A 44,981-nucleotide genomic window follows, 5' to 3' on the forward strand; every position below is an offset into this window, starting at 1 on the left:
TCGAGGTCTTCCTGCGGCATCTCGCTGCCGTCGAAGGCGCGGGGGCTCCAGCGGTCGACGATGAGCTTCTCGATCTTGGGATTGGCGATACGTCCGGTCATCGAAATATGTCCTTGTCTGCTAAGGGCTTAGGGAGAGTGCGCAAGCAGGGGGGCAATCCTTTCGAATCACCCCCCCGCGCTATGTCAGGCTGCGTCCACCAGCACCAGTTCCGCGTCTTCGAGAGCGGTCACGGTGATCGTGTCGAGCCCGGTGATGGCCACGCCGTCGCGGGCATTGGCTTCCACGTCACCGACCCGGATGCGGCCGGTGGCGGGGACGAGGTAGCTGTGGCGCGCGGCGTCGGTGGCGTAAGTCACCGTGTCGCCCGCCTTCACCGTCGCGCCCAGCACGCGCGCCTCGGCGTTGATGTGGAGGGCGTCGTCGTCCCCGGCGATGCCGCTTGCCAAGGTCACGAACTGGCCCGAACGGTCCTCCTTGGGGAAGGGACGGGCGCCCCAGCTCGGCTGCTCGCCGCGGCGGTCGGGGATGATCCAGATCTGGAACAGCGTCGTCGCCTCGTCCTCGAGGTTGTACTCCGAGTGCTGGATGCCGGTGCCGGCGCTCATAACCTGGACGTCGCCCGCGCCGGTGCGGCCGGTGTTGCCCAGGCTGTCCTTGTGCGTGATCGCGCCGGTGCGGACATAAGTGACGATCTCCATGTCGCGGTGCGGGTGCGGCGGGAAGCCCGACCGGGCCGCGATGGTGTCGTCGTTCCAGACCCGCAGGCGACCCCAGTTGGTGCGCGCCGGATCATGGTAGTCGGCGAAGGAGAAATGGTGGCGGGCATCGAGCCATCCGTGATTGGCGGCGCCGATGCTCTCGAAGGGACGCAGTTCGATCATGGGGCACTCCTTTGTATGCGTTAGGTGCCGTTAAGGCCCTGTTGAGTGCCATGTAGCCCTTGCGTGGCTATCGCGAAATTGTGATAAACTCGGCTGAATTATTCAGGAAAGTTGAATGGTCGACGTCGTCCCGCCCAGTCTCGATCACTTGCGGTGCTTTCTGGCCGTGGTGGAAGAGGGCAGTTTCAATGCAGCCGCCAGGCGACTTGGCCGCGCGATTTCGGTGGTCAGCTACGCTATCGCCCAGCTCGAAAGCCAGCTCGACGTGCGCCTGTTCGACCGCGAAGGCTCGCGTCGTCCGCAGCTGACCGAGGCCGGTCGCGCGCTGTTGTCCGAGGCGCACGCGATCTCCGACGACGTCGACGCCCTGCTCGCCAAGGTCCGCAGTCTGCGGCAGGGGCTGGAGGCGGAGCTGTCGCTGGCGGTGGACGTGATGGTGCCGGGCAACGTGCTCGCCCGCCTGTTGCGCGACTTTCAGGTGCGTTTTCCGACGGTTCCGCTGCGCCTCCACATTGAGGCGCTGGGCGCTGTCGCCGCGCTGGTGCTCGACGGGCGCGCAACGCTGGGTATCGCCGGGCCGGACATCATGGACCTTGCGGAGATCGAGCGCGAGACGATCGGCTCGGTCGAGATGGTTCCCGTCGCCGCCCCCGACCACGCGCTCGCGAAGTTCGAGCGGATCGAGCCGGGCGAGACGCGCAAGCACCTGCAACTTGTCCTGACCGACCGTTCGCCGCTGACGGAGGGGCGCGATTTCTCCGTGTTCAGCCCGCGCTCGTGGCGTCTGGCGGACCTCGGCGCCAAACATGCGCTGCTCAAGGAGGGCATCGGCTGGGGCTCGATGCCGCGCCATGCCGTGAGGGCGGACCTGGAGGCAGGCACCCTCGTGGAACTGAAGCTGCCCGAGCGGTCCGCGCTCGATTACGCGCTCGTGGCGCTGTGGCGCAAGGACAGCCGGCCCGGCCCCGCCGCTGTCTGGGTGCTCGACGAAATGCGCGAACGTCTCGCGAAATGTCCATCGACCAAGTGAGGGTCTTGCGGGGCGGTTCGGGCTGCTCCACTTAGGGCGCATGACCGCTACCCGCCTGTTTGACCGTGCCGTGATCCGGCTTTCCCCGCGCCCCGATTCGAATGAGAACGTCGTCGATTTCCTGCAGGGGCTCGTGACCTCGGACGTGGCGGGAACCCTGCCAGTCTGGACGGGGCTGCTGACGCCGCAGGGCAAGGCGCTGTTTGACTTCATCGTCTGGCCGGGCGGCAAGGGGCTGCTCATCGACTGCGAGGCCGAAGTCGCCGACGCGCTGGTGAAGCGCCTGTCGATGTACCGGCTGCGCAAGGCGATCGACATTGCCCGCGACGACCGGCTCGCCGTGCACTGGCGGCCGCACACGGGCGACGGCGCCGCTCCGGACCCGCGCCTCCATGCTCTTGGGGAGCGCTGGGTCGCGGTGGTCGATGCCACCGATCCGGCCGAGGAAGAGACCGGCGCAGACGCCGCCTGGCGTGCCCACCGTCTGGCGCTGCGGGTGCCCGAAGGCCGCGCGGAACTGGGCGATGGCGAAACGCTCTGGCTCGAATGCAACGCGGCGGACCTGCACGGCGTCAGCTTCACCAAGGGCTGCTACGTCGGGCAGGAGAACACCGCGCGCATGAACTGGCGCCAGAAGGTCAACCGCCGCCTCGTGGTGGTGCCGCTGGCCCGTTCGGACGACAAGCGCCGCCGCGCCGCCTACCCCGAACTGGGGCTCGCGGTGGATCACCTGCGGGTGGAGGACATCCCGGCCGACGTCATGCCCAAGTGGATCGCCGCAGAAGCCTGAGGCAACGCACCGGAGCAGCCTGTCAGGCGGCTCCGGCCATTTCCATGCGCGGGCTCAGGCGCCGGTCGAGATCGGCGACGTAGATGCGCGCCGGGTGCTCCATCGCCCGCGAGGCGCTGTAGCGCGACCGTACCTGCCCGGTATCGTGGAAGCCGGCGCTTTCCAGCACCTGCTGCGTGCCCCGGCTGTCGGCGAAGTGGCTGGCGATGACCCGCAGATGGCCGAGCGAGCGCGCCTGGTTCACCACCGCACGCAAGGCCTCTCCGGCATAGCCGCGACCCCGATATCTCGGGACGATCCAGTAGCCGACCTCGATCTCCTTGGCGCCGAGCGCGCTGTCGCTCCGACCCAACCCTATACTTCCGACCAGTTGCGGCCCGCCGGGCGCGCGCAGATACATGAAGAAATGGGGAAGGCGCGGATCTCGCGGCCGGTCCAGATAGATGCGCAGTTCCTCCGCCGAACGGGGCAAAGGAGCCACGTCGACAGTGCGCTGAACGTCATCGTCCGAAAGAGCCTCGACAAGATCGTCGAAGTCTTCCGGCCATGCCGGTCTCAAAAACAACCTCTCCGTGCGGACGAACATTCCACGGTTCTCCGTCGTGCTAGTGCCCTGCGACTCGGATCATGCACGCAAGTCGGCGCAGATGCACGCAGTTTGGTGCGAATCCTTCGCGATCAGCGATGAAATCGTCGCAGGCGCCGGTTAACCGGATATGAGAACGGCGCCAGGGGATTACCCCTAGCGCCGTTTTCAGTGGTTAATGGGAGGGATCAGGCCGCGCATCGGCGATTCATCGAATCGCCGCCGCCGCAATCGGCCGGGCTCTCGAACACGATCTCGTGCTCGCGCGAGGGGCTGGCATAGCCCCGTGCCCGGCTGAAACGCTCGGCAACACGACCTGTGCGGCTGAAACCGACCTTCTCGAGCACCCGGCCCGATGCGGCATTGTCCACGAAGTGGTGCGCCACGACGCGGTCGTGGCCGAGTGCGCGGGTCAGCGACAGCAGGGTGCGGGCGGCCTCGGTCGCATAGCCGCGTCCCTGTTCGTCGGGCGTGATCCAGTAGCCGAGGTTGACCTCGCCATCGAGCATCGACAGGCCGCAGCCGCCGACGATACGGGCACCTTCGGCACCGGGCGCGGTGACGAGGAAGCTGGGAAGGCGGTGATCCTGCGGCTTTTCGACGAAGGCGCGGGCGTCCTCGGCCGTATAGGGCCAGGGCACGCGGGCGAGGTTGCTCACGACGGCTTCATGGCCGATCCGGACCATCAGCTCGTCGCGATCCTCCGGCCAGGCAGGGCGCAGGAACAGCCTTTCGCTGCGAATGAACATCTTCGTTACTCCAACCCCCGGCGCGCGCTTAGCGGGCCGGCGTGACACTGCAATTACGCCCGTGGTTACAAGGCGGTAATCGCAACAGATCCGAGGGGACGCGCGCCATCGCCGCCGCACCGTGCGCGGTGCAACCCGAAGTCGCCGTGTCGGTTCCCGGACACGCTGGAGGGAGATACGAAAAGAGGGAGACGGGCGGGGCCCTCTCCCTCATTCTGCTGATTCTCCTGGGAGAATCAGCGGGGCCATCCCGTCAGGATGGCCCTTACAGAGACCATCCGATTACTCGGCGGCTTCCGCCATGACGTCTACCGAGACGTACTTGCGGCCCTGCTTGCCGTCGTGGAAGCGCACGCGGCCTTCCGCGAGAGCGAACAGGGTGTGGTCCTTGCCAAGACCGACGTTTACGCCCGGGTACACGCGGGTGCCGCGCTGACGGACGATGATGTTGCCGCCGATCACTTCCTGACCGCCGAACTTCTTGACGCCGAGACGGCGTCCTGCGGAGTCGCGACCGTTACGCGACGAACCGCCTGCTTTCTTATGTGCCATTGCTGGTTACTCCGAATTCTGGGGTCAGCCGACGGACACGATGCGCAGCAGGGTCATCTGCTGGCGGTGGCCTGCCTTGCGGCGATAGTTGTGGCGGCGGCGCTTCTTGAACACCACGACCTTCTCGCTCTTCGCCTGGGCGATGATCTCGGCGGCGACGGTCACGTTCGCGATGTCCGCGACTTCGCCGTCCTTGCCTGCGAGCAGGATGTCACCCAGGGTGATCTTGTCACCGGCTTCACCAGCCAGCTTCTCGACCGCGATCTTGTCTCCGGCGGCAACCCGGTACTGCTTGCCGCCCGTGCGCACAACTGCGAACATGGTGCCCTTACCTAATCTCAAAAATGCCCGAAACGAGCCGAAACAAACCTGCCCCGGCCGCTCAGGTCCCGAAGGACCATGGAACTTTTCGGGCGACGTGCCGACCGCCCCGCGTGATGCGAGGTGCCGGAAAGATGGGTGCCGTTAGGGTATGGGCCGATTCGTGTCAACCAAGGACTTGGTGGTGACTGGGGCCGTTTCGGCGGTCCAAAGCCTCTCCCGCTTCGCGTCGGCCGTGCTATGGCAGCCTGATGATCTGCGCGAAAGTCCGTTTGACCGCCCCCGCCATCCTGTGCGGCGTTCTTTCCCTCGCCATGACGGCTTGCTCGTCTTCCGGTGGCTATCCCTCGCTGGCGCAGCGCGACGTCGAGCGCGTCAGCGGCACCGCCAGCGCCGCGCCCGGAGATTCGGGGCAGGCTGCTCCGGCGCTGCCCCCAGCGAGCGCCGATCTCGTCACGCGCCTTGCCGGCCTCGTGAAAATCGCGGAGCAGGCGGATCGTCAGTTCCAGTCCAATCGCCCCGCCGCCGAGCGGGCGAGTGCCGCGGCAGGTTCCACCGGCAGCGATTCGTGGAGCGTTGCCAGCGTCGCCCTGGCAAAGCTCGAATCGAGCCGCTCCTCGGGCATGACCGCGCTCGCCGAACTCGACGTTCTTTATGCCGACGCGCGCGACAAGGCGCCGGTCGAGGAAACGCCCGAGGTCAAGGCCATCGCCGACGCCCGCGCGCAAGTCGCCGCGCTGCTCGATGCGCAGGACAAGGTGCTGGCGGGGCTGGCGGGCCGCCTCAGGACCTGACCGGCCGCCTCGACGGGATTGCCTTGAAAGCGGCGGGAGAGGGGCCTAGGTCGGCCTTCTTCGTGAAATTGCCGCAGAAAGGCCGTCCCAGATGACTGCAACCGCACCCGAACTCGTCCTTTCCGGCGGCACCGTCCATACGCCGAGCGGCCCGGTGGTTGCCGACGTCGCGGTGCGTGACGGCAAGATCCTCGGCGTCGGCTCTTACCCGGACGCAGCGAAGCGGATCGACTGCACCGGGCTCGACGTGCTGCCCGGCGTCATCGACAGCCAGGTCCACTTCCGCGAGCCGGGGCTGGAGCACAAGGAAGACCTTGAGACCGGCAGCCGCGCGGCGGTGATGGGCGGCATCACGGCGGTGTTCGAGATGCCCAATACCAACCCCAATACCGATACCGAGGAGCGCGTTCTCGACAAGCTGAAGCGCGCGCATCACCGGATGTACTGCGATCACGCGTTCTACGTAGGCGCTACGGCCGACAATGCGGTCGCGCTGGCGGACCTCGAGCGCATTCCCGGTACGGCGGGCGTCAAGATCTTCATGGGCGCCTCGACCGGCAGCCTGCTGGTGGCCGAGGACGAGCAGCTCGCCCGCGTGCTGGCCCACGGCCGCCGCCGCGTCGCCATCCATGCCGAGGACGAGGCGCGGATGAACGCGCGCAAGGACCTGCGGGTGGAGGGCGACCCCTCCAGCCACCCGGTCTGGCGCGACGACGAAAGCGCGATGCTGGCGACGAAGCGCATCCTGCGCCTCGCCCGCGAGGCGCGCCGCCCGATCCACATCCTGCACATCACCACTCCGGCCGAGCTGGAGCTGATCGCCCAGCACCGCGATGTCGCGACCTGCGAGGTGACTCCGCAGCACCTGACGCTGGCGGCCGAGGACGCCTATCCCAGGATCGGCACCTTCGCGCAGATGAACCCGCCGATCCGCTCGGCCGCGCACCGCGACGGGTTGTGGCACTGGCTGCGCGCGGGCGTGCCCGACGTGATCGGCTCCGACCACGCGCCGCACACGCGCGAGGAAAAGGCCAAGACCTATCCGAACAGCCCCTCGGGGATGCCGGGCGTACAGACCCTGCTGCCGCTGATGCTCGACCATGTCGCCAAGGGGCGCATGACGCTGGAGCGGCTGATCGACATGACCTCTTCGGGGGTGCAGCGCGTGTTCGGTCTCGTCGGCAAGGGCCGCATTGCGGTGGGCTATGACGCGGACTTCACCGTGGTCGACCGCAAGGGCACTTTCACGGTGACCGAGGAATGGGGCGAGAGCCGCTGCGGCTGGACGCCTTTCGCCGGGATGGAACTGGAAGGCCGCGTCGTCGGCACCATCGTGCGCGGGCACTCGGCGATGTGGGAAGGCCAGCTTGCCAACGAGGCACAGGGCGAGGCGCTGCGGTTCGCCGGGGCGCTCTGAGCCCTTCGACAAGATCAGGGTGAGCGGGGGGTGGTGAAAACTTCCCGGCCCCGCTCAGGCTGAGCTTGTCGAAGCCCCCGCCAATCAGTTCCTGCGAGACAGGATGTCCCAGCAGAATACGCCGACGGCCGCCCAGATGAAGGCGAAGCAGACCAGCTGGATCGGCCTCAGCGGCTCGTGGAAGATGAACACGCTCATCAGGAACAACCCGGTCGGCGTCACGAACTGGATAAAGCCCAGCACCGAGAAGGGCAGGGCGCGCGCGGCGGTGGCGAAGAGCATCAGCGGAATCGCGGTCAGCGGCCCGGCGCAGAGCAGCAGCAGGCTGATCCGCGTCGAGGAGCCCATCGCCAGCCCGCCCGGCGCCTGCATCTGCCACCACATCAGGGCGAGCGCGGGCACGAACAGCACCAGCGTCTCGACCGTCAGGCCCGGCAGCGCGGCCACCGGCGCGAGCTTGCGGGCCAGGCCGTAGCACGCGAAGCTCAGCGCCAGCATCAGGCTGATCCACAAGGTATCGAGAGCGCCCTTCGCCAGCAGCGCCACGCCGATCGTCGCGAGGGCCACGGCGATCCACTGTCGCCGCGTCAGCTTCTCCTTGAGGAAGACCGTCGCCGCAAGGATGTTCATCAGCGGATTGATGTAATAGCCTAGGCTAGCCGCGAGCACGTGGCCCTCCATGATCGCGACGACATAGATGAGCCAGTTCGCGCCGATCAGGAACCCGCTCAGCGCCAGCGTGGCGAGGGTGCGCGGGTTGGTCAGCGCCGCCCGCAGTGCCGGGCCTTGCCGCAACACGGCGACCGCGATGAGGCAGAACGGCAGCGTGCACATCAGGCGCCAGACGACCACCTCGAACGGCGCGACGTCCTTCAACAGCGCGAAGTAGAGCGGGAACAGGCACCAGATGCCGTAGGCGCCGAATGCCGGAAGCAGACCGGAAACGGAAGGCGAGTGCCGGGGCATTTGGCGGGGCATTGTCTCGGGCATCGGCTGCATATCTCTCCCGGCGGTCGGGGGTATCCGCCGTGCATGCCCCTTAGAAGGGCGCCGGAACGGGGGCAACCACTCGCTCCATCGCCTGTGCGCCAACGGCTCGTCGCAAAATCAAATCCTGACAAGCGCGTTGCGGTTCGTTCAGAATCGAAGGCTTAAAGATGAATGTGTAAGGCGGATCGACTCGGATGGCCGGTTCGCTTCCTTAGAAGAGGAGAGTTGAGATGAACGCATTCTTCAAGGCCTCGGCCATCGCCGCAGCCGCTGCCAGCCTGACCGTCGCACTGCCTGCTTCGGCCGCCATCGCCCCTTACGGCAACGGTTTTACCGCGCCGGGCGAGCAGACCTACGAGCATGGCCGCGACCGCTATCGTTACTCGCGCGAGGATTATCGCCGCGGCTACGGCAACCGTGACAGCTATCGCTATCGTGACGACCGTTATCGCGATGATTATCGCCGCAGCTCGTGGCGCGGCAACGACGGCCGTTACTACTGCCGCCGGGGCAACGGCACCACCGGCCTGCTGATCGGCGGTGCGGGCGGCGCGCTGCTGGGCCGCGAGATCGACGGCGGCCGTGACCGGACTGTCGGCACCGTGCTCGGTGCGGCCGCCGGTGCCCTGCTCGGCCGCGAGGTCGACCGCGGCGGATCGCGCTGCCGCTAAGGCATTCGACAGAACAGCTTTCCCCGCACGTACGGCGACTTGCGGGGGAACCGTCCGGGCCTGAACAGCTCGGGCGGGAGGGCGCCCGCATTCGTGCAGGCGCCCTCGTCGTTCGTTTGGAAAATGCCCAGCAGGGCATTTTCGAGCGGCACCGGCCCGCGCCCCCACCCGACCTCCCATTAAGTATACTTCCGTGGGAGGTCGGGTGGGGGCGTGGGCCGGTGCCGCGTTTGTAATGCAAGGCGCACCGACCATCCCGAAATGGGACGAGAGGATTCCACCGCTGGCACCTTTGCGACTTTTCGCGTTTTCCTAAGCTATTGCGGGTAGCAGGACCTTGCTGCCGCACCCGAAGGAACCGCGACGATGAAGACTCTGGCCCGAATGACCGTTCTGAGCCTGATGGGCACGCTGATGCTTGCAGGCTGCGGCTCGGGCGACAAGCAGCCGGACCCGGCCGATACCGATCCGGCGCTCAATGGCGCGCTCGGCGACCAGATCATGGTCGATCCCGAGATGGCGGGGGATCAGGGCGCGGCTGTCTCCGCCGAGGGGCGCCGGATCACCGTCCCCGCGCAGGACCGCACGCCCGAGGCCATCGCCGCCGCCAAGAAGCAGGCGGCGCAGCTTGCCGGCGGCGCGCTCAAGCCCGCCCCTAGTCCGGCGCAGGGCGGGGGCGCGGCGCTCGCTGCCGGGGCTGCCACTGCCGCGCAAGTCGCTGCGGAGGCGAAGGTCGCCAAGGCGGACTGCTCGGCCAAGGTGCAGTATTCCAACACCTGGGCGGCCAAGCTGCCCGCCGAACTGCCGGTCTATCCGCGCGGGGCGGTGCAGGAAGCGGCCGGGATCGACGGTCAGGGCTGCGCGCTGCGCGTGGTCAACTTCGCGACGCCGGTGAGCGTCAGCGACGTGGTGAGCTTCTACTACACCAGGGCGCTCGGGGCCGGATATGGGGCCGAATACAAGATCGACGGTGGCGACAGCGTGCTGGGCGGCCGCAAGGACGGCAAGGCTTACGTGGTCTACGCGCGCAAGCTGGACAGCGGGCTGACCGAAGTGGACCTCGTTACCAGCGGGAAGTGAGAGGCACGCACCCAGTCCGTACCTCCCCGGTTCGTCATTGCGAGCGCAGCGAAGCAATCCAGGGCGGAGCTTAACAGCCCTGGATTGCTTCGCTGCGCTCGCAATGACGAGTGATGGGCGCTTCTACCGCAAACCCACGCCGATCACCGCGCGCGGTTGCTCCATCTCGCCCGAAGCGACCGGATAGGCGCAGTAATCCGCCGCATAGAACCCGGTCGGCCGGTGATTGCCCGAAAGCCCCACGCCGCCCATCGGCGCCGCATGGCTGGGGCCGATCGTAGGCCGGTTCCAGTTGACGATTCCGGCGCGCACGTTGGCCCAGAAGCGGTTGTACTCCTGCGGCGTGCCCCCCACCAGCGATGCGGCGAGGCCATAGCGCGAGGCATTGGCCTGTGCGATCGCCTGATCGAAGTCCGACACCCGGACCACCTGCAGGATCGGCCCGAACAGCTCGACGTCGGGGCGCTCGGCCATCGCGGTCACGTCGATGATCGCGGGGCTGAGGAAGGGCGCGGTCTCGTGCGTGCGGACGAGGTGCTTGATCGCACGGCCGCCGTGACTGAGCAGGTAGAGGAAGCTCTCGGTCAACCCGTCGGCGGCGGCATTGTCGATCACCGGTCCCATGAAGGGCGCGGGCTCGTCGAAGGGCGCGCCGACGATCAGGCGGTCGGCGAGCGCCTTCACCTCGGCCATCAGCGCGTCGTACATCGTGTCCTTCACGATCAGGCGGCGCGCGGCGGTGCAGCGCTGGCCGCTGGTGGCGAAGGCGGACTGGACGACGATCGCGGCGGCGTCGGTCAGCTTGGGCGTGTCCCACACGACCATCGCGTTGTTGCCGCCCATCTCCAGCGCGACCATGCGGTCCGGCCGGGCCGCCAGCCTGCGGTTGATGGCGATCCCGTTGGCGGCAGATCCGGTGAACAGGACGCCGTCGATCCCCTCGTGCGCCACGTAAGCCGCGCCTTCGGCCGGGCCGCCGGGCGCGAACTGGACGGCGGCGGCCGGAACGCCCGCGCGGTGGAAGCAGCGGGTCAGCATCTCGCCGGTGGCGGGTGCGCGTTCGCTCGGCTTGAAGATCACTGCGTTGCCCGCGATCAGCGCGGGTACGATGTGCGCGTTGGCGAGGTGCGCGGGGTAATTGAAAGGGCTGAGCACCACCAGCACGCCATGCGGCTTGTGGCGCACCGCCATCGCCCCCTGCAGCGCCGAATCGAGGCGACGCTGGGCCGTCCGCTCGGCGTAGGAGCGGATCGAGACCTCGACCTTGGCGATCACCGAATCGACCTCGGCGCGGGCTTCCCACAAGGGCTTGCCGACTTCGCGGGCGATGCAGGTGGCGAGCGCCTCGGCATCCTTGCGCACTTCGTTGGCGAATCGCCGCAGCAGTTCCATGCGGGTGGAGAGCGGTTGGGCCGCCCACGAGGGCCACGCGCGCCGCGCACGCGCTACCGTCTCGTCCACGTCGGCCACCGGGCCGCGCCAGACTTCCGCCCCGGTGGCAGGTTCGTGGGAGACGATCTCCGCCCTGGTATCGGGCCGGCTATCGGCCCTCTGGAGTTGTGCGGTCACGAAATCATCTGGTCCCAACGCGGTGCGGCTGCAGAAATACGGCTAATGACCCGTTAGCTTATAGGGTTCGACATTTCATCCCAATCGCACAGGTATTCCTACCTTGGCGTAAATCATTGGGGTGTAAACGGTGCCTTCCCAAGTTGTTCGCCCAGCCTGCGAATCTGCGCGACTTTGGCGTCCAGTTCGCTCCAGTCGTCATGCGTGTCGATCGCGGCCCAGATGCGTTCGACCTCGTCGATGAGCACGCCCGGAGGGGCGCTTTCCTGCCAGAACGGATCTTCCGTCGCGGCGGCGGGGGCATAGCCGGACAGCAGCGCGCCGAAGTCGTCGACACCGGCATTGCGGCCACCGCGATGGAGGAAGAAGAACTGCTCAGGCGGCAGGCCGCTCTCGACCATGCTGCGCTCGGCGGCCTGAACCAGCGCCGTGTCGGCCTCCACCCCCCGCGATTCGATGCCGAGGCGCCAGGTGAAGCGGCGGCACAGCGCCTGCTGGTAGAGCGGCCCGAACCGCTCGAGCGCGGCGACCAGCGGCGCGGTCTCGGCCAGCGGGCGCAGCGCGATGGCGAGTTGCTGGCAGTTCCAGAGCAGCGCCTCGGGCTGGCGGCCGAAGGCGTAGAGGCCGGTGCGGTCGAAGTAGGCGGCGGTGAAGCGCGGATCCCATTGCGGCGCCCAGCGCCACGGGCCATAGTCGAAGCTCTCGCCCGAGATGTTCATGTTGTCGGTGTTGAGCACGCCGTGGACGAAGCCCGCCACCATCCACGCGGCGGCAAGGTCGGCAAGCCGCTCGACGACCTGGTGAAGCAGGATCACTGCGGGTTCGTCGCGTCCCGGAGCGTCCTCGGGCGGAAGGCTGCCGGGGTAGGTTTCGAGGCTGTAGTCGACCAGTGCGGCCAGATGCGCGGTCTCCTCCAGCACGTAGAGGCGCTGGAAGCTGCCGATGCGGATGTGCCCGTGCGACAGGCGCACCAGCACGGCCGAGCGGGTGGGGGAGGGCTCGTCGCCGCGCCACAGTTCCTCGCCGGTCTCGACGACGGAAAAGGTCTTGCTGGTGTTCACGCCCAGCGCTTCGAGCATCTCGGTGGCAAGGATTTCGCGCACCGCGCCCTTCAGGGTCAGCCTGCCGTCGCCGTCGCGGCTCCATGGCGTCTGGCCCGAACCCTTGGTCCCGAGGTCGAGCAACCGACCCGCTCCATCGCGCATCTGCGCGAAGAGGAAGCCGCGCCCGTCGCCGAGGTCGGGGTTGTAGTTGCGGAACTGGTGGCCGTGATAGCGCAGCGCCAGCGGCTGCGGCAGATTGCCGGGAAGCGGCTGGAACTGCCCGAAATGCGCGGTCCAGCGCGCCTCGTCGAAACCGTCGAGGCCCACCGCGGCTGCCCAGCGGTCATTGCGCCAGCGCAATTGATGGCGGGGGAACGCGGCGGCATGGACCGGGTCGCCGATCCATTGGGCGATCGTTTCGATTCGCGGATCGGGAAGATAGGGCGCGGGTTGCGGATCGCTTGGCATCGGGCGATAGTGGGGACCGCCCGGCCCGCTAGCAAGCCGGGTATTTTGTTGAATCTGATGAGGTCGCCGCCCGCGCATGAAGGTTTTCGAAGATCGCTTCTGGTCGAGCCGCGACGGTCTCAAGCTCCATTTCCGCGATTATCCCGGTCCCGCAGAGGGTGAAACCGGCCTGCCGGTGCTGTGCCTCCATGGCCTGACCCGCAACGCGCGCGACTTCGACGTGCTGGCCCCGCGCCTCGCTGCCAATCCCATTAGGGGACGGCGCGTGATCTGCCCTGACCTGCGCGGCCGGGGCGACAGCGAATATGCGAAGGATTCGGCTACCTACACGCCGGTCCAGTACGGCGAGGACGTCCTCGCCCTGATTGAGCAGGAGGGGCTTGAGCGCTTCGTGGTCATCGGCACCTCGCTGGGCGGACTGATGGCGATGGGGCTGGCGAGCATTATCCCCGACCGGATCGCCGCTGCCGTGGTCAACGACGTCGGCCCGTGGCTGAAGCCGGCGGGCCTTGCGCGGATCAAGGACTATGTTGGGCAGGGACGCACCTGGCCCACCTGGGTCCACGCCGCGCGCGGACTGGAGGAAGTGCAGGGCGCCGCGCATCCCGGACAGCCGCTGGATTTCTGGATCGGCATGGCCAAGCGGCTGATGACGGTCGGCGGCAACGGGCGCATCGTCTTCGACTACGACATGAAGATCGCCGAGCCCTTCCTCGCGCTCGACGTCAATGCCCAGCCGGACTTGTGGGCGGTGTGGGACGCGCTGGCGCAAGTGCCGGTGCTGGTGGTGCGCGGCGGACTGTCCGACCTGCTTTCTGCCCAGACGCTGGACGACATGCTGCGCCGCTCGCCGAATGCCGAGGGGCTGACTTTGCCCCACGTCGGCCACGCTCCGACGCTCGACGAGCCCGAATCGGTTGCCGCGATCGAGCGGCTGCTGGCCAGAGCGGCCTGAACTTGCACCTCCTTCATCTTCATTCGAGCTTCGCGGCGGGCGGCAAGGAACTGCGCGCGGTGCGCCTGATGAACGTGTTTGGTCCCGCTGTGTCGCATTCTGTCGTCTCCGCGCAGCCCGGTGCGCACGGCGCGAAAGTCGCGCTCGATCCCGCGCTCACGGTCGATTTTCCGGAGAATTTTCCCAGCCTTCAGGGCCGCCCGACGCCGCTGCGCCTGCTGCGCATCGCCCGCGCCATGAAAGGTTTCGACCTCGTCCTCACCTACAACTGGGGCGCGATGGACGCGGTGCTGGCGCATCGCCTCTGGGGCGGCGTGCTGGGCCTGCCGCCGCTGGTCCATCACGAGGACGGCTTCAACGAGGACGAGGCGGACGGCCTCAAGCCCTCGCGCAACTGGTTTCGCCGCGTGGCGCTGGCGCGGGCTTCGGCGCTGGTGGTGCCTTCGCAGCGGCTGGAGGAAATCGCGCTCGGCGACTGGGCGCAGCCGCGCTCGCGCGTGAAGCTGATCATAAACGGCATCCGCACCGCCGCTTACCTTGCGCTGCCCCCGCCCGATGCGATTCCGGGGCTGCCCAAACCTGTCGGCGCGAAGTGGGTCGGCACTCTGGCGGGCCTGCGCGCGGTCAAGAACCTGCCCCGGCTGGTCCGTGCTTTCGCCACGCTGCCGCCCGAATGGCAGCTGGTGATCCTCGGTGAAGGGCCGGACCGCGAAAGAATCGCGCAGCAAGCGCGGGAATCCGGCGTGGCCGACAGGGTGCATCTGCCGGGCTTCGTCCCCGATCCCTCGCGCGCGGTGGGGCTGTTCGATCTCTTCGCGCTGTCCTCCGACAGCGAGCAGTTTCCCATCTCCATTCTGGAGGCGATGGCGGCCGGGCTCGCGGTCGCCTCGCCCGCGGTGGGGGACGTGGCGGCGATGGTGCCGGCGGAAAACCGCAGCTTCATCACCCCGCCCGGAGACGACGCCGCGCTCGGCCGGGCTTTGGCGGAACTCGCGGTGGATGACGGGCTGCGCGCGCGCATCGGCGCGGCCAATCGTATGCTGGCGCAGGCCCAATACGATGAAAACTCGATGATTCGCAGTTATGCCTCGACCTATGGCGCGGCGATGGGCAAAAGCGACTTTCCGTGACGCCGCGCTCATTCAGCGGCGCTTCACGCCGGGACGGGCACCGACATCCCCGTTGAAAAGCCCCACCCATCCGCTAAACAGCCCCGCAACCGTCCCGTTTTTCGCTAGAAAGCGCCCTATCTTGGCTCTGCCCCCCGACACCAATTCCGCCGCCGCAGCGCGTAACGCCGCCCAGCAGGACGTTTTCCTGCGTGAAGTCGACGACGCCGTGCGCCAGGACCAGCTCGAAGGCTTCATGAGCCGCTACGGCAAGCCGCTGATCGCCGTCATCATCATCGCCCTGCTTGCCTTCGCGGGCTGGATCTACTGGCAGCACCGCCAGACCCAGGAGCGCGAGGCGCGTTCGGAGGCTTACGTACAGGCGCTCGACGCCCTGCAGTCGGAGAATCTCGACGCCGCCAAGGCCAAGCTGGCGCCGATCGCCGGTGCCGATTCTTCGGACGCGACAGTCGTGTCGGCCCGTCTGATGCTCGCGGGGATCGCGCTGCGTCAGGAGAAGAAGGCCGATGCGCTCAAGCTCTATCGTGAGATTTCGGCCGACGGCAAGGCACCGCAGGTGCTGCGCGACCTCGCCTCCGTGCGGGAAGTCGGCGCCGACTTCGACGCGATGAAGCCCGAGGACGTCGTCAGCCGCCTCAAGCCGATGGCCGCGCCCGGCAATCCGTGGTTCGGTCCTGCGGGCGAACTCGTCGGCATGGCCTACCTGAAGCAGAACAGGCAGGACCAAGCCGGTCCGCTGTTCGCCGCGATCGCCAAGGACGAAAGCGTCGAGGACGGCCTGCGCAGCCGCGCCCGCCAGCTTGCCGCAGTGCTCGGCGTCGATGCCGTGGACGACGTGGTGAACGAAAAGGGCGAGCCGCTCGACAAGCCGATAGCCAAGATCGTCCAGCCCGCCGAAGTGGCGAACTGAGAACATGACACGTGAGGACATTCGCATGAACGCAGCCCGCAACACGTCGTCTTCGCGCGCGAAGAAGGTCGTGCCGCTGATCGCCCTCGCACTCGTCGCGGGCCTGTCCGGCTGCAAGATGTTCGGCGGCGGCAAAGGCCCGGCCAAGACCCCGACCGTGGGCAACCGTGTGCCGATCCTGTCGCGCATCGAAAGCGGTGCCAAGGTCGATACCACGCTCGGCGCAGTCTCGGTGATCCTGCCCCCGGCCGAAGTCAACGCGACCTGGGCACAGGGCGGCAACACCCCGAACAAGGCTTACGGCCACCTCGCGCTGGCGGATAACCCGACCAAGGTGTGGACGGCGCAGATCGCCGGTTCGAGCCCCCGCGCGCGCCTCGCGGCGGCCCCGGTCATCGGCGGCGGCAAGCTCTACGCGATGGATACCGAAGGCACGGTCCACGCCTTCGACGCCCAGAGCGGCGCGAAGCTGTGGACCAAGAGCTTCTCGGTCAGCGGCAGTAACGCGAAGTCGGTCTTCGGCGGCGGCGTCACTTTCGACGGCGACAAGCTCTACGTCACCACCGGTCTTGGCGAAGTCGCGGCGCTCAACGCCGCCGACGGCAGCCAGCTCTGGACCAAGAAGCCCGCCGGCCCGCTGCGCGGTTCGCCGACGGTCGGGTTCAACCAGATCTTCGTGATGACGCAGGACAACCAGATCGTCGTCCTCAACGCGGCGGACGGCGCTACCATCTGGCAGGAATCCGCCTCGCTGACCCAGTCGGGCGTGTTCGGCGTCGCCTCGCCCGCGCTTGGGCAGGGCACGGTGATCGCGGGCTACTCGTCGGGCGAGCTGGTGGCCTACCGTTACGAGAACGGCCGTCAGGTCTGGTCGGACGCGCTTTCGCGCACCTCGATCTCGACCGAAGTGGGTAGCCTCACCGACGTCGACGCCGACCCGATCATCGATCGCGGCCGCGTCTATGCTCTGGGTCAGGGCGGGCGCATGGCCGCTTACGAACTGGTCACCGGCCAGCGCATCTGGGAACTCAACCTCGCGGGCATCTCGACCCCGTCGGTGGCGGGCGACTGGGTCTTCACGCTGGACGACCACGCCGAAATCCTCGCCATCGCGCGCGGCACCGGCAAGGTCCGCTGGCTGACCGAACTGCAGCGGTACAAGAACGCCAAGAAGCGCAAGAATCCGATCTTCTGGGTCGGTCCGGTGCTGGCGGGCAGCAAGCTGTGGGTCGGCAACTCGCGCGGGCTCGTGGCCACCATCGATCCGTCGAGCGGCACGATGACGCCATTCACCGAACTGAGCGATCCGATTTCGCTGGCGCCTGTCGTGGCGAACCAGACGCTCTACGTCCTCGACGATTCGGGCCGTATCACCGCCTTCCGTTGAACCAGGCGGGGCGCAGATCGCATGAGATTTGCGCCCCCTTAACCAATTCCCTCTACGCCCTGCGGCCATGAGCACCGCATCCACCCGCCGCCCGGTCAGCGACGTTTCCGCAGGCGTGGGCCTCTCCGGCCTCGTCGCGCTGGCCCTGTGGATCCTGTTCTGCCGCAACTGGGGCTCGGTCGTCGATCTGCTCGGCCTGCAGGCCCCGCGCGAGCCGATGAGCGGCCCCTATGCTTCGCTCGCCACGCTGGCCTTCACCGGCGCCGCCATGACCGCATGGTCGCTGCTGGTCGACAAGGTGCACTTGCGCCCCTCCACCGGCATCGACTGGTCGCAGCGTCGCCCGCTCTCCGAAACGCTCGACATCTCGATCACCAAGCTGACCGGGCTGTGGATCACATGGGCGCTGATAGGCTGCTTCTACTTCCTGTGCCGATGGTACTGGGAGGGGCAGTATCTGTTCGCTATGGACGTGTTGAGTGCCGTTGTGGCACCCTTGTTCGCCCTCTCGGTGCCCTATGTCCTGTGGCTCGACCGGGTCATGGTCGAGCCGCGCGACGCCTCTTGGCACTTCGGCGCGATGCTGATCGGCCGCGAGCCATGGTCCGCCGAAGAGGTGAAGAAGCACTGGCGCGCCTGGGCGATCAAGGGCTTTTTCGGCGCCTTCATGATCTCGATCCTGCCCGGCGGTTTCGCCCGCGTGGTAGAGGCGGATTTCGGCGCAATCGCACACAAACCCGTCGATCTGGGCTCTCTGCTGATCGAAGCGCTGTTCCTCGTAGACGTGCAGATCGGCACAGTCGGCTACCTCTTCACCTTCCGCCCGCTCGACGCCCACATCCGCAGCGGCAACCCTTTGCTGGCGGGCTGGGTAGCCGCGCTGATGTGCTACCCGCCCTTCGTGTGGGGCACGATGGGCAACGCCGACGTCCTCGGCTACGAAGTCAACACCGGCGGCTGGGCGCACTGGATGGCGGCTTACGACGTCCTCCTGTGGGGCTGGGCGGCGATGATGGTCGTGCTGACCGCGATCTACGCCTGGGCGACCTTCGCCTTCGGCCTGCGCTTTTCCAACCTGACTTATCGCGGCGTGCTGACGAACGGCCCCTACCGCTTCACGCGCCACCCGGCCTACCTGTCGAAGAACCTGTTCTGGTGGACTTCGACGCTGCCGTTCCTCGTGACGAACGGATCATGGACCGACGCGATCCGCAACACCGTGCTGCTGGGCGTGGTGAGCGGCATCTATTATTGGCGCGCTCGGACTGAGGAAGCGCACCTGCTGGCGGAAGACCCTAAGTATCGGGAATATTACGACTGGATGGGGGAGAATGCGTTCATCACCCGGACTTTGGCGAAGGTCGGGCAGAAGTTGAAGTTCAAGTAAGTTCTGGGGCCATCGCCCCAGACCCCCGAACTGTCGTCGTTGTGCGTGCAGCCGCCTTAGGCAAGATGGCGCCGCAGGCTTTATCTGTCTCCCGGCTCAACGTCTTGCATGGCGAGGCTGCGCGCGTGCCCTCGACGGTATACGGCGTGCAGGGGTGGTAAACCCCTGCATTTCCTGCCTTAAAACGTCTTGAGCGCGTAAACCTTGGAAAGATCCCCGCCCCATTCGCCATTATACAGGTCGAGCAGCCGCTCGGCCGGAACCTTGCCGGTCTTCACGATCTCGGCCAGCGGTTCGAGATAGCCCGTCTCGTTGTCGCCCGCCGAGTTCAGGCGGCCACGCGCGGCAAGGCCCGAGCGGGCTATGTCGACCACTTCGCCTGCGATGTCGCGCAGGGTGCCGCCGCCCGGGATCGGTGCATCGAGGCCCAGCTTCGGCGCGGCCGAGCGCAGGGCTTCGCGGCCTTCCATGTCCCAGCCCTTGACCAAGTCCCAGGCCGCATCGAGCGCGCCCTGATCGTAGAGCAGGCCGACCCACAGCGCGGGCAGGGCGCAGATGCGGCCCCACGGCCCGCCGTCGGCGCCGCGCATTTCGAGGAAGGACTTCAGGCGCACTTCCGGGAAGGCGGTGGACAGGTGGTCCTGCCAGTCCGACAGGCGCGGCTTCTCGCCGGGGAGCACCGAAAGCTCGCCCTTGAGGAAGTCGCGGAAGGAGAGGCCGGCGGCGTCGATGTACTTGCCGTCGCGGAACACGAAGTACATCGGCACGTCCAGCATGTACTCGACATAGCGTTCGTAGCCGAAGCCGTCCTCGAACACGAAGGGCAGCATGCCGGTGCGGTGCGGATCGGTGTCCGACCAGATATGGCTGCGGTACGAGAGGTAGCCGTTGGGCTTGCCTTCGGTGAAGGGCGAGTTGGCGAACAGCGCCGTCGCCAGCGGCTGCAATGCCAGCGAGGTGCGGAATTTCTGCACCATGTCGGCTTCGCTGGAATAGTCGAGGTTCACCTGGATGGTGCAGGTGCGCAGCATCATGTCGAGGCCCATGCTGCCCACGCGCGGCATGTGGTTCAGCATGATGCCGTAGCGCCCCTTGGGCATGATCGGCAGTTCTTCGCGCGTCTTGTCGGGCCACATGCCGAGGCCGAGGTAGGCCTTGCCCAGCTTTTCGCCGACCTGCTTCACTTCGGAGAGGTGGCGACCGGTCTCGGCGCAAGTCTGGTGCAGGTTTTCGAGCGGTGCGCCTGACAGTTCCAGTTGGCCCGCCGGTTCGAGGCTGACGTTGCCGTCCGCGCCCTTGAGTGCGATGACGTTTCCGCCTTCCTCGATCGGCGTCCAGCCGAACTGGGTCAGTTCGCCCAGCAGGTCGCGGATGCCGCCCTTTTCGGTGTACGAAGGCGCGTGGTGGTCGGCGGTGTCGTAGACGAATTTCTCGTGCTCGGTGCCGATCCGCCACGCCTCGCGCGGCTTTTCGCCTGCGGCCATCGGCTCGGCGAGTTGGGACAGGTTTTCGATAACCGGATCTTCGCGATCCGAAACCTCACGAGTGCTCATGGGCGCGGAATTAGTGTGCCCTTCGGCGCCGCGCCAGAACTTTTTGTACCGGTCAGTCTAACATTCCTGTCATGTCCAATCTCCGGACACCGCCATCCATAGCCCGATGGCGGAAATGCAGGCGGTTTCGGCCCGCAGGATGCGCGGCCCCAGCGTGATCGCGTGCGCCTGGGGATGGGCGCGGACCAGCTCCCGCTCGGTATCGTCGAAGCCGCCCTCGGGGCCGACGAGGAGCGCGGCGGGGCCGGAATGGGCAGCGAAGGCGGTTGCGGCAGGGGCGCCGCCCTGTTCGTCGGCGAAGAACAGAGCGCGGTCCTCGGGCCAGTCGCGCAGCAGGGCATCGAGCCGGGCCGGTTCCTCGACGCGGGGCAGGGCGGTGCGGGCGCATTGCTCGGCCGCCTCGGTGACGATGGTGAGCGCGCGTTCGGGGTTGAGTTTGTCGGCCACGCAGCGCCGGGTGACGACCGGCTGTACGGCGGCGACCCCCAGTTCGGTGGCCTTTTCCAGCACCAGATCGAAGTTCGGCTTCTTGAGCAGCGCGGCGCAGAGCACGAAGTCCGGCACGTCCTCGCGCTCGCGTAGCTTCATGCGGACCGAGAGCACGACGTCGCGCTTTCCGGCGGAAACCACCTCGCAGGCCCATTCGCCGGTGGCATCATCGCAGGCGATCACCGCATCGCCGGGAGCGATTCGCATGACCTTGCCGAGATAGTGCGCCTGCTGGCCTTCCAGCGCGATCTGCCCGCCTTCGACGAGCGGTCCGGGGACGAACAGACGCGGCGCGGAGCGGGGCGGCCAGGCGGGGGTTGCAGGCATCTTCAACGGGTTCCTCGGGCTGAAAGGCCCTTTTCGCGCCTTGGCGGAGAGGATGCAACGGTGGGCAAGCTGTGTTCACCAGTCACGTTCGGGCATGACAGGACGCGCGCGATGCACTACTCATCGCGCGATGCTCGAACCTTCGCTCGTCCCTGACAGCCAGCATCGCGGGCTCGTGTCGATGCTGCCGCAGCCGTTTCGCGACTTCGCGATGCTGGCGCGATTCGACCGGCCGATCGGCTGGTGGCTGCTGTTCTGGCCCTGCGTCTGGGGCGTTCTACTGGCAGGTGGCGAAAGCCGCTGGAGCCTGATCGCCTGGCTGCTGCTCGGCTCGATCGCGATGCGCGGCGCGGGCTGTGTGCTCAACGACATCGTCGATGCCGACCTCGACCGCCGCGTCGCCCGCACCGCGCAGCGCCCGGTCGCGAGCGGCCGCGTCAGCAAGGGCGCGGCCTGGACCTGGCTGCTGATGCTATGCGCCGTGGGGCTGGTCGTGCTGTTCCAGCTGCGCCCGCCCGCGCAACTGGTGGCGCTGGGCAGCGTCGGCCTCGTCGCCGCCTATCCGTTCATGAAGCGCATTACGTGGTGGCCGCAGGCGTGGCTGGGCATGGTCTTCACCTGGGGGGCGCTGGTCGGCTGGATCGAGATCCGCAGCGATCATCTGGAGGCGCTGGCGGCGCTCTACCTCGGCTCGATCGTGTGGTGCATCGGCTACGATACGATCTACGCGATTCAGGACATCGAGGACGACGCGATCGTCGGCATCCGCTCCTCCGCCCGGCGCCTCGGCGCGCGGGTGAAGGGCGGGGTCGGCGGTTTCTATGCGCTCGCGCTGGCGCTGTGGGCGCTGGCGTTCTGGGTGATGCGGCCGGACTGGGTGGCGCTCGTCGCGCTGGTGCCGATGGCGCTGCACCTCGGCTTCCAGGTCATGACGCTGGACCCGGCGGACGGCGAGAACGCGCTCGCTCGCTTCCGCTCCAACCGCGATGCCGGGCTGGTGATGGCGCTGGCCTGCTGGGTGGTCGGCAACGCCGGGGTGATCTGATTGCCTACGCGTAGCTGACCAGCTCGAATTCTATCCCGTCCCAGTCGAAGAAGTAGAACCGGCGGCCCGGATCGTAATCGGCGTGGTTGAAGGGTTCGAGGCCTGCGGCAATCACCACCTGTTCGGCCGCGTCGAGATCGTCGACCACCAGCCCCACGTGGTTCAGCGGCGCGCCCTTGCCGTAGCGCCCGCGTTCCCGGCGGTCGGTATAGACGGCGATGTAGCTGAAATCCCCGCCGACGTGGATCGTCTCGCCGCCGTTGATGGCGGGCCCGCGCCAGCGTTCGTGCCAGCCGAGCAGGTCCTGCAGCAAGGCGGACGAACGCTCGATGTCGCTGACGGTGAGGTTGGCATGTTCGAGGCGGCCCTGGGCCATTCTTCTTTCTCCTGCGTCACCAGCGAATCGGCCGGCTTGGCAAAAGTGCAACCTCAACCTAACTTGAGATCAAGCGCTTTCGGAAGGATATCGATCTGGTCGCTGACCGCTTCATCACCATCGGCGAACTGGCGCGGCGCACCGGCGTCGCGGTATCGGCACTGCGTTTCTACGAGGAGAAGGGGCTGCTGCAGGCGCTGCGCACCTCGGGCAACCAGCGGCGGTTCCTGCGCTCCGACATTCGCCGCGTCAGCTTCATCCTGATCGCGCAGAAGCTGGGCCTCGCGCTGGCCGAGATCGAGCGCGAACTGGCCGACCTGCCGCACGGCCGCACGCCGACATTGGCCGACTGGGAGCGCATCAGCCGCTCGATGCGCACGTCGATCGACGAGAAGATCGCGCTGCTCGAACTGACTCGGCGCAAGCTGGACGAATGCATCGGCTGCGGCTGCCTCAGCCTGACGAAATGCCGCCTCTACAACGCCGATGACGTGGCGGGGGCGCAAGGACCGGGGCCGCGCTTCGTGCTGGGCTAGATCCCGAGCGCCTTGCGCAGTTCGGCGTTGATGCGCGACTGCCAGCCCTTGCCGGTGGCGCGAAACGCCTCGACCACATCGGGATCGAGCCGCAGCGTGACCTGCTTCTTGGGATTGGCAGCGGGTGGGCGGCCGATCGACTTGAGCGAGCCCGAGGCCGGACGGATCAGCTGGTCGCCCTTGTAGATGGCGGCCATGCGGAACATTTCCTCGGTCCATTCGACGTCGTCGTCGTCCGGGTCAATCCAGGGTTCGGAAGCGGGCTTGGTGTTCTCCATGATGCGCATGCCTTATCGTGATGATCCGACGGTTGCCGTCGCGCGGTGTTCAGACCAGCGATACGCGGCGACCATGGAGAAACCCGAAGACGCGATAGCGGGTCTCTCCGTAGTCCTTGCGATCGTCCAGAACCTGAACATGCGTATCTGCAAAGACCCTATGCGCATCGGCAATGTCGATTCCGCGTTCAGCCAGAATCTTCCGGCGCTTCGCCTCGTCATATTCAATCCGCAATGACCGCATCTCCAGCGTCTGCGGACGGTGATCGTTGGATCGGCTACGATGGGCCAGTTAAATTAAAGTAACTACAAAAACCCCGCCGGTCAACCTCACACCGCTGCCGCCAGCAGTTCCTCCGCGCCGCCCAGATCCACGCTGACGAGGCGGGAGATGCCCTTTTCCACCATCGTCACGCCGAACAGGCGGTGCATGCGGCTCATCGTCACCGCATTGTGGGTGACGACGAGGTAGCGGGTGTCGGTTTCCTTCGTCATCGCTTCGAGCAGGTCGCAGAAGCGTTCGATATTGGCGTCGTCGAGGGGGGCATCGACTTCGTCCAGTACGCAGATCGGCGCGGGATTGGTCAGGAACAGGCCGAAGATCAGCGCCACCGCCGTCAGCGCCTGCTCGCCGCCCGAAAGCAGGGTGAGCGATTGCAGGCGCTTGCCCGGCGGCTGGGCGTAGATTTCGAGACCGGCCTCCAGCGGATCGTCCGAATCGACGAGGGCGAGGTGCGCCTGACCGCCCTGGAACAACTGCTGGAACAGGCGGCGGAAATGGCCGTCCACCGCCTCGAAGGCGGCGCGCAAGCGTTCGCGGCCTTCGCGGTTGAGGTTGCCGATCGAGCCACGCAGGCGGTTTACGGCTTCGGTCAGTTCGGCCTTCTCGCTGACCGAGAGGCCCAGCTGCGCTTCGGCTTCGGCGAGTTCGTCGGCGGCGACGAGATTGACCGGGCCGATGCGCTCGCGCTCGGCGACAAGGCGGTCCATGCCGCTGCCTTCAGCCTCGGCGCCGCCGACTTCGGCAGGTGCGAAGGCGAAGCGCTCGGGCAGGACCGGCGGCGGGCACTGGAAGCGCTCGCCCGAGAGGCGGTTCATTTCGGTGCGGCGCTGGTCCTCGTGCTCGGCGCGGGCAGAGGCTCCGGCGCGGCCTTCGCGCGCGGCGGCGAGGGTTTCCTGCGCGGCGGAGAGCGCGGTGTCGGCGCGTTTCGCGGCTTCGGTGGCGGCGTTTACCGCTGCTTCTGCCTTCGCCAGTTCATCGCCGAGGCGCACGCGGATCGCCTCACCCTGTTCGATCTGGGTCATCAGCGAGGGGGGCTTGGCGGCCATGATCGCGCGTTCGGTCTCGATCTCCTCCAACCGTCCGGCCATCTGCGCGAGGCGGTTGGCGGCGTCGCCCGAGCGCGCCTGCCAGCCGCGAATGTCGGCGCGCTGGGTGGTGGTGCGCTCTCGCGCGACGGCGAGGGCCTGATCGTGGCCTGCGAGCGTCGCCATCGCGTGCTGCAAGGCGGAGCGCGCCTCGCCGTTGCGGGCTTGTGCGTCCTGCAGTTCGGCGCGGCCAGTGGCGGGATCGGGTAGCGCGACGCGTTTCGCCTCGGCGGCGGCGACTTCGGCGTCCACGCCGCTGCGCTGGTCGGCGGTTTCGGCGAGGGTCGCGTCGAGTTCGGTACGGCGGGCCTGCTGGCGAGCGCGGGCATCCTCGGCCTGATCGACGGCGCGCAAGGCGCTGCGCTCGGCCTCGGCCGCCGAGGCGATGGCGCGTTCGGCAGAAATCACCCGGGAGGAGAGGTCGGCCAATTCCTGCTGCACGGCGGCCTGCCGTGCTTCGGCGGCGGTGACGGCCGCGCGCAAGGGGGGCAGCTTGGCGTCGAGTTCGGCGAAGCGGTTCTCCGCTTCCAGCCTTGCGGCTTCGGCCGCGCCTTCGCCGCGTGCGACGAAGCCGTCCCAGCGGCGCAGCACGCCCGCGCGCGTGACGAGCCATTCGCCGGGTTTCAGCGCGCGCGCGTCGTCCGTCTCGACCACATGGACCAGCGCGAGGCGGGCCGCGAGTTCGGGCGGGCACTGCGCGACATGCGCGGCGAGGCTGTCCGCCACCGGAGCTGGGGCTTCGGCACCGGTCCAGAAGCGGCCGTCGGCGTTCGGCACCGCACCCAGCGGGGCCTTGGCGTCGCGGCCGAGCACGGCGGCGACCGCGCGTTCGTAGCCGGGCGCGGCGCGTACTGCGTCGATGGCAACGGGCAGGCCATGCGCGGCTTTCGCCCCCTTCGCGCGTGCCTCGCGATCGCGCACGAGGGCGGCGTGCTCGCGTTCGATGCCGGTGAGGTCGGCGCGCGCGCCTGCCAGCGCCGAGGCAGCGGCGTCGCGGTCGGCCTGTAGCGCGGTCTTGCGCGCCTGCATGTCCTCCAGCCCCTCGCGCGAGCGGGCGAGGGCGGCGCTGGCCTCCTCTGCCTTGGCGCGGGCGGCGGCGATGGCGGTCTCGAGGTCACCGAGGTCGGGCAGGGCGGCGACTTGCGCCTCGATCCGGGCGACGTCCTGCGCCACGCGGGCCTGCCGCGCCTTCGCCTGCGTTAGCTCGGCTTCGGCGATGCGCCATTCGGCCTCGACGCCCGCCTGTTTCGCGGTCGCCTGCGCGAGATCGAGTTCGGCGGCGCGGCTGGCCTGTTCGGCGCCGTCCACCATGTTGGCGAAACGCGGGCGCTGCGCCTCATCGGCGGCGAGTTGCTTTTCGCCCTCGGACAACTCGCGCTCCAGCCGGGCGAGGGCTTCGGCGGCGTCCCGGGTGAGGCGGTCGGCGTCGTGGCGGTCTTCTTCCAGCCGGGTGCGCTGGCGGTCAAGGTCGGCGAGGCGCTGCTCGGCGGCTTCGAGCTGGCTGGTCAGCGTCGCCATGCGGTGGCCTTGCGCATTGGCATCGTCGCGGCGGTCGGCGAGTTCGTCGCGGGCCTCCGCCAGCGTCTCGGCTGCGGCGGCCTGCTGGCTCTGGGCTTCCACTGCGAGCGTCTGCGCCACGGCGACGCGCTCCTCGGAAGCCTGCGCTTCCTTGCGTGCCGCATCGGCAGCGGCGGCGGCCTCGCGCCAGCGGGCGAAGACGACGCGGGCTTCGGCAAGGCGGATCTGGTCGGTCAGGGCCTTGTAGCGTTCGGCGGCCTTGGCCTGCCGCCGGAGCGTGCCGACCTGCTTGTCGAGGCCCGCCATGATGTCGTCGAGACGGGCGAGGTTGGCTTCGGTGGCGCGCAGGCGCTGCTCCGCGTCCTTGCGGCGGACGTGGAGGCCGGCGATGCCCGCCGCCTCTTCCAGCATGGCGCGGCGCTCGGCGGGCTTGGCGGCGATGACGGCGGCGATGCGGCCCTGGCTGACGAGCGCCGGGCTGTGCGCACCGGTGGCGGCATCGGCGAAGATCAGCGCCACGTCCTTGGCGCGCACGTCCCGCCCGTTGATGCGGTAGGCGCTGCCCGCGCCGCGCTCGATGCGGCGGACGACTTCGAGTTCGTCTCGCACGCCTTCGGCATTCGGCGCGGTGTCGGCCTTCAGTACGACTTCGGCGAAGGCGCGGGGCGGGCGCTTGTCCGTCCCCGCGAAGATCACGTCCTCCATCCCGCCGCCGCGCATCGACTTGGGCGAGCTTTCGCCCATGACCCAGCGGATCGCTTCGAGCAGGTTGGACTTGCCGCAACCGTTGGGGCCGACCACGCCGGTCAGCCCTGGGTCGATGCGCAGTTCGGCGGGCTCGACGAAGCTCTTGAAGCCGCTGAGCTTTAGCCGGTGGATGCGCATCGAGGTCGGGTCAGGCGATCACGCCGGTCAGCGCGCGCCTGCTTCCTTGAGCTTGGGCTCCAGTTCCTTCCACTCCATCGAACCGACGTTGTTGCCATTGATGATGAAGGTGGGGGTGCCGGTGACGTTGAACTGCTCGCTCGCCTTCTGCGTCTGGTCGGCGAGCGCCTTGGCCTTGGTGGTGTCGGCAAGGCAGGCGGCGGCCTGATCGCGGGCGATCCCACGCGAGGCGAAGAAGTCGGTCATGCCGGCGACCTCGGAGATGGCGGCGAGCTGCTTTTCCTTGGGCAGCGCGTCGATCGCGGCGAGCTTGGCCTTGTCGGCGCCCTGCATGTTCTCGAACATCTTGGGCTGCCAGGCCCAGAACTGCTCGCTGAGCGGGATCACCGCCTCGGTCGAGCCGCATTCGGCCAGCAGCGAGGCCGGAATGTCGAGCGCGTTGAGCATGAAATAGCGCAGTTCGTAGCTGACGCGGCCGCTGGCGACGTAGTCGTCGCGCAGCGGCTCGAAGCTCTGCTGTGCGAACAGGGCGCAGTGCGAGCAGCTAAGGGCGCCGTATTCGACCAGCTTGATCGGGGCGTTCGGGTTGCCCATGCGGTAGCCGCCCTCGGCGGTCTTCTCGATCGTGTCGGCCCAGGACTTGCCTGCGGGCGCGGCGATCTTGGCGATCGGGGCGCCCGAGGTGGCACCGGCGGTGGGCTCGTCCTTCTTGCCGCAGGCGGCGAGGCCGAGGGCAAGCGGGGCGACCACGAGGCCGAGGGCGATGGTGCGGAAACGGGTGCGAGTCATCGGGAGGCGAATCCTTCGTGTGGATTTGTCACAGGGCTAGCCCATGGAGGGGGGAAAACGAAGCGTGGACGGGGGTATTCCACAAGTGCGGCGTTGTGTTGGGACGCCCACCCCGCTGCGACTAGGCAGCAAGCTGCCAAGTCTCGCTCCCCTCCCGCATGCGGGAGGGGCCGGGGGTGGGCTCGTGGATCAGATATTGCCCGCGCGCTGCTGGGCCTGCTTGTCGGTGATCGCCTTGGACACCGTCGCCCAGTCGTGGCCGTCGAGAAGGTCGCCGTTGAGCGTGAAGCTGGGCGTGCCCTGCAGGCCGAGCGCCTGCACTTCGCCCTGCTGGCCCTTGAGCTTGTCGAGCATTGCGGTGTTGGCGAAGCACTGGTCGGTCTGCGCGCGGCTGAGGCCCCACGAAGCGGTCTGGTCGTAGAAGCCGAGATCGCTGGCCATGGCGCGCATGCGGGCGGGGAAATCGCCCTGATACCAGCGCTGCTGCTGTTCGCGGTTGGTCGCCTCGGCCTTGGCGAGCCATTTGTCCTGCGAGGCGAAGAAGGCGTTGTGGCGCACGAAGAAGCGCTTGGGATCGCCGCAGTTGGTCAGCATGGCCACGGTGAGGTCGATCGGGTTGCGCAGGAAGTTGGTCACCGTGACCGAGATCTGGCCCTTGGGCACCATCGTCAGGCGCAGCACGGGGTCCGCTTCCTTGTGGAAGTGTGCGCAGTGCGGGCAGGTGTAGCTGACGTATTCGACCAGCTTGAGCGGCGCGTCCGGATTGCCGAGCCGGTGGCTGCCGTCGGCGGTGACGGCGGTGGCAGCGGTCCAGTTCGTGGAGGCGGGGGGCAGCCCCTTCCTGGGCGCGGCGCCCTTGGGAGCGGCGGCCATGCTGAGAACGGCGCAGGCGGCAAGCGCCACGGCGCGAAAGACGGTCTTGGTCATCACTTGTCTTCCTGACTGTCAGGCTTGTGTTCGGCGGCGCCCATGCTGCGCGCCAGCGATTCGAGCACCGCGCGAAGCTCCGGGTCGCCGATGTCGCGCAGCGATTCCCCAAGTTCGAACGGCACCGGTTTCAGCGAAGGCGGCGCGGACGGGCGCGGCTGCGTGGCAACAGGCGGCTTAACCTCGCCTTGCCGGATTTTCACCTTGGCGACCGCCTGGTAGCCGAAGAAGCGGTTCACCCGGTCCATGATCTCGGGGATCACATGCTGGATCATCGGCGAATGAGCGGGCACGACGACCAGTTGGAGGATGCCGTCGCTCTTCTCTCCGGGCGGGAAACGGATCGATTCCGGCGAGCAGACGCGGGCGTGGCGGGCGCCGACGATCTCCGGCCAGCGCGACACCACGCTCGACTGCACGAAGCCGAAGCGCCGGAAGGCGGTGCGGCCGACTTCGGGCATCAGGTCCGAGATCTGCCGCGCCTGTCCGCCGCGCATACGCTCGAACTGCTTGAGGCCCGTCTTGCCCTTGGCGGGACGTGGCTTCGATTCACCGGGGGATTTGCCGCTATTCCGTTCCATTGCCCGCGATCCAATGCCATAGCGGCGGCATGGACGCCAGTTCGGATACTGCAATCGCGGCGATGCTGCTCGACTGGTACGATGCGCACGCGCGCACCCTGCCGTGGCGCGCCGCACCGGGCACGCCCGCGCCCGATCCGTACCGGGTCTGGCTGTCGGAAGTGATGCTCCAGCAGACGACGGTTGCGGCGGTGAAGGACTACTTTGCCGCCTTCACTATGCGCTGGCCGACCGTGCAGGCGCTCGCGGCGGCTGCGGACGAGGAGGTCATGGCAGCATGGGCGGGCCTCGGCTACTATGCCCGCGCCCGAAACCTGCTGGCCTGCGCGCGTGAAGTGGCGCGGCTCGGGCGGTTTCCGGATACCGAGGAAGGCTTGCGCGCTCTGCCGGGACTGGGAGCTTATACTGCTGCCGCAGTCGCCGCTATCGCCTTCGGGCGGCGCGCGGTGGTCGTCGATGCCAATGTCGAGCGGGTCGTCTCGCGGCTCTTCGCGATCGAGGAGCCGCTGCCGGGTTCACGGCCCGGTATCCGCGCAAAGGCCGACACCATCACGCCGCAGCGCCGCGCGGGCGACTTTGCGCAGGCGATGATGGATCTTGGCGCCACCGTCTGTACCTCGCGCAGTCCGCGCTGCCTGCTCTGCCCGATTTCGGGGCCTTGCGAGGCACGGCGCATGGGCGATCCCGCAAGGCTGCCGGTAAAGGCGGCAAAGAAGGCCAAGGCCGTGCGTCAGGGCCGCGCCTTCTGGATCGAGCGGGACGAAGCGGAAGTCTGGCTGGTCCGCCGTCCCGGCAGCGGCATGCTCGGCGGCATGCGGGCGCTGCCCGACGATGGCTGGGCGGCGCGTATCGACGGCTCGGGCGAGGGACCGCTTACCGGGCCATGGGAGAGCGCGGGCAAGGTCGGCCACGTCTTCACGCACTTTGCGCTGGAACTGAACCTGGCGGTTTACCTCGGTGACGGGTTCGAGGGGCTGGAAGATGGCGAATGGTGGCCGCTTGATCGGCTCGACGAGGCGGGGCTGCCCACGCTCTTCGCCAGGGCCGCGCGGCTCGCTCTTGCCGAGAAGGAAGACGCATGATCGATCGCCTCGAAGCCGCGCTGGACCGTCGCATGCTGCTGGGCATGGGGGCGGCTGCGGGGCTCGGGGCGATGCTGCCGAGACTGGCGCGCGCGACGCAGCAGCCGGAGCTTATCCCGCAGGTCCGCGCGGTCGTCGAGCGCTGGGTGGGACCGGGCAAGTTCCCCGGCATGGTCGCCTCGCTGGGCCTGCCGGGGCGCGAGCCGGAATATGTCGCGCGTGGCTCGGAAGGCTTCAACGACGCCGATCCGGTGACCGCTGACAGCCTGTTCCGCATCTATTCGATGACAAAGCCGATCACCGGGATGGCGGCGATGGAACTGGTGGCGCAGGGCAGGATCGGCCTCGATCAGCCCGTGGCGGACGTGCTGCCGGAATATGCGCACATGACGGTGCAGGACGAGTACGACGGCTCGATCACCGCGCTGCACGCCGCGCCCCGGCCGATCACGATGCGGCATCTGGTCACGCATAGCTCCGGGATCGGCTACACGATCATCCAGCAGGGGCCGATCAAGGCGCTGATGGAGGACAAGGGCCTCGTCGCCGGGCAGATCAGCCGGATGAAGCTGCCCGGTCTGTTTCGGGGAGAGCCGGTCAAGGGACTGGACCTGTTCGCGCGAGGGCTGGCGCAAGTGCCGCTGGTCGCCGATCCGGGAACGCGCTGGAGCTATTCGATGGGCCTCGACCTGATGGGGCGGGTGATCGAGGTGGTCTCGGGCAAGCCGTTCGACGCCTACCTTCAGGACACGATCTTCGGCCCCGCCGGCATGACCAGCACGGGTTTCCGGGTCTCGGCCGCCGACGCCCATCGCCTCACCACCAATTACGCGGCCGTCGGCGGCGTGCTGGCGCCCATCGACGAGGGGGAGACCTCGATCTACCTCGACAAGCCGGCCTTCCCCTTCGGCGGAGCGGGTCTCGTCAGCACTCCGCGCGACTACGACCGGTTCCTGCGGATGCTGGCGCAGATGGGCATGATCGACGGGGGGCGCGTGCTGTCCGAGAGCGCGGTGCGGATGGGCACCTCCAACCTGCTCCCGCCCGGCGTCCTCGTGCCCGAGATGTTCGGCGGTCCCAGCGGCTTCGGCGCTGGAGGGCGCGTCGGGCGGGGGGCGGAGAGCGGGCTCTACGGCTGGTCGGGCGCGGCGGGGACGGTGGGCATGGTGGACATGGCCCAGGGCCTGCGCTCACAGATTTTCGTGCAGTTCATGCCGCCCAACGCCTTCGACCTCTTGCCCGAATTCCAGAAGGCCCTGAAGGCCGATGTGCTGGCGATCCTGGAGAAACACTGACGTGCTGCTGACTACTCCCGCTGCCCCCATCGCATTCGGCGGATCGCCGATCGACCGCGCCGACCACGTGCGCGGCGACCCGGACGCCATCGCCGCACTGATGGGGCCGAGTGCGCGGCTGCTCAGGCTGGACGGCCTCGACCCGGTGATGACGGCGGAGGGCGGCCTCGTCTGGGGCAGCCTCGCCGATGCGGAAGGCGATGCGGAACTGGTGTTCCTCGGCCTCGAAGGGGAGCGCGGGTGTTTCGCGCAAGTGCTGCCGGGCATTCCCGCCGCCGGGGCGCCGAGCTGGAACGCGATGAACACGCTGGAGCCGGGCGAACTCGCGGCTTACGGCGGGGCGCGGGCGCTGGTCGGCTGGCATTCGCGGCACCGCTTCTGCGCAGTCTGCGGCGCGGCCACGGTGCTGGCCAAGGGCGGCTGGCAGCGCTCCTGCACCGGTTGCGGCGCCGAGCATTTCCCGCGCGTCGATCCGGTGACGATCATGACCGTCGAGCATGACGGCAAGCTGCTGCTCGGCCGCCAGCCGCGTTTTCCGGCGCACCGCTACTCGGCGCTGGCGGGCTTCGTGGAGCCGGGCGAGACGATCGAGGAAGCCGTCGCGCGCGAGGTCTTCGAGGAAGCGGGCGTGCGCGTGCGTGACGTCGAATATGTCGCGAGCCAGCCCTGGCCGTTCCCCTCGTCGCTGATGATCGGTTGCCACGCCTTCGCCGACGACCCGGCCATCGTCATCGACGAGACCGAACTGGAAGACGTGCGCTGGTTCACCCGCGAGGAATGCGTCGACGCGCTCGAAGCGGTAGCCGTGGGCGAGATGGGCCGCGCTTTCGGGGCGCCACCGAAGCACGCGGTGGCGCATGTGCTGCTCAAGTGGTGGGTGGAGCGCGGATGACCGGGGCTTTCGTTGCACACCCCGCGCCGGGCCGTGTGGTTCTGCTTGTGCTTGGAGCGTTTGCTTTCGTAGCCATTGCGCTTTGGATGGTGGGCGCATTCGGTCCGCCGCCTTCTTTCGGGCGCCATTCGCCTGAGGTGACGCGCATCATCGGCTGGCTCGGGATCGTGTTCTTCGGGCTGGCCGGGCTTAGCGGCATCCGGCGGCTGATCGCAGGTGACGAGGAAATGCGCATCGACGCGCAGGGCATCCGCTGGACCCGCTGGTCCGACCGGACGATCCCGTGGCGCGAAATCGTTGATGTCACGGTCTGGCGGCACAAACGGCAGAAGATGATCATGCTGCACCTGCGCGATCCCTCGCGCTATCGTGGCCGGGGGATCATGGGTGTTCTAGCGCGCGGAAACCGGGCGCTGACGGGCGGTGACGTGGCTTTGGTGATGACGGCGATGGACCGCAGTTTCGACGAGGCGATGGCCGCGATCGCTCGATTCAGAACCTAGACCAGCCCCAGCTTCGCCAGTTCGCGTGCCAGCTTGGGTGGCATCGCGTCGCCTGCGCTCTCGCCTTCCGCAAGGTCGCGCGGGGCGGCTTCCTCGGTCAGATAGCGCCAGCCCTGATGCGCGCGCTTGGGCTGGGTGACGACCGGGATCAGGCGCGGTTCGAGGTGGATGTGCCAGCGGCCGTCCTCGCGCTGCGAGAACCGCACGATCGGCGATCGGCCGATCAGCGCATGCTCGAAGATCCAGTAGAGCGAGCCGCCGATCATCTCCTCGTGCCGCTTGGGGAGATAGCGGGTGGTCATCAGCGCCTCATCCGGGTTGCTTTCCAGCCATGCGCGCAGGGAGGCGGGGCTTTCGGCGGAGAAGGCGATCTTGGTCATGTTGAGCGGCATGGGTGGGAGATAGTCGCTTACGGTCGGGCATGAAAGATCGCCATTGCATGCGCCCTGCCGATGGGGCTTCGACAAGCTCAGCCTGAGCGGTGTTTAAAGCCCTGCTCTCAACCCGCTCAGGCTGAGCTTGTCGAAGCCCCCGCCGCAAGTACGACGTCAGGCCAGCCCCACCACCACCGCGAGGCCGAGGAACGAGAAGAAGCCCATCGTGTCGGTCGCCGTCGTCACGAACACGGCCGAGGACACCGCCGGATCGACGTTGAACTTGTCGAGCGTCACCGGCACCAGAATGCCCATCAGCCCTGCCACGAGGTTGTTGATGACCATCGCCGAGGCAATCACGGCGCCCAGCAGCGGGTTGGAGAAGATCAGCCACGTCCCCACGCCGATCAGCAGGCCCAGCGCGAAGCCGTTGGCCAGCGCGATGCGGAATTCGCGCAGGATCATCCTGACGGTATTGGAATCGGTCAGCTGGTTGGTGGCGATGGCGCGCACCGCCACGGCGAGCGTCTGCGTGCCCGCGTTGCCGCCCATGCCTGATACGATCGGCATCAGCACCGCCAGCAGTGCGAACTTCGCGATCGCTCCCTGAAACAGCCCGACGACCGAGGCCGCCAGCATTGCCGTCGCAAGGTTCACTACGAGCCAAGTCAGGCGCGCGCGCACGGTCAGCAGAATCGGCTCGTTGATGTCGCCGTCGCCTGCACCGGACAGCAGCAGGGCGTCCTCGCCCGCTTCTTCCTGAATGATGTGGACGATGTCGTCGACGGTGATCTGGCCGATCAGGCGGCCCGCAGGGTCCACCACCGCCGCCGAGATCAGCGCGTACTTCTGGAAGCGCAGCGCGACTTCTTCCTGATCCATGTCGGCCGGGATCAGCGTCTGGTCGCGGGCCATGACGTCGTAGAGCGGGATGTTGCGCGGCGTGCGCAGGATCCACGAAAGCGAGCAGGTGCCGATCGGGCGGTGCATCGGATCGACGATGAACACTTCCCAGAACTCGGTCGGCAATTCGCGATGTTCGCGCAGGAAATCGATGAGATCGCCCACCGTCATCGATTCGTGGACCGCGACGAGTTCGCGGCTCATCAGACGGCCGGCGGATTCTTCGGGGTAGGACAGCGCCGACTCGATCGCGGCGCGGTCTTCCGGCTCCATCTCGGCAAGGACGGCCTGCTGGTCGGCCTCGTCGAGATCCTCCAGCATCGCGACGGCGTCGTCGGTGTCGAGCTGTTCGGCGATCTCGGCGACGACGTCGGCCGGAAGCGCTTCCATCAGCGCCTCGCGGACCCAGTCGTTCAACTCGGCAATGACTTCCGAGCCCATCAGGTCGCGGATCGCGCCGGCCAGCGTCAGGCGCTCGCGTTCGTCGAACAGCTCGAACAAGTCGGCGATGTCGGCGGGGTGGAGCCCTTCGACGAGGTCGTAGACGCGATCGGTGTCTTCATCGTCGAGCGCGTCTTTGACGCTGCGCACGAATTCGGGCTTGAGGCGGTTGTCCTCGTCCAGCGATTCGGATTCGGGCGCGTCCTGACGCACGGTGTCTTCCGTGTGGTCCATCGGGTCGTGCTTGAGGTCCGCGTCGCTCATGCGGGCCGGTCTACGCAGCTATCTCGCAATTGCAACAGGGCTTTGCCATGCTCACTCGGGACTGCACGGGCTTCGACAAGTTCAGCCGTGACCCTTCGACAAGCTCAGGGTGAGCGGAGGTGGTGTAAACCTCCCAAACGCGCTCAGGCTGAGCCTGTCGAAGTCCCTTCGGCATGGTGCCGGTTCACGCCCCCTCGTGACATTGCCGCGCCATCGCCTATATCGGGCGCCAAAGTTTACCGGCGCGATCGCGCCCGGCCTCATGGAGACAGGCAATGGCTGACGAATTTCTCACACTCTCGCTCGACACCGGCAACGGCGAAGGCGGCGACGTCAAGATCAAGCTGCGCCCCGACCTGGCCCCCGGCCACGTCGAGCGGATCAAGGAACTGGCCGGCGAAGGCTTCTACGATGGCGTGAAGTTCCACCGCGTGATCCCGGGCTTCATGGCGCAGGGCGGCTGCCCCAACGGCACCGGCATGGGCGGTTCGTCCAAGCCCGACCTGAAGGCCGAATTCAACGCCGAGCCGCACGTGCGCGGCGTGTGCTCGATGGCCCGCACCAGCGCGCCGCACTCGGCCAACAGCCAGTTCTTCATCGTGTTCGACAACGCGACCTTCCTCGACAAGCAGTACACCGTCTGGGGTCAGGTCGTCGAAGGCATGGAGCACGTCGACGCGCTCCCCAAGGGCGAGCCGCCGCGCGAGCCGGGCAAGATCGTCAAGGCGACCGTCAGCGAAGGCTGATAGCTAGTCCTGTGAAAATGCGCTGAGGCGCATTTTCGCGGCACCGGCCCACTCCCCCACCCGGCCTCCCACTAGTGTACCCTCGATGGGAGGCTGGGTGGGGGAGTGGGCCGGTGCCGCAAGTTCGGCCACGCCGAACTTCAAGCGGAAAAAGGGCGGTCCCGCGGGGCCGCCCTTTTCGTTTGCGGAGCTTTCCCGGTTTCGGGGCGTTTTCAAAGCAACAGAACCATAACTTTGGGTGATGCTTGAAACGTCTCGTTCCCCTCAGCCTTTCGTGTTTCGTGCTGCTGGCCTCCTGCGGGCCGCAGACGGAACAGGCGAAGGCTCCCGCGAAGAGTTCCGACACTCTGGCTTTCGCCGATGCCCCCGGCGGCGGCGAGACCGAGGCGGCCGACAGCCTGCTGATGCGGGCGCAAGTGGCGCTCGACCGTGCCGGGTTCTCGCCCGGCGTGATCGACGGGAAGGACGGGCAGTCCTACAAGCTGGCGCTCGGCGCCTTCCAGGAAGCGCGCGGACTTCCCCGTAGCGGACAGCTCGATCCGGCAACCCAGCAGGCCCTGTTCCCCGCACAGAACATGGCGGCGACGCGGCTGGTGGTGATCCCCGATGCTTTCGCGCGTGGGCCTTTCACGCGCAACCTGCCGACCAAGACTTCCCAGCAGGCCGGCTTCGACCATCTCGGCTACCGCTCGCTGACGGAGGCACTGGCCGAGCGCTTCCATACCACCCCCGATACGCTGGTGGCGCTCAACGGCCATGGCACGAAAGTCGGTTCGGGCACCACGGTGCGCGTTCCCGCGATCGCCAACGTGCCCGTCGCGAAGATCGATGGTGACGAGCGCGGCTGGTCCGACACGCTGCAGCGCCTCGGCGTCGCGGGCGATCAGCCGACAGCCGAGAAGATCGTCGTCGACAAGTCCGAGGGCACGCTGCAGGCCTTTGACAAGCAAGGTAAACTCATCGCGCAATTCCCCGTCACCACGGGCAGCGGCCATGATCCGCTCCCGCTCGGCAAGTGGGAGATCAAGGGCACCTCGCGCAATCCGGATTACCAGTACGATCCGGACCTGTTCTGGGACGCCAACAAGAACGATACCGCAAAGCGCCTCGCCCCCGGCCCCAATGGCCCGGTCGGCGTGGTATGGATCGATTTGTCCAAGGACCACTACGGCATCCACGGCACGCCCGAGCCCGCGAAGATCGGCCGCACCGAAAGCCATGGCTGCGTGCGCCTGACCAACTGGGACGCGGCGCGCCTTGCACAGATGGTCCATTCGGGAACCGAAGTTCTGTTCCAGGCGTGAAAACGGACGGGTCGAGTCCTTAGCGGGGCAGGGCGAATCCGGGCCTCTTGTCCGCAAGATGCGTGGAATCTAGCCGATTGGCATCGTTTCCAAGGATACAGGGAGTCCCCCGCCCATGAAGATCCGCCTGATCGCCCTCGCGGGCATCTGCGCTTTTGCCGCAAGTTCCGCCAATGCGGCGACCGTCACCGCCGAGGCCAATGTCGCCCGCTCCGAAGGCAGCTGGGGCGGCGAACTCGCCGTCGGCGTGCCGGTGATCCAGGACGGTGGTTTCGCGATCACCCCGGCCGTCGGCGCGTTCTTCCACAAGCGCGACCATGACGGGTACTACGAGGACAACTCGCAGTGCTTCCGCCGCTCCAACGACGAGCAGGTCGGCGACGGTCATTGCGATAATTCGGGCACCAAGATCTTCGGCAAGGTGGAGGCGACTTATACGCTGCCGATGTCGTTCACTCTTGGTCTCGGTGCGCGTTTCATCGGTAACGACCTGCGCGCCTACGGCACCGCCGCGATGCCATTGGCGCCGTTCCTCTCGGGCAAGGTGAACGTCGGCGATCACTATGTCGCGGCGGGTGTGCAGGCGAAGTTCTGATATCGAGGGGGCTTCGACAGGCTCAGCCTGAGCGGAATTGAGAGGTTTGCACTACTCCTGCCATTGGGAGGCCTGCTCCAACCCCGCTCACCCTGAGCTTGTCGAAGGGGCGAAGTCCCCGCAGCCGAATTCAGCTTTCCAGCAGATCCACGTAAGCCACCACGTCGTTGTCGGTGGCGAGGAACAGGCCGTCCTGCACGTCCTCGCTTTGTAGCGAGGCTATGCGCATCGCCTCGGACAGCGGGCCGTAGAACAGCGTGTTCGCCGCGCCGCCCTCGGCTCCGCCGTCGAGGTGATAGAGGCGCACGCTGGCGTCGTCATACGTGGTGCGCATCAGTCTTCCCGTCTGGCCCCATCAAGGGTGCGATCGATCCGCGCGACTTCGGCCTGCGTGGCGGATTTCTCGGCCTTGGTGCGGCCATGCTGGGCGCGGTTCGCCGCCGCCTCGGCCTTGTCGGCGGAGCGGGCCTTGGCCTTGCGGGCCATGCGCAGGTTGATGATCTCGGCCATGATGGCCCGACCTTACGCCTCGACCGGCGCGGTTGTCACGCCGAGATCGGGCAGACCGACCGAGCGCTTGCCCGAGAAATCGGTGCGCACCACGATCAGCCCGTCCTTCTCCAGATAGTCGAGCAGACGCTGCACGCGGCGGGGCGAACTGGTGCCGTAGATCCGCGCGAGGTCCATGTCGTCCGGGCACGGCTTGCCGTCGATCGCGGCGCGGGCGATCACATAGAACGTCGCCAGCGCATCGTCGGGCACGTGCTTCGACAGGTTGATGAGGTCTTCCCAGCGCGCGTCGTCGGGGTTCTCGATTCCCGCCAGCGCGGCGGCGAAGCCCCGGCGGAACATCGTCGCGTCGAGGCCGCGCACGGAAATGCCCTTCATGCGGCAGCGGATGGTGAAGTCCTGGAACAGCGTGGTCGCGGACTGGAACGTGCAGTCCGGCTCCTCGGCCATCACGTTCATGATCTCGATCATCGCCGCGCGGGTTTCCTCGGCGCCGGGCTCGTTGCGCTCCCTTTCACGCTCGCGTTCGCGGGCCTGCGCGGTGGTGGGTTCGAGCAGTTCGGTCGCGGCGATGCGGCGGGCCAGCGTCTCGGCATCGTCGACGCGCGGGGCGGGACGGTGGAACTCGGGACGATCCGGCTCGACGTGGAGATTGTCGTGCAGCAGTTCGCGCAGTTCCTCGGTGGTCGCCGTGGGCAGCGGGGCGAGGCCCGGCGTCACCGACTTCGCGCCGGTCTGCACCGTGCCGACACTGACCGACACCGGCCGCCGCGCGATCGCGGGGCCTAGGCCAAGGAACTGCCCGCGCCCGAGATCGCGGATCGTCTCGGCCTGCCGCCGCTCCATGCCGAGGAGGTCGGCGGCACGGATCATGTCGATATCCAGGAAGGTGCGGCCCATCAGGAAGTTGCTGGCCTCGGCCGCGACGTTCTTGGCCAGCTTGGCAAGGCGCTGGGTGGCGATCACGCCCGCCAGACCGCGCTTGCGGCCGCGGCACATCAGGTTGGTCATCGCCGCGAGGCTGACGCGGCGGGCCTCTTCCGAGACTTCACCGGCGGCGGCGGGGGCGAACATCTGCGCCTCGTCCACCACCACGAGCGCAGGATACCACTGCTCGCGCGGGGCATCGAACAGGGCGTTGAGGAACTGCGCGGCGCACTTCATCTGCTGGTCGATCTCCAGCTCGTCGAGCGCGAGGACAACCGAGGCGCGGTGCTGGCGGATGCGCGCGCCGAGGCGGGCGATCTCGGCCTCGCCATAGGCGGAGCCGTCGATGACGACGTGGCCGAACTGCTCGGCAAGGCTGACGAAGTCGCCCTCGGGGTCTATCACCACCTGCTGGACGATCCCGGCGCTCTCTTCGAGGATGCGGCGCAGCAGGTGCGACTTGCCGGACCCGGAATTGCCCTGCACCAGCAGGCGGGTCGCCAAGAGTTCCTTGATGTCGATCTCTACCGGCTCCCCGCGCTGGGCGGTGCCGATGACGATGTTCGCGCTCACGTCCGGGCTAGTGCCAAAGCGGGGGGCGGGGTGCAAGCGGGGCGGGGGGTTATCCAGAGGTTGCGTCTTGCGCGAGGGGGCTTCGACAGGCTCAGCCCGAGCGGTTTTAAGAGCCGGTCTTTAAATCCCGCTCAGGCTGAGCCTGTCGAAGCCCCCACCGCACACCCAGATCCTGTCGAAGGGCATCGTCCCAAGGTACAATTGGCCTGCCGCGCCCATCGGCTCACATTGCCTGTCGAAACCCCACGGGGGTCAGGTTCGGAGATTTGGGATGTTGGAACAGGCGATTGGCAAATTCGCGGGCGAGTCGCTCATCCGCGAGAAGTTCGACAACTTCATCGGCGGCAAGTGGGTGGCCCCGGTCAAGGGGCAGTACTTCGACAATATCTCGCCGGTGACCGGGCAGGTCGTGTGCCAGGTGGCGCGCGGGACGGCCGAGGACATCGAACTGGCGCTCGACGCCGCGCACGCCGCCAAGGACGCCTGGGGCAAGGCCTCGCCCACCGAGCGCGCGAACACCTTGCTCAAGGTCGCCGACCGCCTCGAAGCCAACCTCGACAAGCTGGCGCTGGCCGAGACGATCGACAACGGCAAGCCCATCCGCGAGACGACCGCCGCCGACATCCCGCTGGCGATCGACCACTTCCGCTACTTCGCCTCGTGCCTGCGCGCGCAGGAAGGCTCGATCGCCGAGATCGACCACGACACCATCGCCTACCACTTCCACGAGCCGCTGGGCGTGGTCGGCCAGATCATCCCGTGGAACTTCCCGATCCTGATGGCCGCGTGGAAACTGGCGCCGGCGCTGGCGGCGGGCAACTGCGTGGTGCTCAAGCCCGCCGAGCAGACCCCGATGTCGATCCTGGTGCTGGCCGAGGTAATCGCAGACCTGCTGCCGCCGGGCGTGCTCAACATTGTGAACGGCTTCGGCATCGAGGCGGGCAAGCCGCTGGCGCAGAACAAGCGCATCGCCAAGATCGCCTTCACCGGCGAGACGACGACCGGCCGCCTCATCATGCAGTATGCGTCGGAAAACCTGATCCCCTGCACGCTGGAACTGGGCGGCAAGAGCCCCAACATCTTCTTCGCCGACGTGATGGACCACGACGACGACTTCCTCGACAAGGCGCTCGAAGGCTTCACCATGTTCGCGCTCAACCAGGGCGAGGTCTGCACCTGCCCCAGCCGCGCGCTGGTGCACGAATCGATCTACGATGCCTTCATCGAAAAGGCGATCGCGCGGGTCGAGGCGATCAAGCTGGGCAGCCCGCTCGATGCATCAACGATGATCGGCGCGCAGGCATCGAACGACCAGCTGGAGAAGATCCTCAGCTACATCCAGATCGGCAAGGACGAAGGCGCCAAGGTCCTGACCGGCGGCGAGCGCGCCACGCATGATGGCGAACTGGCGCAGGGCTACTACGTGCAGCCGACCGTGCTGGAAGGCCACAACAAGATGCGCGTGTTCCAGGAAGAGATCTTCGGTCCGGTGCTTGCCGTGACCAAGTTCTCGACCGACGAGGAGGCGCTGGAGATCGCCAACGACACGCTCTACGGCCTCGGCGCCGGGGTGTGGACGCGCGACGGAACCCGAGCCTACCGCATCGGCCGCGGCATTCAGGCCGGGCGCGTGTGGACCAACTGCTACCACGCCTATCCCGCCCACGCGGCGTTCGGCGGCTACAAGCAGTCGGGGATCGGTCGTGAGAACCACAAGATGATGCTCGATCACTACCAGCAGACCAAGAACCTGCTCGTCAGCTACAGCCCGAAGAAGCTCGGCTTCTTCTGATCGTGGCGGGTTCGCCAAGAGCTCTCAACCCGGCGTCCCGCCACCATAACGGCGCCGGATACCTCGAAACGGCGGATGGCCCTTGCGCCATCCGCCGCTTTTCGGCGTCATGAGCCTCCCGGCCCGCATCCTCGCCACTCCGACGGCGGAGGAATGGATCGAGCGCCTGCGCGCCATCCACGGCCCGCTGATGTTCCACCAGTCGGGCGGCTGCTGCGACGGTTCCGCGCCGATGTGCTTCACCGAGGGCGAGTTCCGCGTCGGCGCGCAGGACGTGCTGCTCGGCTCGCTCATCGGCAACACCCGCGTCTGGATCGGCGCGGCGCAGTTCGAGTACTGGCGCCATACCCAGGTCACCATCGATGTAGTGCCCGGACGCGGTTCGGGCATGAGCCTGGAGGCGCCTGAGGGCGTACGCTTCATCGTGCGCAGCCGCATCTTCACCGATGAGGAGAACGCCGCGCTTGAAGCGGCAGGTGACCCACTGCGGGGCGATGATGCGAACGCGCTTGGCGGTGGGGGCGGTTCGGCCTAGACTTTCGCGCTTGGGTCACGGACCGCACCGAAGAGGGCGGCCGGAAGGAGAGGGACATGCGAATGGCAGCACAGATTCACGACGGTGACCGCCCGCTGGTGGCCTGTGCCTCGCACGCGCAGGACCCGGCTGATGCCGTCGCGGAACTGGTCGAGGCCATTGGCGGCGTGGAACTGGCAGGCGCGCTGCTGTTCTGCTCGCACCGCTACCCGCGCGAGGAACTGGCGCGCGTGCTCACCGCAAGGCTGCCGGGCGTGCCGCTGATCGGCTGCACCAGCGCGGGCGAACTCACCAGCCGGGGTTACGACACCGACAGCCTGCTGCTGATCGGCTTTCCCGCTGCCGGCTTTTCGATGGCTTCGCTGCGGTTCGAGGATCTCGACAACTTCGACCCCGTGACCGCGCAGGGCGCGATCCGCCAGCTCGTCGCGGGGGCGCGGCTGGACCACGGCGCGGCGGACGATCTGCATCAGGTGGCGCTGTTCTTCGTGGACGGCCTGTCGCACCGCGAGGAACTGCTGACGATGACCGCGCAGCATGCGCTGGGCGACGTCCAACTGATCGGCGGCTCCAGCGGCGACGGCCTGTCCTTCCGAGAGACGGCGGTGCTGCACGAGGGGCGCTTCCACTCCGACGCGGCAGTGATCGCGGTGCTGACCAGCCGCCGCCCGATGCACGTCTTCTGCGCCAACCACTACCGCCCCGGCCCGGCCAAGATGGTCATCACCGAGGCGGACCCGGAAACCCGCACCGTCTACGAGATCAACGCCGCCCCCGCCGCTGAGGAATACCTGCGGTTGTCGGGCAGTCCGGGTGAGGAACTCGACGTCCACTTCTTCGCCGCGCACCCGCCGATGGTGCGCACCGGCGGCCAGTTCCACGTCCGCTCGGTGCAGAGCGCGAACCCCGACGGTTCGCTGACCTTCTACTGCGCGATCGACACCGGAGTCGTCCTGACCATCGGCGAGCCGGTGGACCGGCTGACCTGGATGCGCGAGCTGTTCCAGTCGGTCTCGCGCAAGGTGGGGGAGATCGACCATATCATCGGCTTCGACTGCGTGCTCAACCGGCTGGATGCCGAGGACCGGCAGATCCTTCGCGAAGTTTCCGACATCTATGTCGAGAACAACGTGCTGGGGTTCAGCACGTACGGCGAGCAGTTCCTGGCCGCGCACATGAACCAGACCTTCAGCGGGCTGGCGATCGGGCGGGCGGTGGATGAACCGGCACGGCCATGACGATGCCTTGCCCCTTTGCTCGCAATAACGAAGTGGGTGTGAGGTCGGGAGACGATCATGGCCCTGACTGACCCCGAAACCCGCGACACCGAAACCGCCCGCCTGCGCGCCCGCATCGCGCAGCTGGAGAAGATCAACGCCGCGCTGATGGACCGGGTGGAGCGCTCCACCGACATGCAGGGCGGGGCGTTCTCGATGTTCGAGACGGCGATCTCGCTCGACGCCATGGTGCGCGACCGCACCGGCGCGCTGGAGGTGGCGCTGGAGCGGCTCAACACGGTCAATGCGCAGCTCGCCGCCGCTCATGGCGATGCCACCGCCGCCCGCGTGATGCTGCGCGATGCCATTGAATCGCTGTCGGACGGCTTCGCGCTGTTCGATGCGGAAGACCGTATGGTCCTGTGCAACCGCGCTTACCTGAAGATCTTTCCCAATTTCGAAGGCGTGCAGGGCGATGCGCCCGAATTCGCCGAACTCGCCAGCCGCCTCGCGCAGACCGGCGCCACCATGGGCTCGCGCATGGCACCCGAGCGCTGGCTCAAGGACCGCATGGCGCAGCATCAGCGGGCGCAGGGCGCGCACGTGCAGGCGCTGGCCGACGGCCGCTGGATCCAGATCAACGAGCTGCGCACGACCGAAGGCGGCACCGTCGGCATCTATACCGACATCACCACCGTCAAGGCCGAGGATGCCCGCCAGCGTGCCCGCGAACTGGCCGAACGCAACCTGGCGCTGCAGGCGACGCTGGATACGCTCTCCGAAGGCGTCTGCCTTTTCGACGCCCAGCGCCAGCTTCAGGCGTGGAACGAGGGCATGCTCACGGTGCTGGCGCTGGCCGAGGACGGTCCCGCCATCGACACGCATGAGGCGCTGTCGGGTTGGTGCACCGGCGAATGCGGGCTGGACCGGGTGGAAGCGCTCGACTGGCGCGAGGGCGGCGGCGCGCGGGTCGTCGCCAACTGCACGATGCGCGGGCGCTATTTCACCGTCCGTTCGGTATCGCTCAAGAACGGCGGCATGGTCTTCACGTTCGATGATGTGACCGATCATATCCAGTTCGAACGCTCGCTGACCGAGACCGCCGAGACGCTGGAGCGCCGCGTCACCGAGCGCACCGCCGAACTGGTCGAGGTGAACCGCCAGCTCGTCGAGGCAAAGAACGAGGCGGAGACGGCGAACCGCTCCAAGACCAGCTTCATTGCCGCCGCCAGCCATGACCTGCTGCAGCCGCTGAATGCGGCGCGGCTGTTCGTTTCGGCGATGGACGGTCAGGCCATGGCCGAACGGCCGCGCTCGCTGGTGCATCAGGCATCCACCGCGCTCGATTCGGTCGAGGATTTGCTCGAAGCGCTGTTCGAGATTTCGCGCCTCGATGCGGGGGCGATCCAGCCCGAGTTCGCGGACCTGTCGCTCGGGGCGATCCTCTCGGCGCTGCGCGTGGAGTTCGCGCCGCTGGCGAGCGCGGGCGGGCTGGCGTTCACGGTGCCCCATACCGCGCTGTGGGTGCGCTCCGATGCGCGCCTGCTGCGCCGGGTGCTGCAGAACTTCGTGTCCAACGCGATCCGCTATACCGAGCAGGGCAGCGTGACGGTGGAGGTGGTGGAGCAGGGCGCGGACGTCGT

General features: G+C 67.5%; 47 protein-coding genes (1 of these 47 only partly in view). 24 read left to right on the top strand and 23 right to left on the bottom strand.

Going from position 1 to position 44,981, the window contains the following annotated elements:
• Nucleotides 1–101 carry the beginning of a nitroreductase family protein gene (locus HWN72_RS01135; RefSeq protein ID WP_008830641.1) on the bottom strand. The gene continues 478 nt to the left of window position 1, outside the view, so only the first 101 of its 579 coding nucleotides appear in the window; it begins with the start codon at nt 99–101; its stop codon lies beyond the left edge, outside the window.
• An 84-nt stretch (nt 102–185) separates the two neighbouring features.
• Entirely contained in the window at nt 186–884 is a 699-nt protein-coding gene (locus tag HWN72_RS01140; protein WP_008830642.1) for a pirin family protein, read from the bottom strand.
• A gap of 115 nt (nt 885–999) precedes the next feature.
• Between HWN72_RS01140 and HWN72_RS01145 the strand changes: the two genes are divergently transcribed.
• Nucleotides 1,000–1,914, top strand: a complete 915-nt coding sequence (locus tag HWN72_RS01145; protein ID WP_008830643.1) for a LysR family transcriptional regulator — start codon at nt 1,000–1,002, stop codon at nt 1,912–1,914.
• Between the two features lie 40 nt (nt 1,915–1,954).
• Nucleotides 1,955–2,704 (top strand): folate-binding protein YgfZ, encoded by a 750-nt coding sequence (locus tag HWN72_RS01150; protein WP_211149554.1) that lies wholly within the window; start codon nt 1,955–1,957, stop codon nt 2,702–2,704.
• Nucleotides 2,705–2,726: 22 nt separating this feature from the next.
• On the opposite strand, the gene HWN72_RS01155 is transcribed toward HWN72_RS01150, so the two are convergent.
• From HWN72_RS01155 to rplU, 4 genes are all read right to left on the bottom strand, one after another.
• Nucleotides 2,727–3,290 (bottom strand): GNAT family N-acetyltransferase, encoded by a 564-nt coding sequence (locus HWN72_RS01155; protein ID WP_211149555.1) that lies wholly within the window; start codon nt 3,288–3,290, stop codon nt 2,727–2,729.
• Between the two features lie 188 nt (nt 3,291–3,478).
• Nucleotides 3,479–4,039 (bottom strand): GNAT family N-acetyltransferase, encoded by a 561-nt coding sequence (locus HWN72_RS01160; protein ID WP_211149556.1) that lies wholly within the window; start codon nt 4,037–4,039, stop codon nt 3,479–3,481.
• A 282-nt stretch (nt 4,040–4,321) separates the two neighbouring features.
• Nucleotides 4,322–4,591, bottom strand: a complete 270-nt coding sequence (rpmA, locus tag HWN72_RS01165; protein ID WP_008828936.1) for a 50S ribosomal protein L27 — start codon at nt 4,589–4,591, stop codon at nt 4,322–4,324.
• A gap of 24 nt (nt 4,592–4,615) precedes the next feature.
• Nucleotides 4,616–4,912 carry a 50S ribosomal protein L21 gene (gene rplU / locus HWN72_RS01170; RefSeq protein WP_008828935.1) on the bottom strand — a complete coding sequence of 99 codons (297 nt, stop codon included), beginning with the start codon at nt 4,910–4,912 and terminating at the stop codon, nt 4,616–4,618.
• Between the two features lie 251 nt (nt 4,913–5,163).
• On the opposite strand from rplU, the gene HWN72_RS01175 reads away from it, so the two are divergent.
• Nucleotides 5,164–5,706, top strand: a complete 543-nt coding sequence (locus tag HWN72_RS01175) for a hypothetical protein (RefSeq protein ID WP_083274702.1) — start codon at nt 5,164–5,166, stop codon at nt 5,704–5,706.
• 91 nt (nt 5,707–5,797) lie between these two features.
• Nucleotides 5,798–7,123 carry a dihydroorotase gene (locus HWN72_RS01180; protein WP_069708873.1) on the top strand — a complete coding sequence of 442 codons (1,326 nt, stop codon included), beginning with the start codon at nt 5,798–5,800 and terminating at the stop codon, nt 7,121–7,123.
• Between the two features lie 84 nt (nt 7,124–7,207).
• Here the strand turns inward: HWN72_RS01180 and rarD are convergent, their stop codons facing one another.
• Complete coding sequence (gene rarD / locus HWN72_RS01185; RefSeq protein ID WP_248005724.1) at nt 7,208–8,089, bottom strand: EamA family transporter RarD; 882 nt, start codon at nt 8,087–8,089, stop codon at nt 7,208–7,210.
• 254 nt (nt 8,090–8,343) lie between these two features.
• On the opposite strand from rarD, the gene HWN72_RS01190 reads away from it, so the two are divergent.
• Complete coding sequence (locus HWN72_RS01190) at nt 8,344–8,784, top strand: glycine zipper 2TM domain-containing protein (RefSeq protein ID WP_008828931.1); 441 nt, start codon at nt 8,344–8,346, stop codon at nt 8,782–8,784.
• Nucleotides 8,785–9,150: 366 nt separating this feature from the next.
• Nucleotides 9,151–9,864 carry a hypothetical protein gene (locus HWN72_RS01195; protein WP_211149557.1) on the top strand — a complete coding sequence of 238 codons (714 nt, stop codon included), beginning with the start codon at nt 9,151–9,153 and terminating at the stop codon, nt 9,862–9,864.
• Nucleotides 9,865–9,987: 123 nt separating this feature from the next.
• On the opposite strand, the gene HWN72_RS01200 is transcribed toward HWN72_RS01195, so the two are convergent.
• Nucleotides 9,988–11,433 carry a succinylglutamate-semialdehyde dehydrogenase gene (locus HWN72_RS01200; protein ID WP_036525909.1) on the bottom strand — a complete coding sequence of 482 codons (1,446 nt, stop codon included), beginning with the start codon at nt 11,431–11,433 and terminating at the stop codon, nt 9,988–9,990.
• Nucleotides 11,434–11,546: 113 nt separating this feature from the next.
• Nucleotides 11,547–12,944 carry a protein adenylyltransferase SelO family protein gene (locus tag HWN72_RS01205; protein WP_211149558.1) on the bottom strand — a complete coding sequence of 466 codons (1,398 nt, stop codon included), beginning with the start codon at nt 12,942–12,944 and terminating at the stop codon, nt 11,547–11,549.
• Nucleotides 12,945–13,020: 76 nt separating this feature from the next.
• On the opposite strand from HWN72_RS01205, the gene HWN72_RS01210 reads away from it, so the two are divergent.
• The 5 genes from HWN72_RS01210 (at nt 13,021) to HWN72_RS01230 (ending at nt 18,713) form a co-directional block, all read left to right on the top strand.
• Nucleotides 13,021–13,899, top strand: a complete 879-nt coding sequence (locus HWN72_RS01210) for an alpha/beta fold hydrolase (RefSeq protein WP_008828927.1) — start codon at nt 13,021–13,023, stop codon at nt 13,897–13,899.
• 2 nt (nt 13,900–13,901) lie between these two features.
• On the top strand, nt 13,902–15,029 hold the full coding sequence (locus tag HWN72_RS01215; RefSeq protein WP_211149559.1) for a glycosyltransferase family 4 protein: 1,128 nt from the start codon (nt 13,902–13,904) through the stop codon (nt 15,027–15,029).
• Nucleotides 15,030–15,150: 121 nt separating this feature from the next.
• Nucleotides 15,151–15,939 carry a tetratricopeptide repeat protein gene (locus HWN72_RS01220; RefSeq protein ID WP_008828925.1) on the top strand — a complete coding sequence of 263 codons (789 nt, stop codon included), beginning with the start codon at nt 15,151–15,153 and terminating at the stop codon, nt 15,937–15,939.
• A gap of 25 nt (nt 15,940–15,964) precedes the next feature.
• Nucleotides 15,965–17,326 (top strand): PQQ-binding-like beta-propeller repeat protein, encoded by a 1,362-nt coding sequence (locus tag HWN72_RS01225; RefSeq protein ID WP_008828924.1) that lies wholly within the window; start codon nt 15,965–15,967, stop codon nt 17,324–17,326.
• Nucleotides 17,327–17,393: 67 nt separating this feature from the next.
• Complete coding sequence (locus tag HWN72_RS01230; protein WP_211149560.1) at nt 17,394–18,713, top strand: isoprenylcysteine carboxylmethyltransferase family protein; 1,320 nt, start codon at nt 17,394–17,396, stop codon at nt 18,711–18,713.
• 179 nt (nt 18,714–18,892) lie between these two features.
• Here HWN72_RS01230 and HWN72_RS01235 read toward each other — a convergent pair whose 3' ends face one another.
• Nucleotides 18,893–20,266, bottom strand: a complete 1,374-nt coding sequence (locus HWN72_RS01235; RefSeq protein ID WP_008828922.1) for a glutamate--cysteine ligase — start codon at nt 20,264–20,266, stop codon at nt 18,893–18,895.
• Nucleotides 20,267–20,335: 69 nt separating this feature from the next.
• Nucleotides 20,336–21,082, bottom strand: a complete 747-nt coding sequence (locus HWN72_RS01240) for a 16S rRNA (uracil(1498)-N(3))-methyltransferase (protein WP_211149561.1) — start codon at nt 21,080–21,082, stop codon at nt 20,336–20,338.
• Nucleotides 21,083–21,212: 130 nt separating this feature from the next.
• Between HWN72_RS01240 and ubiA the strand changes: the two genes are divergently transcribed.
• Nucleotides 21,213–22,127, top strand: a complete 915-nt coding sequence (gene ubiA, locus HWN72_RS01245) for a 4-hydroxybenzoate octaprenyltransferase (protein ID WP_069708881.1) — start codon at nt 21,213–21,215, stop codon at nt 22,125–22,127.
• Nucleotides 22,128–22,131: 4 nt separating this feature from the next.
• Here the strand turns inward: ubiA and HWN72_RS01250 are convergent, their stop codons facing one another.
• Entirely contained in the window at nt 22,132–22,503 is a 372-nt protein-coding gene (locus tag HWN72_RS01250; RefSeq protein ID WP_211149562.1) for a VOC family protein, read from the bottom strand.
• 113 nt (nt 22,504–22,616) lie between these two features.
• On the opposite strand from HWN72_RS01250, the gene soxR reads away from it, so the two are divergent.
• On the top strand, nt 22,617–23,039 hold the full coding sequence (gene soxR / locus HWN72_RS01255; protein ID WP_375154507.1) for a redox-sensitive transcriptional activator SoxR: 423 nt from the start codon (nt 22,617–22,619) through the stop codon (nt 23,037–23,039).
• Here soxR and HWN72_RS01260 read toward each other — a convergent pair.
• From HWN72_RS01260 to HWN72_RS01285, 6 genes are all read right to left on the bottom strand, one after another.
• Nucleotides 23,036–23,317, bottom strand: a complete 282-nt coding sequence (locus HWN72_RS01260) for a BrnA antitoxin family protein (protein WP_211149563.1) — start codon at nt 23,315–23,317, stop codon at nt 23,036–23,038. The two genes, soxR and HWN72_RS01260, sit on opposite strands and share 4 nt — an antisense overlap.
• A gap of 49 nt (nt 23,318–23,366) precedes the next feature.
• Complete coding sequence (locus HWN72_RS01265) at nt 23,367–23,552, bottom strand: BrnT family toxin (protein ID WP_081799011.1); 186 nt, start codon at nt 23,550–23,552, stop codon at nt 23,367–23,369.
• Between the two features lie 95 nt (nt 23,553–23,647).
• Nucleotides 23,648–27,088 (bottom strand): AAA family ATPase, encoded by a 3,441-nt coding sequence (locus HWN72_RS01270; protein ID WP_211149564.1) that lies wholly within the window; start codon nt 27,086–27,088, stop codon nt 23,648–23,650.
• Between the two features lie 27 nt (nt 27,089–27,115).
• A complete protein-coding gene (locus tag HWN72_RS01275) occupies nt 27,116–27,877 on the bottom strand; it encodes a thioredoxin domain-containing protein (protein WP_211149565.1) in 762 nt (253 codons plus the stop codon).
• Nucleotides 27,878–28,066: 189 nt separating this feature from the next.
• Complete coding sequence (locus HWN72_RS01280) at nt 28,067–28,804, bottom strand: thioredoxin domain-containing protein (RefSeq protein ID WP_008831001.1); 738 nt, start codon at nt 28,802–28,804, stop codon at nt 28,067–28,069.
• A complete protein-coding gene (locus HWN72_RS01285; protein WP_211149566.1) occupies nt 28,804–29,385 on the bottom strand; it encodes a DUF721 domain-containing protein in 582 nt (193 codons plus the stop codon). Before HWN72_RS01285 ends, HWN72_RS01280 begins: the two co-directional genes overlap by 1 nt.
• Before the next feature lie 29 nt (nt 29,386–29,414).
• On the opposite strand from HWN72_RS01285, the gene HWN72_RS01290 reads away from it, so the two are divergent.
• From HWN72_RS01290 to HWN72_RS01305, 4 genes are read left to right on the top strand one after another with little or no spacing between them, the layout of a single operon-like run.
• Nucleotides 29,415–30,467, top strand: a complete 1,053-nt coding sequence (locus HWN72_RS01290; protein WP_211149567.1) for an A/G-specific adenine glycosylase — start codon at nt 29,415–29,417, stop codon at nt 30,465–30,467.
• The gene (locus tag HWN72_RS01295) at nt 30,464–31,762 is read left to right on the top strand and encodes a serine hydrolase (protein WP_211149568.1); all 1,299 of its coding nucleotides are present in this window, start codon (nt 30,464–30,466) and stop codon (nt 31,760–31,762) included. Before HWN72_RS01290 ends, HWN72_RS01295 begins: the two co-directional genes overlap by 4 nt.
• Nucleotides 31,734–32,654, top strand: a complete 921-nt coding sequence (gene nudC, locus HWN72_RS01300; RefSeq protein ID WP_211149569.1) for an NAD(+) diphosphatase — start codon at nt 31,734–31,736, stop codon at nt 32,652–32,654. The genes HWN72_RS01295 and nudC overlap by 29 nt, the downstream gene beginning before the upstream one ends.
• Nucleotides 32,651–33,157 carry an STM3941 family protein gene (locus HWN72_RS01305; protein WP_211149570.1) on the top strand — a complete coding sequence of 169 codons (507 nt, stop codon included), beginning with the start codon at nt 32,651–32,653 and terminating at the stop codon, nt 33,155–33,157. Before nudC ends, HWN72_RS01305 begins: the two co-directional genes overlap by 4 nt.
• Here the strand turns inward: HWN72_RS01305 and HWN72_RS01310 are convergent.
• Nucleotides 33,154–33,549, bottom strand: a complete 396-nt coding sequence (locus HWN72_RS01310) for a DUF1489 family protein (protein WP_211149571.1) — start codon at nt 33,547–33,549, stop codon at nt 33,154–33,156. The genes HWN72_RS01305 and HWN72_RS01310 overlap by 4 nt on opposite strands.
• A gap of 156 nt (nt 33,550–33,705) precedes the next feature.
• Nucleotides 33,706–35,109, bottom strand: coding sequence for a magnesium transporter (gene mgtE / locus HWN72_RS01315; RefSeq protein ID WP_231958240.1), 1,404 nt, complete (start codon nt 35,107–35,109; stop codon nt 33,706–33,708).
• Between the two features lie 305 nt (nt 35,110–35,414).
• Here mgtE and HWN72_RS01320 point away from each other — a divergent pair, with 305 nt between their 5' ends.
• The 3 genes from HWN72_RS01320 to HWN72_RS01330 all read left to right on the top strand — a co-directional run bounded on the left by HWN72_RS01320 (nt 35,415) and on the right by HWN72_RS01330 (nt 37,784).
• Nucleotides 35,415–35,885 (top strand): peptidylprolyl isomerase, encoded by a 471-nt coding sequence (locus tag HWN72_RS01320; protein ID WP_008831009.1) that lies wholly within the window; start codon nt 35,415–35,417, stop codon nt 35,883–35,885.
• 245 nt (nt 35,886–36,130) lie between these two features.
• Nucleotides 36,131–37,189 (top strand): L,D-transpeptidase family protein, encoded by a 1,059-nt coding sequence (locus HWN72_RS01325; RefSeq protein ID WP_211149572.1) that lies wholly within the window; start codon nt 36,131–36,133, stop codon nt 37,187–37,189.
• Between the two features lie 115 nt (nt 37,190–37,304).
• Nucleotides 37,305–37,784: a hypothetical protein gene (locus HWN72_RS01330; protein WP_008831011.1), complete on the top strand. Its 480-nt coding sequence runs from the start codon at nt 37,305–37,307 to the stop codon at nt 37,782–37,784.
• A gap of 130 nt (nt 37,785–37,914) precedes the next feature.
• Here HWN72_RS01330 and HWN72_RS01335 read toward each other — a convergent pair whose 3' ends face one another.
• The 3 genes from HWN72_RS01335 to HWN72_RS01345 are packed head-to-tail and all read right to left on the bottom strand — an operon-like array spanning nt 37,915 to nt 39,794.
• Nucleotides 37,915–38,118 carry a hypothetical protein gene (locus HWN72_RS01335; RefSeq protein WP_008831012.1) on the bottom strand — a complete coding sequence of 68 codons (204 nt, stop codon included), beginning with the start codon at nt 38,116–38,118 and terminating at the stop codon, nt 37,915–37,917.
• Nucleotides 38,118–38,294 (bottom strand): DUF4169 family protein, encoded by a 177-nt coding sequence (locus tag HWN72_RS01340; protein WP_211149573.1) that lies wholly within the window; start codon nt 38,292–38,294, stop codon nt 38,118–38,120. The genes HWN72_RS01335 and HWN72_RS01340 overlap by 1 nt, the downstream gene beginning before the upstream one ends.
• A gap of 12 nt (nt 38,295–38,306) precedes the next feature.
• Nucleotides 38,307–39,794, bottom strand: a complete 1,488-nt coding sequence (locus tag HWN72_RS01345; RefSeq protein WP_211149574.1) for an ATP-binding protein — start codon at nt 39,792–39,794, stop codon at nt 38,307–38,309.
• 271 nt (nt 39,795–40,065) lie between these two features.
• Here HWN72_RS01345 and adh point away from each other — a divergent pair, with 271 nt between their 5' ends.
• The 4 genes from adh to HWN72_RS01365 all read left to right on the top strand — a co-directional run.
• Complete coding sequence (gene adh / locus HWN72_RS01350; protein WP_211149575.1) at nt 40,066–41,586, top strand: aldehyde dehydrogenase; 1,521 nt, start codon at nt 40,066–40,068, stop codon at nt 41,584–41,586.
• Between the two features lie 109 nt (nt 41,587–41,695).
• On the top strand, nt 41,696–42,121 hold the full coding sequence (locus HWN72_RS01355) for a DUF779 domain-containing protein (RefSeq protein WP_211149576.1): 426 nt from the start codon (nt 41,696–41,698) through the stop codon (nt 42,119–42,121).
• Between the two features lie 62 nt (nt 42,122–42,183).
• Nucleotides 42,184–43,359, top strand: a complete 1,176-nt coding sequence (locus HWN72_RS01360) for an FIST N-terminal domain-containing protein (protein WP_008832867.1) — start codon at nt 42,184–42,186, stop codon at nt 43,357–43,359.
• Between the two features lie 57 nt (nt 43,360–43,416).
• The coding region (locus tag HWN72_RS01365; RefSeq protein ID WP_211149577.1) for a PAS domain-containing sensor histidine kinase at nt 43,417–44,981 on the top strand (1,565 nt) is incomplete at its 3' end.

Source organism: Novosphingobium sp. HR1a, assembly GCF_015594425.1.
GTDB classification, from domain to species: domain Bacteria; phylum Pseudomonadota; class Alphaproteobacteria; order Sphingomonadales; family Sphingomonadaceae; genus Novosphingobium; species Novosphingobium resinovorum_A.

Bases quoted from the DNA above. Each gene is read 5' to 3' on its own strand.
- HWN72_RS01320 (WP_008831009.1), top strand. From the start codon at position 35,415: ATGGCTGACGAATTTCTCACACTCTCGCTCGACACCGGCAACGGCGAA.
- HWN72_RS01340 (WP_211149573.1), bottom strand. From the start codon at position 38,294: ATGGCCGAGATCATCAACCTGCGCATGGCCCGCAAGGCCAAGGCCCGC.
- HWN72_RS01275 (WP_211149565.1), bottom strand. From the start codon at position 27,877: ATGACTCGCACCCGTTTCCGCACCATCGCCCTCGGCCTCGTGGTCGCC.
- HWN72_RS01175 (WP_083274702.1), top strand. From the start codon at position 5,164: ATGATCTGCGCGAAAGTCCGTTTGACCGCCCCCGCCATCCTGTGCGGC.
- HWN72_RS01210 (WP_008828927.1), top strand. From the start codon at position 13,021: ATGAAGGTTTTCGAAGATCGCTTCTGGTCGAGCCGCGACGGTCTCAAG.
- HWN72_RS01305 (WP_211149570.1), top strand. From the start codon at position 32,651: ATGACCGGGGCTTTCGTTGCACACCCCGCGCCGGGCCGTGTGGTTCTG.
- nudC (WP_211149569.1), top strand. From the start codon at position 31,734: ATGTGCTGGCGATCCTGGAGAAACACTGACGTGCTGCTGACTACTCCC.
- rplU (WP_008828935.1), bottom strand. From the start codon at position 4,912: ATGTTCGCAGTTGTGCGCACGGGCGGCAAGCAGTACCGGGTTGCCGCC.
- HWN72_RS01160 (WP_211149556.1), bottom strand. From the start codon at position 4,039: ATGTTCATTCGCAGCGAAAGGCTGTTCCTGCGCCCTGCCTGGCCGGAG.
- HWN72_RS01330 (WP_008831011.1), top strand. From the start codon at position 37,305: ATGAAGATCCGCCTGATCGCCCTCGCGGGCATCTGCGCTTTTGCCGCA.
- HWN72_RS01225 (WP_008828924.1), top strand. From the start codon at position 15,965: ATGAACGCAGCCCGCAACACGTCGTCTTCGCGCGCGAAGAAGGTCGTG.
- ubiA (WP_069708881.1), top strand. From the start codon at position 21,213: ATGCTCGAACCTTCGCTCGTCCCTGACAGCCAGCATCGCGGGCTCGTG.
- HWN72_RS01270 (WP_211149564.1), bottom strand. From the start codon at position 27,088: ATGCGCATCCACCGGCTAAAGCTCAGCGGCTTCAAGAGCTTCGTCGAG.
- HWN72_RS01360 (WP_008832867.1), top strand. From the start codon at position 42,184: ATGGCAGCACAGATTCACGACGGTGACCGCCCGCTGGTGGCCTGTGCC.
- HWN72_RS01155 (WP_211149555.1), bottom strand. From the start codon at position 3,290: ATGTTCGTCCGCACGGAGAGGTTGTTTTTGAGACCGGCATGGCCGGAA.
- HWN72_RS01145 (WP_008830643.1), top strand. From the start codon at position 1,000: ATGGTCGACGTCGTCCCGCCCAGTCTCGATCACTTGCGGTGCTTTCTG.
- HWN72_RS01190 (WP_008828931.1), top strand. From the start codon at position 8,344: ATGAACGCATTCTTCAAGGCCTCGGCCATCGCCGCAGCCGCTGCCAGC.
- HWN72_RS01205 (WP_211149558.1), bottom strand. From the start codon at position 12,944: ATGCCAAGCGATCCGCAACCCGCGCCCTATCTTCCCGATCCGCGAATC.
- rpmA (WP_008828936.1), bottom strand. From the start codon at position 4,591: ATGGCACATAAGAAAGCAGGCGGTTCGTCGCGTAACGGTCGCGACTCC.
- HWN72_RS01230 (WP_211149560.1), top strand. From the start codon at position 17,394: ATGAGCACCGCATCCACCCGCCGCCCGGTCAGCGACGTTTCCGCAGGC.
- HWN72_RS01150 (WP_211149554.1), top strand. From the start codon at position 1,955: ATGACCGCTACCCGCCTGTTTGACCGTGCCGTGATCCGGCTTTCCCCG.
- HWN72_RS01235 (WP_008828922.1), bottom strand. From the start codon at position 20,266: ATGAGCACTCGTGAGGTTTCGGATCGCGAAGATCCGGTTATCGAAAAC.
- HWN72_RS01280 (WP_008831001.1), bottom strand. From the start codon at position 28,804: ATGACCAAGACCGTCTTTCGCGCCGTGGCGCTTGCCGCCTGCGCCGTT.
- HWN72_RS01240 (WP_211149561.1), bottom strand. From the start codon at position 21,082: ATGCCTGCAACCCCCGCCTGGCCGCCCCGCTCCGCGCCGCGTCTGTTC.
- adh (WP_211149575.1), top strand. From the start codon at position 40,066: ATGTTGGAACAGGCGATTGGCAAATTCGCGGGCGAGTCGCTCATCCGC.
- HWN72_RS01285 (WP_211149566.1), bottom strand. From the start codon at position 29,385: ATGGAACGGAATAGCGGCAAATCCCCCGGTGAATCGAAGCCACGTCCC.
- HWN72_RS01195 (WP_211149557.1), top strand. From the start codon at position 9,151: ATGAAGACTCTGGCCCGAATGACCGTTCTGAGCCTGATGGGCACGCTG.
- mgtE (WP_231958240.1), bottom strand. From the start codon at position 35,109: ATGGACCACACGGAAGACACCGTGCGTCAGGACGCGCCCGAATCCGAA.
- HWN72_RS01180 (WP_069708873.1), top strand. From the start codon at position 5,798: ATGACTGCAACCGCACCCGAACTCGTCCTTTCCGGCGGCACCGTCCAT.
- HWN72_RS01250 (WP_211149562.1), bottom strand. From the start codon at position 22,503: ATGGCCCAGGGCCGCCTCGAACATGCCAACCTCACCGTCAGCGACATC.
- HWN72_RS01140 (WP_008830642.1), bottom strand. From the start codon at position 884: ATGATCGAACTGCGTCCCTTCGAGAGCATCGGCGCCGCCAATCACGGA.
- HWN72_RS01310 (WP_211149571.1), bottom strand. From the start codon at position 33,549: ATGCCGCTCAACATGACCAAGATCGCCTTCTCCGCCGAAAGCCCCGCC.
- HWN72_RS01290 (WP_211149567.1), top strand. From the start codon at position 29,415: ATGGACGCCAGTTCGGATACTGCAATCGCGGCGATGCTGCTCGACTGG.
- rarD (WP_248005724.1), bottom strand. From the start codon at position 8,089: ATGCCCCGGCACTCGCCTTCCGTTTCCGGTCTGCTTCCGGCATTCGGC.
- HWN72_RS01335 (WP_008831012.1), bottom strand. From the start codon at position 38,118: ATGCGCACCACGTATGACGACGCCAGCGTGCGCCTCTATCACCTCGAC.
- HWN72_RS01260 (WP_211149563.1), bottom strand. From the start codon at position 23,317: ATGGAGAACACCAAGCCCGCTTCCGAACCCTGGATTGACCCGGACGAC.
- HWN72_RS01295 (WP_211149568.1), top strand. From the start codon at position 30,464: ATGATCGATCGCCTCGAAGCCGCGCTGGACCGTCGCATGCTGCTGGGC.
- HWN72_RS01355 (WP_211149576.1), top strand. From the start codon at position 41,696: ATGAGCCTCCCGGCCCGCATCCTCGCCACTCCGACGGCGGAGGAATGG.